This is a genomic window from Gillisia lutea (genome assembly GCF_021568705.1).
Lineage (GTDB): Bacteria > Bacteroidota > Bacteroidia > Flavobacteriales > Flavobacteriaceae > Gillisia > Gillisia lutea.
In genome coordinates this window covers 576,715-619,148 of record NZ_JAKGTH010000007.1, presented here as the reverse complement: position 1 = coordinate 619,148, position 42,434 = coordinate 576,715, and the positions used below count along the sequence as shown (strand labels likewise).

At 37.3% G+C, this 42,434-nt stretch carries 42 protein-coding genes and 1 tRNA gene (1 of these 43 running past the window's edge); 15 read left to right on the top strand and 28 right to left on the bottom strand.

Annotation, left to right across the window (positions count from 1 at the left end):
* From L1I30_RS07145 to L1I30_RS07095, 11 genes are all read right to left on the bottom strand, one after another.
* Nucleotides 1-223: helix-turn-helix domain-containing protein (locus L1I30_RS07145; protein ID WP_236133581.1), on the bottom strand; the 223-nt coding region annotated here is incomplete at its 3' end.
* Nucleotides 224-474: 251 nt separating this feature from the next.
* Complete coding sequence (locus L1I30_RS07140; RefSeq protein WP_236133580.1) at nt 475-891, bottom strand: DUF4288 domain-containing protein; 417 nt, start codon at nt 889-891, stop codon at nt 475-477.
* Nucleotides 892-1,160: 269 nt separating this feature from the next.
* Nucleotides 1,161-1,853, bottom strand: coding sequence for a nitroreductase family protein (locus L1I30_RS07135; RefSeq protein ID WP_236133579.1), 693 nt, complete (start codon nt 1,851-1,853; stop codon nt 1,161-1,163).
* A 75-nt stretch (nt 1,854-1,928) separates the two neighbouring features.
* Nucleotides 1,929-2,963, bottom strand: a complete 1,035-nt coding sequence (locus L1I30_RS07130) for an MBL fold metallo-hydrolase (RefSeq protein ID WP_236133578.1) — start codon at nt 2,961-2,963, stop codon at nt 1,929-1,931.
* Between the two features lie 13 nt (nt 2,964-2,976).
* Nucleotides 2,977-3,591 carry a class I SAM-dependent methyltransferase gene (locus L1I30_RS07125; RefSeq protein WP_236133577.1) on the bottom strand — a complete coding sequence of 205 codons (615 nt, stop codon included), beginning with the start codon at nt 3,589-3,591 and terminating at the stop codon, nt 2,977-2,979.
* A 2-nt stretch (nt 3,592-3,593) separates the two neighbouring features.
* A complete protein-coding gene (locus L1I30_RS07120; RefSeq protein ID WP_236133576.1) occupies nt 3,594-4,622 on the bottom strand; it encodes a cytochrome d ubiquinol oxidase subunit II in 1,029 nt (342 codons plus the stop codon).
* Complete coding sequence (locus L1I30_RS07115) at nt 4,622-5,926, bottom strand: cytochrome ubiquinol oxidase subunit I (protein WP_236133575.1); 1,305 nt, start codon at nt 5,924-5,926, stop codon at nt 4,622-4,624. The genes L1I30_RS07120 and L1I30_RS07115 overlap by 1 nt, the downstream gene beginning before the upstream one ends.
* Nucleotides 5,927-6,063: 137 nt before the next feature.
* A complete protein-coding gene (locus tag L1I30_RS07110) occupies nt 6,064-6,456 on the bottom strand; it encodes a methyltransferase family protein (protein WP_236133574.1) in 393 nt (130 codons plus the stop codon).
* A gap of 24 nt (nt 6,457-6,480) precedes the next feature.
* Nucleotides 6,481-6,849 carry a rhodanese-like domain-containing protein gene (locus tag L1I30_RS07105; RefSeq protein WP_236133573.1) on the bottom strand — a complete coding sequence of 123 codons (369 nt, stop codon included), beginning with the start codon at nt 6,847-6,849 and terminating at the stop codon, nt 6,481-6,483.
* A gap of 12 nt (nt 6,850-6,861) precedes the next feature.
* Nucleotides 6,862-7,665: a sulfite exporter TauE/SafE family protein gene (locus tag L1I30_RS07100; RefSeq protein ID WP_236133572.1), complete on the bottom strand. Its 804-nt coding sequence runs from the start codon at nt 7,663-7,665 to the stop codon at nt 6,862-6,864.
* A gap of 73 nt (nt 7,666-7,738) precedes the next feature.
* On the bottom strand, nt 7,739-8,371 hold the full coding sequence (locus L1I30_RS07095) for a Crp/Fnr family transcriptional regulator (RefSeq protein ID WP_236133571.1): 633 nt from the start codon (nt 8,369-8,371) through the stop codon (nt 7,739-7,741).
* 145 nt (nt 8,372-8,516) lie between these two features.
* Between L1I30_RS07095 and L1I30_RS07090 the strand changes: the two genes are divergently transcribed.
* Nucleotides 8,517-8,590, top strand: a tRNA-Pro gene (locus L1I30_RS07090).
* 143 nt (nt 8,591-8,733) lie between these two features.
* On the opposite strand, the gene L1I30_RS07085 is transcribed toward L1I30_RS07090, so the two are convergent.
* From L1I30_RS07085 to L1I30_RS07060, 6 genes are all read right to left on the bottom strand, one after another.
* Nucleotides 8,734-9,732 (bottom strand): transporter family protein, encoded by a 999-nt coding sequence (locus L1I30_RS07085; protein WP_236133570.1) that lies wholly within the window; start codon nt 9,730-9,732, stop codon nt 8,734-8,736.
* Nucleotides 9,707-10,759 (bottom strand): cytochrome-c peroxidase, encoded by a 1,053-nt coding sequence (locus tag L1I30_RS07080; RefSeq protein WP_236133569.1) that lies wholly within the window; start codon nt 10,757-10,759, stop codon nt 9,707-9,709. The genes L1I30_RS07085 and L1I30_RS07080 overlap by 26 nt, the downstream gene beginning before the upstream one ends.
* Before the next feature lie 54 nt (nt 10,760-10,813).
* Nucleotides 10,814-11,620 (bottom strand): MbnP family protein, encoded by an 807-nt coding sequence (locus L1I30_RS07075; protein WP_236133568.1) that lies wholly within the window; start codon nt 11,618-11,620, stop codon nt 10,814-10,816.
* A gap of 83 nt (nt 11,621-11,703) precedes the next feature.
* Nucleotides 11,704-12,075 (bottom strand): hypothetical protein, encoded by a 372-nt coding sequence (locus tag L1I30_RS07070; protein WP_236133567.1) that lies wholly within the window; start codon nt 12,073-12,075, stop codon nt 11,704-11,706.
* 16 nt (nt 12,076-12,091) lie between these two features.
* The gene (locus L1I30_RS07065) at nt 12,092-12,529 is read right to left on the bottom strand and encodes a hypothetical protein (protein ID WP_236133566.1); all 438 of its coding nucleotides are present in this window, start codon (nt 12,527-12,529) and stop codon (nt 12,092-12,094) included.
* A gap of 42 nt (nt 12,530-12,571) precedes the next feature.
* Entirely contained in the window at nt 12,572-12,937 is a 366-nt protein-coding gene (locus L1I30_RS07060) for a hypothetical protein (protein ID WP_236133565.1), read from the bottom strand.
* Nucleotides 12,938-13,107: 170 nt separating this feature from the next.
* Here L1I30_RS07060 and L1I30_RS07055 point away from each other — a divergent pair, with 170 nt between their 5' ends.
* The 3 genes from L1I30_RS07055 (at nt 13,108) to L1I30_RS07045 (ending at nt 17,149) form a co-directional block, all read left to right on the top strand.
* Nucleotides 13,108-14,079, top strand: coding sequence for a tRNA dihydrouridine synthase (locus tag L1I30_RS07055; RefSeq protein WP_236133564.1), 972 nt, complete (start codon nt 13,108-13,110; stop codon nt 14,077-14,079).
* A 107-nt stretch (nt 14,080-14,186) separates the two neighbouring features.
* Nucleotides 14,187-16,388 carry a B12-binding domain-containing radical SAM protein gene (locus L1I30_RS07050; RefSeq protein ID WP_236133563.1) on the top strand — a complete coding sequence of 734 codons (2,202 nt, stop codon included), beginning with the start codon at nt 14,187-14,189 and terminating at the stop codon, nt 16,386-16,388.
* A gap of 206 nt (nt 16,389-16,594) precedes the next feature.
* The gene (locus L1I30_RS07045) at nt 16,595-17,149 is read left to right on the top strand and encodes a hypothetical protein (RefSeq protein ID WP_236133562.1); all 555 of its coding nucleotides are present in this window, start codon (nt 16,595-16,597) and stop codon (nt 17,147-17,149) included.
* An 86-nt stretch (nt 17,150-17,235) separates the two neighbouring features.
* On the opposite strand, the gene L1I30_RS07040 is transcribed toward L1I30_RS07045, so the two are convergent.
* The 4 genes from L1I30_RS07040 to L1I30_RS07025 all read right to left on the bottom strand — a co-directional run bounded on the left by L1I30_RS07040 (nt 17,236) and on the right by L1I30_RS07025 (nt 20,696).
* A complete protein-coding gene (locus L1I30_RS07040) occupies nt 17,236-18,330 on the bottom strand; it encodes a PAS domain-containing sensor histidine kinase (protein ID WP_236133561.1) in 1,095 nt (364 codons plus the stop codon).
* Nucleotides 18,331-18,461: 131 nt separating this feature from the next.
* On the bottom strand, nt 18,462-19,571 hold the full coding sequence (locus tag L1I30_RS07035; protein ID WP_236133560.1) for a sensor histidine kinase: 1,110 nt from the start codon (nt 19,569-19,571) through the stop codon (nt 18,462-18,464).
* Between the two features lies 1 nt (nt 19,572).
* The gene (locus L1I30_RS07030; protein ID WP_236133559.1) at nt 19,573-20,337 is read right to left on the bottom strand and encodes a LytR/AlgR family response regulator transcription factor; all 765 of its coding nucleotides are present in this window, start codon (nt 20,335-20,337) and stop codon (nt 19,573-19,575) included.
* A 134-nt stretch (nt 20,338-20,471) separates the two neighbouring features.
* Entirely contained in the window at nt 20,472-20,696 is a 225-nt protein-coding gene (locus L1I30_RS07025) for a hypothetical protein (protein ID WP_236133558.1), read from the bottom strand.
* A 135-nt stretch (nt 20,697-20,831) separates the two neighbouring features.
* On the opposite strand from L1I30_RS07025, the gene L1I30_RS07020 reads away from it, so the two are divergent.
* From L1I30_RS07020 to L1I30_RS06975, 10 genes are read left to right on the top strand one after another with little or no spacing between them, the layout of a single operon-like run.
* On the top strand, nt 20,832-23,255 hold the full coding sequence (locus L1I30_RS07020; protein ID WP_236133557.1) for a heavy metal translocating P-type ATPase: 2,424 nt from the start codon (nt 20,832-20,834) through the stop codon (nt 23,253-23,255).
* A gap of 60 nt (nt 23,256-23,315) precedes the next feature.
* On the top strand, nt 23,316-23,531 hold the full coding sequence (gene ccoS, locus L1I30_RS07015; RefSeq protein ID WP_236133556.1) for a cbb3-type cytochrome oxidase assembly protein CcoS: 216 nt from the start codon (nt 23,316-23,318) through the stop codon (nt 23,529-23,531).
* Nucleotides 23,532-23,533: 2 nt separating this feature from the next.
* On the top strand, nt 23,534-25,735 hold the full coding sequence (ccoN, locus tag L1I30_RS07010; protein WP_236133555.1) for a cytochrome-c oxidase, cbb3-type subunit I: 2,202 nt from the start codon (nt 23,534-23,536) through the stop codon (nt 25,733-25,735).
* 5 nt (nt 25,736-25,740) lie between these two features.
* Nucleotides 25,741-25,929 (top strand): CcoQ/FixQ family Cbb3-type cytochrome c oxidase assembly chaperone, encoded by a 189-nt coding sequence (locus tag L1I30_RS07005; protein ID WP_236133554.1) that lies wholly within the window; start codon nt 25,741-25,743, stop codon nt 25,927-25,929.
* Complete coding sequence (locus L1I30_RS07000) at nt 25,926-26,864, top strand: cbb3-type cytochrome c oxidase N-terminal domain-containing protein (protein ID WP_236133553.1); 939 nt, start codon at nt 25,926-25,928, stop codon at nt 26,862-26,864. Before L1I30_RS07005 ends, L1I30_RS07000 begins: the two co-directional genes overlap by 4 nt.
* 26 nt (nt 26,865-26,890) lie before the next feature.
* Nucleotides 26,891-27,208 (top strand): cupin domain-containing protein, encoded by a 318-nt coding sequence (locus L1I30_RS06995; RefSeq protein WP_236133552.1) that lies wholly within the window; start codon nt 26,891-26,893, stop codon nt 27,206-27,208.
* Between the two features lie 39 nt (nt 27,209-27,247).
* Entirely contained in the window at nt 27,248-27,628 is a 381-nt protein-coding gene (locus L1I30_RS06990) for a group III truncated hemoglobin (RefSeq protein WP_236133551.1), read from the top strand.
* A gap of 33 nt (nt 27,629-27,661) precedes the next feature.
* Nucleotides 27,662-29,083 carry a cytochrome c oxidase accessory protein CcoG gene (gene ccoG / locus L1I30_RS06985; protein WP_236133550.1) on the top strand — a complete coding sequence of 474 codons (1,422 nt, stop codon included), beginning with the start codon at nt 27,662-27,664 and terminating at the stop codon, nt 29,081-29,083.
* Nucleotides 29,084-29,101: 18 nt separating this feature from the next.
* On the top strand, nt 29,102-29,587 hold the full coding sequence (locus L1I30_RS06980; protein ID WP_236133549.1) for a FixH family protein: 486 nt from the start codon (nt 29,102-29,104) through the stop codon (nt 29,585-29,587).
* 1 nt (nt 29,588) lies between these two features.
* Nucleotides 29,589-30,296 (top strand): sulfite exporter TauE/SafE family protein, encoded by a 708-nt coding sequence (locus L1I30_RS06975; protein WP_236133548.1) that lies wholly within the window; start codon nt 29,589-29,591, stop codon nt 30,294-30,296.
* A 64-nt stretch (nt 30,297-30,360) separates the two neighbouring features.
* Here the strand turns inward: L1I30_RS06975 and hemN are convergent, their stop codons facing one another.
* Nucleotides 30,361-31,725: an oxygen-independent coproporphyrinogen III oxidase gene (hemN, locus tag L1I30_RS06970; RefSeq protein ID WP_236133547.1), complete on the bottom strand. Its 1,365-nt coding sequence runs from the start codon at nt 31,723-31,725 to the stop codon at nt 30,361-30,363.
* A 227-nt stretch (nt 31,726-31,952) separates the two neighbouring features.
* Between hemN and L1I30_RS06965 the strand changes: the two genes are divergently transcribed.
* Nucleotides 31,953-32,576, top strand: coding sequence for a DUF4403 family protein (locus L1I30_RS06965; RefSeq protein ID WP_236133546.1), 624 nt, complete (start codon nt 31,953-31,955; stop codon nt 32,574-32,576).
* Between the two features lie 41 nt (nt 32,577-32,617).
* Here L1I30_RS06965 and L1I30_RS06960 read toward each other — a convergent pair whose 3' ends face one another.
* The 6 genes from L1I30_RS06960 to L1I30_RS06935 form a co-directional block, all read right to left on the bottom strand.
* Nucleotides 32,618-34,282, bottom strand: a complete 1,665-nt coding sequence (locus tag L1I30_RS06960) for an alpha-glucosidase (protein WP_236133545.1) — start codon at nt 34,280-34,282, stop codon at nt 32,618-32,620.
* A gap of 15 nt (nt 34,283-34,297) precedes the next feature.
* Nucleotides 34,298-36,037: a hypothetical protein gene (locus L1I30_RS06955; RefSeq protein ID WP_236133544.1), complete on the bottom strand. Its 1,740-nt coding sequence runs from the start codon at nt 36,035-36,037 to the stop codon at nt 34,298-34,300.
* The gene (locus tag L1I30_RS06950; protein ID WP_236133543.1) at nt 36,024-37,265 is read right to left on the bottom strand and encodes an MFS transporter; all 1,242 of its coding nucleotides are present in this window, start codon (nt 37,263-37,265) and stop codon (nt 36,024-36,026) included. Before L1I30_RS06950 ends, L1I30_RS06955 begins: the two co-directional genes overlap by 14 nt.
* On the bottom strand, nt 37,265-38,314 hold the full coding sequence (locus L1I30_RS06945) for a glycoside hydrolase family 130 protein (RefSeq protein ID WP_236133542.1): 1,050 nt from the start codon (nt 38,312-38,314) through the stop codon (nt 37,265-37,267). The genes L1I30_RS06950 and L1I30_RS06945 overlap by 1 nt, the downstream gene beginning before the upstream one ends.
* Before the next feature lie 113 nt (nt 38,315-38,427).
* On the bottom strand, nt 38,428-39,915 hold the full coding sequence (locus L1I30_RS06940) for a RagB/SusD family nutrient uptake outer membrane protein (RefSeq protein WP_236133541.1): 1,488 nt from the start codon (nt 39,913-39,915) through the stop codon (nt 38,428-38,430).
* An 18-nt stretch (nt 39,916-39,933) separates the two neighbouring features.
* Nucleotides 39,934-42,434 carry the 3' portion of a SusC/RagA family TonB-linked outer membrane protein gene (locus L1I30_RS06935; protein WP_236133540.1) on the bottom strand. Its footprint extends 559 nt past the window's final position, so only the last 2,501 of its 3,060 coding nucleotides appear in the window; the start codon falls outside the window, past its right edge; it ends in the stop codon at nt 39,934-39,936.

Below are 42,434 nucleotides of genomic sequence, written 5' to 3'. Positions count from 1 at the left end.
AGCAATAATGTCTTGTTGAAAGTCTTTTACAAACTCCAGTTCCTCTATTTTTTCTGTATTTTTTCAACCAGTAATAGATAGAAGCTCTGGAAACCTGATATTTCTCGGATGCATAATTAATAGAGATCTGTGCATTTTGGATTTGATCGATAATAACCAGCTTGAGATCATAACCTACTTTTTTGTAGGAATTTTTTCGACAGTGTTCATTTTGTTCTTTCATTAGGTATAGTGCTAAAAGGTTTAATTTTTAGTCAACCTATTTCAGGAAAGTACATTTAAAAATATAGCGCCTAACGTGTTTGGCTATGGTTTCGTTGCGGAATGGTTCGGCAGAACTATTCCGCCGTAAACCAAAGTTAGCAAATACGCAGGAATTTCAGTTATGAAATTCCGCCGCAATGAACTATAGCCGGTGTTGGCTACAGTTTTTTTTATTCTCTTCAGTTTCTAATTCAGTCAGATTTTCGTTAATCATTTTCTTTTTGGCAAGTTTGGTTTAGGTTTAATTCCGTCCAAAATTTCCTTTTTAGAACGTGCCATTCGATTTGTTTTTCGGTCAGATATAAATCCGTAATCAGTCCACATTAATTCAGCTCCATCTTCAATAAATTCCTCATAAATTGGGATTAATTCTCCAATACCAATAAAAATCCATTCCATTTCAATTTTGTCAGTATTGGTAAATTTATATTCAGCTTCTTTTCCGAGTTTTTCAGCTTTTTCAAATGCTTCTTTTGCAGATTTTGCTTTAATTAAATGATGATTTCCCCAAGTTGTCACTCTTCGCAATTCTTGTTTTTCACTGCGGTCAACTGGCTCACATTTTTCAATAATTTCAGCGATATACCAATTTCCGTTTTCGTTCGATATTTTTTCTTGTATTTTCATTTCTCAAATTGTAGCCAACTAGTTATATTCATCCTAAAACTACTATCTAGGGAAGTATAAAAAGGGATATTAGTAGGGTTTATCTATTTGTTTGTCTCAAAAATAGCATTTATAACTCCTGAAAATTGAAATATTTGGCATTAGTTATGAACGGATTCTTAACATCTTCAACAAAAATCGCTCAAATCATTAAATATTCAGCAATTATAAGCTTTAAAACAAACTTACTAACTCCTAGGTATACCAATTAAAGAGAAAACAACTAGTTGTTATTCATAGAACACACTTACCTCTTCTAAAGTTTTGCGTTCTAAGGCGGGTACGTAAACGGGGTCTTGGGGATAGCCTACGGGAAGTAATAAAAAAGGGCGTTCGTTGGCAGGGCGCTCCAACACCTTGCTTAAAAAGTTCATGGGGCTGGGCGTGTGGGTTAAAGTTACCAGTCCGGCATTGTGGATGGCAGCAATAAGCATCCCGCAGGCAATGCCTACACTTTCATTCACATAATAGTTATTGTGCTTTACACCTTGAGCATCCAGCTCATAGGCTCTTTTAAATACGATGATAAGCCAGGGAGCATTTTCCAGAAAAGGCTTATCAGCATTGGTAGCCAAAGCCAGAAGATCTTCTTTCCAGCGTTCGCTCATCCTGCCATTATAATTTTCCTTTTCCTCATTTTCGGCAGCGGCTCTAATCTTGGTCTTTAATGTGGCATTAGAAATTGCACAGAAAGTCCAAGGTTGTTTATGGGCGCCACTGGGCGCAGTAGAAGCTGCTTTAATAAGATTCTCGATAACTTGCTTAGGCACGGGAGTATCAGCAAATTCACGAACCGAGCGGCGCTTATCCAACCAGGTATAGAAATTGGCGCTTTTAGAAAGCATTTCTTCCCGGATGTACGTTTCGCTTTGGTATTTAATATGTTTAAAACCATGTATGTCTATCTCCTTTGGTGAACTCATGTGCCTTTTAAATTTTACACAATGTATCTAAAAAGAGCTATTTCCTCCTAAAAAAATATGTGGAAGTCTAAATGATCACTCCAGCTCCCACCAAAATTTTTGTTCATGCGTTTGCCCAAGATAGAACACCTCCCCTATTTGCGGGGAAACATAGTCTTGTTGTAAGATCTCTGCGGCGGTTACCAATCGTTTTATAGATTCGTTCCACGGGTGATTGGAAAGTACAAATTTCCCCCAATGTACCGGAAACAGCATTTTGGTGTTCAAATCTTTTGCGGCTTGTACTGTTTGCTCCGGGAACATATGTATTTGTGGCCAGTGTACGCCATACTGACCACATTCCAAAAATGCGAGATCAAAAGCTCCAAACTCCTTCCCTATCTTCTTGAACTGTGCATCATAGCCAGAATCGGCACCAATAAAGATCTTGTGGTTTCCAATTTCCAGAACAAAAGAAGACCAGAGCGTCTGTGCTCTTTTAATTCCTCTGCCCGAGAAATGTCGGGAAGGCGTGGCGGTAATTTGAGTACTGGCATTCAGCTCTTCCCGCTCCCACCAGTTTAGTTCGGTGATCTTGGAAGCTGCTACTCCCCAATATTCCAAATGCGCGCCAACCCCCAAAGAGGTCACTATCTTCTTGGTCTTGGCACGAAGCTTTTGAATGCTGGGCAAATCCAGATGATCGTAATGATCATGGGTAAGAATCAGCAGGTCGATCTCCGGGAAATCTTCAATTTCATACTTGTCGGCTCCGGGAAATGATCTTCCGAAGAAACTAACAGGAGAAGCATTTCCACTAAAAACAGGATCTACTAGAATAGTGTAGCCATTGGAATTTATAAAATAGGAAGAATGTCCAAACCAAACCACCGCAGGGGTATTGGAGGTAATTGCGGAAAGATTGGTCTTGATATTTGGTAGTTCCTGTGGCGGTTTTACCGAAGCAGGTTTATTCATGAACTCCTTCAATATCTTCAACATAGGAACATTGTTGGGGTTCACAGAAGTAGGTTCCACATTCCTGAATTCCCCCTCGCTGTAATTGAACGCACTTTCAATCCTCATTTTTCGTGCTCCCGAAGGTTTCTTTCCAAATGTCTTAAAATCCATACTTCTTTATATATTACCTCCGCTTGAAACTACAGAAGGTAAAATTCTGCACGGTATCAAAAGGGGTATGATGATCTATATTTTCACAATGTGTAGCCTCAAAATCTTCTTCCAATAAGGCCTTCATTTCCTCAATAGAATATTGCTGAATGGCAATTCCACTGCATTTTAAAGGTCCGCTGCGAGAAAAGGTTCCCAGCACTACAGCGCCGTTCTTCGCGATCGCTTTTCTTAAAGTCGAAATATAATGAGACACCTGACTTTCTTCGGTTAAAAAATGAAAGGCGGCTCTATCATGCCAGAGATCGTATTGCTCTTCCGTTTCAAAAGTAGCAGCATCGGCCACTATCCATTTTACTGCAGCAGCCTTCTCGCCCAAACGTTTCTTTGCACGTGCCAGCGCAGCTTCAGAAATATCTAAAACAGTGATATCGGTATAGCCATCATCCAATAGATATTCCACCAGAAAACTGTCTCCCCCACCTATATCAATTATTCTGGCATCTTTATTCAGCTTCAATTCAGCAATAAGATCCAGAGAAGTTTGAGGTTTATTCTGGTACCAACTTACATCGGTAAGTTCTTTGGTGGTATATATCTTCTCCCAGTGTGCTTTTTTATCGTTCATTTTTAATTTGCATTTTTATTGAAAATTTTGATCATATTGAAGGACCTCATCAAATTGAAAAGTCCGGGTAATATTACCGAACCTCCAATTAAGAGCATGATCCCTAAATTGGTAATTACCGATGGTGGAGCAATATTCTCCAACAAACTCAATTCTTCTCCGGCCATGATAATAATATGAGGGAAATGAGCATATATGGCGGCAAAAAGTATGAGTACCACCTGTAAGCCCGCAAGCCATCTACTCCAAACGCTACTCTGATTTCTAATAGATTTCCATAAGGGAATTAATAATATTCCTGAAAAGCTTACCGCGATAATGGAAACAGGATTATGAATAAAATCGGTGATAAATACCATCTCGTTATAATAGCCATAAACCAACAATATGAAACCTATCACTACCAGAACTATGGTAGCATAGGCAGATTTCCGACTGTACATTTTTCTGTCATTCCCTTCGGTCTCCCCAATAAGCAAGGTGGCGGCAAGAAAAGCGCATAAAGCGGCATAGAACAAGCCAACCAGTAAACTAAAGGTATTGAGCCACGGCGCCATGAATAATTCATAAAATCCGAAATTCTCATAATCCTGAGTTCTAATGATCTTTCCGCCAATGAGCGCGCCAAAAGTCATTCCTATAAATACCGGAGTGATAAAACTTGAAATCCTGAACATCCAGTTGTAGAGATGTTGAGACTTATCTACTACCGCATCGTAATGCCTGAAGATAAAAGCCACTCCACGCATAGTAATACCAAGCAACACCAAGGTAATTGGCACGTGCATATAGATAACTATCACATTAAAATACACGGGAAAAGCGATCCACATGATCACTATTAAAATGATTAGCCAGATGTGGTTGACCTCCCACACGGGACCCATAACTCGGTAAGCAGTATCTCGGGTGATCTTTTTATTTTCTGAAGAAGAAAACAGCTCCACTATTCCCGCACCAAAGTCGGCACCGCCCAATAGCACATAGAGGAATAAGGAGAAGAGCGTGAAAAAAAGTACAACGTAGAGCATCAGGAATCTTTTGAAGAGTTAAGTGCCTTTATCTGTCTATTCATAAGCCAGGTAACCGTAATTCCCAGCACCACATATAGCAGTACATACATATAAAAACTATATTTCATTCCCGGCATAGGAGTTACCGCATCTTTGGTTTTCATGATACCGTGAATGATCCAGGGTTGGCGTCCAACTTCGGTTACCACCCATCCCGCTTCCAAGGCCACAAAGCCTAAGGGTGCTAAAAAGATAAAAAAGAGCCAGAATTTTCTGTTTTCTAATAATGACTTTTTCTTCAAACTGATAAAGTACAGCAAGCCAGCCAGCATAAGTAAGGTCCCGATACCAACCATAATCTGGAATGCATAATGCACCACGGCAACAGGCGGAAGTTCGTCTTCCGGAAAATCATTCAAGCCTTTTACCTCAGCATCAAAATCGCCAAATGCTAAAAATGACAGGGCTTTGGGGATTTCAATTTTATAGGAAACTTCCTTTTTTTCTTCATCTACAATCCCACCAATATAGAGCGGTGCACCTTTTTCTGTTTCATAATGCGCTTCTAAAGCTGCAAGTTTCACGGGTTGTCGTTCTGCCACATCTTTAGCTGAAAGATCTCCACTTATTGGCTGTAAGATGGCTGCCACCGCACCAAAGAGAATAGCGATTTTAAAGGCTTTAGTATGAAGTTCTATTTGTTTCTTTCTGAAGATCTGCAAGGCATGAACTCCGGCCACAGCAAAACTTGTGGCCACAAAAGCAGCCAACGTCATATGCAAAGCTTCAGTGAACCAGGCGGGATTCAACATCGCCTTTACCGGATCTATATTGCTAAACACCCCATTATTATAATCGAAACCGGAAGGGGCATTCATCCAGCTATTTGCCGAAACTACCAATATTCCCGAGGCTACCCCGCTAATCCCGATGATCACCCCCGTAAACCAATGGAATTTTTCAGGGAGCTTATCCCAGCCGTATAAATAAAAACCAAGTGCAAGCGCTTCTACAAAGAAGGCGGCACCCTCTAGAGAAAACGGCATCCCAATAATAGGGCCCGCATGCTCCATGAACCCAGGCCATAAGAGTCCGAGTTCAAAAGACAATGCCGTTCCCGATACCGCCCCGGTCACAAAAAAGATAGCAACTCCTTTTTGCCAGGCCTTGGTAAGTTTTAAATAAATAGGATCGCGTGTATTCAACCATTTCTTGTGGGAAACGATCATAAAAAAGGGCATTACCATCCCTATACACGCAAAAATAATGTGGAAGCCTAAGGTAAAGGCCATTTGTAACCTGGCAAAATCTAAATTCTCCATGAGAATGATTTTAATTGATCTAATACTATACTGAAAACAAATACTTTAAGTAAGTATCGTCCTTCAGTTCATTTCAGCTTAAATTTAGGTAAAAATTTTCCGGTAGCCCGACTGTAAGCGGTGTAATTTGGGAATTTCTACCTTAGTTTTTCTTCTTCATAATTGGACTTAAAATGAAATAAAAGCAGTACTAAAAAACTAATAACTAACTTAAATCCCGACCCCATCATAAGAGCTATTGCCAACAGGTTTATTATAATTCCTGTATAAATGGGATGCCGCATTATTTTAAAAACTCCCTCTGTTAATAGAATGGCATTATCTTTTGGGCTAGGAAATACCGAAAGTCGGGTATTTATCTGAACTAGTGCAGCAAGTATCAATCCTAATCCAAGGACCAGAAAAGCAATACATGTCCAAATTAGATAGCTCGGGAGTGTAAATCTAAGAGAATGAACTTCAAAAAAATAACCTATGAAAAGCATTAACTGAATGCCCACATAGGTTATATCTTTATTTTGAAGTTTCATTTTATATCACATAAAAAACTGCGATTATCTCCAGGCCATATAGCCTCCTTTTAGGTCGTAGATCTTCTCGAAGCCCATTGTCGCTAATTTATGCGCCGCTTTATTGCTTCGGTTACCACTTCTACAATACAAATATACGGGCTGATCCTTTTTTAAGGAACTAAATTTACTTGTAAAATCTACATCAAAGAAGTTATAGTTCTTTGCATTTTTAATATGTCCTTCTTTGTATTCCTGTGGGGTCCTTACATCTATTACTGTAACTTTCCCGTTATTTATCTGTTCTTTGAACTCGGTTACCGAAAGAACGCTTACTTTATCGCTGGACTGTGCCGAGGCTCCAAATATTGAACTGAAAAATCCCATAAGTATAAAAAGTTTTAAAAAATTCATCTATTTCCGTTTTTACTGGGTTATCTCTTTGTAGATGATATAGATACCCATAATTAATACAAACCACCCGAATGACTTCTTCAGTTTCTTCCCATCTATAAACTTGTTCAAATAGATACCAATGAAGATACCAATAATGGCTATAAATGTAAAACTAAGTAAGAAAATCCAGTCTACATCTATATGACTTAAATCTCCCAAAAAGCCTAGTAAAGAATTTATCGCGATAATAAAAAGTGATGTTCCCACCGCTTCTTTCATAGGAAGTTTTGCCAGTAATACCAGAATTGGGACGATAATAAACCCTCCCCCGGCACCTACTGTTCCGGTTATTAATCCGGTAGCTGCACCCAATACTATTAAAGATCCATATTTAATGTGGCGTTCCCCATTTTGGGCAATTACTGTATCCTTTTGTTCTTTTATCATAGATATGGACGCTAAAAGCATCAATACCGCGAAAAAGACCATTATAAGAATATCCTTAGTTACTTCAAAATCACCTAGGCTGAATACCACTTCCGGAATTGCAGGAACCAAAAATCTTCTAGTAGAGAAAACCGCTATAACTGCAGGGATAGCAAATATCAAAGAGGTTTTATAATTGATCAATCCCTTCTGAATATTTCGTAACGCTCCAAACGATGAGGATGCCCCAACTATAAATAAGGAATATCCGGTAGCAATTACCGGATTATAACCTAGAACATATACCAACACCGGAACAGTAAGTATGGAGCCGCCACCTCCGGTTAGACCTAATACAAGACCAATAATTAATGCGCCTACATATCCCAAAATATCGATTAATGCCATTCGTTAGATTTTAATTCGATGCAAAAGTAGCGGGTTAGCTTATGCTGCACAGTAACATTGGTTACAAAGGGGTTTACAGGTCTATTACCTTAATGCTATTGCGCTGTAATTTTATCTTTCCTTCCAATTCCAGTTTTTTAAGCAGTCTGGAAACCACTACCCGGGAGGTATGTAAATCGTATGCTATATTTTGATGTGTAATTTGCAATACTTCATTTTGATTGATCTTTGCTTTATCCTGTAGGTAACGCATGAGGCGCTGATCCATATTCATGAAAGCGATGGTATCTATGGTGTCCAACATTTCTGTTAAGCGAGAATGGTAACTCTGAAAAACGAAATCTCTCCAACTCTTATATTTAGCCGTCCATTCCTCCATTTTTTCAATAGGGATCATGATGATCTTGGTTTCCATTTCGGCAACAGCTCTAATCTCACTTTTGGTTTCCCCCAAGCAGCAGGAAAGCGTCATGGCACAGGTATCACCACGTTCCAGGAAATATAGTAACAGCTCGTCGCCATCTTTATCTTCTCGCAAAATTTTGATGGCTCCTTCAATAAGTAAGGGCATCGCCTTTACATAATCTCCAATTTCGATGATTCGTTCTCCTTCTTTTACAATTCTAAGAACTCCCACCTCTTCGATCTCTTTTAAGAGTTCTTCTTCAAAAATAAAGGAATAAGCCTCATTCAGCAATGTTGTCATTCTATAAGGGTTGATATGTATATATTAATAAGAGCTCTAAAATTATTAAATAATATTTTGATACTATGATCTAAGCTATTTAATTTGCCACATAATTGCAAGTTTGTAAAAGTGAGAAACTTTTGAAGATCACTTAAAACTGAATCGGGATGTGGCGCAGTCTGGTAGCGTATACGTCTGGGGGGCGTAGGGTCGCAGGTTCAAATCCTGTCATCCCGACTTTTTCTATTACTTCATAAAAAACTGAAAAACCTGTTGCTAATTAACATCAGCTACAGGTTTTCAGAATTCATATGGAATGTAGAAGAATTTAATTTTAAAATAAAAAGGAACTGTTATTACTGCAGTTCCTTTTTATTTTTTTATATATTGAAGTTAAAATGAATACCTAACCTGCTTTTCACTTCCACATTGCCCGAATTGAGATCCTGAACAAGAGGGAGCATAACATTAACCCCGGCAGAAAATTTACCAAAATTAGATTCTAATCCGAGGCGGCTAAATAATACATTTCCCTTAGTATCCTGAACACCTAGGCCATAACTCTCGTTCTCACCAAAGATTTCTCCGGCAATTCCAATAACTGGTGTAAAAGTTTGCATCTTCATAGTTGTATAGCTGCGGTACACATTCAAGCCATAATTGAACTGATCGCCAAACTGATATTCCTCATCATTCTTGGTTTTAAAGGTGTAATTGGCCATCACTCCAGCACCCCAATTTTTATAGCTCACAGAGTAATCTCCTGCCAGTAATACATCCCAACTTCCGGTTCCCACCTGAAAACTGGGGTTTACACTGCCTTGATTGTTCTCACCGTGATATTCTCCAGTTGGCAGTTTCAAGCCGGCACCTACTTCAAGGTTATGTTTAAAGAGTGTTTTTTGCTCCGGTAGTAATCCGTCCAATTGCGGAGTGATAAGTTTGTAAAAACCTATTATGCTAATATCTCCCAAACCATCTATCTTTTGGGATCCATCAATTAGTTCCCGCTCGTGAAAATGATAGGGCACAATTGCATTTATCTGGATTTTGGAACTCAGGGGAATACGCGCCCAGGCCTGCAGTGTATTAAAATTTTCATCTATCCAGGGAGAGTTATTGTAAATACCCTGCTTAGAACGATATTCCTGATGTATATATCGCACACCTACAAAATTGGCATTTCCAATTGTACCATAGCCCATACTACCACCACTACTTCCGCAACCACAAACATCGCAATCGTAGTATTCGAAAATAAAATGATTTTTCGAGAACACCGAAATACTGTCCTTCTCTGTAGCTTTCACCTGATATATGCTTACAAAAAGCAATAGTGACCAGGCATATTTTTTAATATTCTGCAAAACGTTCATCATTTAAATAAGTTTCATCGGTTAGTGTATTCAAAAAGGCAATTAATGCCTGTTTTTCTTCATTGCTCAATGCAATTCCCAACCTTTCATTTTGTTTTAAAATAGGATCTAAGGTCTCAGAGTCCTGTACCCCGTTATCATAGAAATCCAGCACAGATCTCAAACTCCCGAACCGCCCGTCATGCATATAAGGTTCGGTAACTGCCACATTTCGTAGGCTGGGCACTTTAAATTTATAATTATCGGCAACACTGCCGCTAACCTCTGCCCTACCAAGATCGTTGATACCGGGGTATGGTGGCAGACCATTATTGCGGAAAGCATCATCGGTGAAAAGATCGGTTTTATGGCAACTGGCGCATTTTTGCTGAAAGATGGCCAAACCTTCCTCTTCTTCCTCGGTAAATCGCACCTCGTCTTCCTTTCTCACATATTTATCATACTTCGAGTTGGAAGAGATCATCATCACCATAAATTGTGACAAGGCCTTCAGGAAATTCTCATTGTTTATTTCCCCATCATCAAAAGCTGCAGCAAAGAGCTGTTTATATTCAGCATCTGCCATTAGTTTTTCTAAGATACACGACAGAGTTTCGCCCATTTCTGCAGGGTTGGTTATAGGAATTATAGGAAAAAGGTCTAAGTGAGAGGTAGCTCCGTCCCAGGCAAACTCCTTCTGAAATGCCATATTTTGAATAGCAGGCGCATTTCTTATCCCTTCAAGATCATCAATTCCATGACTGAACTGATGGCCGTGATGGGTGAAAGCGAAACGCTGCTCATGGCAAAATCCGCAGGAAATAACTCCGTTCGCAGATAACTGCCCGTCATAGAACAACTTCTTCCCTAACTCAAAACCATTCTCGGTAGGAGGATTAGCGGTGAGATTGTAATTAATTTCTGGAAAATTTTCCGGGATATCTATTTCCAATGTGTTGTTAATAGGAATATAAACCTCTTCATCTTTAGAGCAAGCTAAAAACTGGAGGGCAACTATTACCAACACTATTTTGTTAAATTGTTTTTTCATTTTGAGAAAAAGCAGACTAAAAAGTAGCCTTCGCCACTTTTTAGTCTTTTTTAATTAGTGTTGTATCTGCTCGCCGTTATGCACGTGGTCTACACGAAACATTTCTGTAGCATTTTCAGCAATTTGGGGACTTTTAACCTCATCTACCATTACAACAGCTTTTTCTGAAAGCTTGATCTTGTTTGAGCCATCCAACAACTTATTGGCATCTACCCCTACATGGATTACCGGACTCAAATTATCGCTCACCAAGGCAGAAGTAGGCAATTGCACGGTCACTTCTTTGTAATTATCTAAACTGCTCCCATGGCTCCCCATATGTATCTTAAAATTAGCAGCTTCGGTTACAGTTTCAGAAGTGAAAGTTCCTTCAAAATTCAAAAATTTGTAACCCGCCTGCCAGGACCACATCATAAAGCTGTCTTCGGCTTTTTGTAAGAAATCACCCTGACCTTCAGCTCCCTGCTGATATTTATCCTGATCTACTCCAATTCCAAAACGCATGGCAACATACTCTCCGGCCGGAATGTTTGGAAGGTTTATTTCGGTATTATCGTTTTCTTCACTAATAATGAAATAGCTTTCATCTTTTGGATAGGTATATTCGTTACCATTGGCATCGATCAATACAAAATTGCTCACAATGTAATTAAGGCGAGTAATAGTTAATATTTCTGCATTGGTTTTAGTATAAGTAGCTGAAGCAAGCAGAAGATCATCTCCATTTACACCATTATCGAAATCAATTGCAACAGCATTCTGCCCACTAAGCTCATTTACATTATCATCATCTGATGAACATGCGGTGAAGAATGTTATTAGTGTGGTAAAAATTAAAGGTTTTATATATTTAGTTATCATCTTGAAATTCATTAAAAATTAATCATAAGTTTGGCCGTTGGCGCTTGTTAAAGCCCAATTTTCGGCATTGATTTAATAAATTATCAAGCAATGGGAGGTTTCAACTCCTCACTATAAAAAAGAAAACTATAGGTAGTAAGAAAGCTGTCTACCACCGGTTTCAGCTCTATATCAAAGTCAGGAAAAAGTTCCCATCCCAATTGATACTCCTTGAAAAAAAACAATACGAGTTCACTCCTACCAGCAGGAATTCCTTTTTCGGCATCTTTTTCTTTATTAACCTCTTCAGCCAAAGACCTCATGAGGTAACATTTCCCGTTACAGCTCAATTCCGGCCTATCCCGATTTTCACATAGTTCTGTAGCTATGTATTCATAATTGAATGCATAGTCTACAAGAGGAAAGATGGGTTGGAAAAGAAATAATAAAGCAAAGACAAAGGAAATAAATTTCATTTGTTGCTATAAGGCTTTATTCCGTTAATTCCTTTGCGTTCTCGATACTGGAGTTCACCTGGTCTCGCATCAGCTTCACGTCTTCCAACTCAGCGGTTATGGCATCTATACGTTCTTGCAGTTGCTGGTTATTCATTTTCTGAAGCTCGGCCTTACCTTTTACAAACTCATCGCTAAAACTGTGCATCCAGTCCATCATCAGGCGATCACCTTCTTCAAGTTTGGTGGCGGCATTTCTATATTTTTCGGCAGCTGCGCTAGTATCGGCAATGGTTTCTAATTCCTTTTTAAGAGCGGGAATTTCTACCATTTTAGGCATTACTTCGTCGTGAATATCCAGTACCTGGTGAAATAATTCATCGTATTCTTTTTTCTTTTCTGAAGTGCTCTCACAAGAGATCAGAAAAAGTGTACAGCATAGCAGCCATACCCATGATTTTTTAAATAGGGTCATTTTATAAAGTATTTAGATCAATAAAAATTGTATGATAAATACTTAGGCAATTGGAGGGTGAAAAACTTTGGATATTTCCTGGTGACTGTACAGAATGGCAGTCAGTGGAAATTGGTGAGATACGCTTTCAACAAAATTAGAGAAAGTGAAAGCTGTAGTTTTTTCAGTAAAAAGGATTTGTATATCTACTTTTTTTACCGAATTATTATTTTTCGACTGAGATTCTTCTTTAGAAGCTTCAGCGAGAGATTTCATGAGGTAACATTTCCCGTTACACTCCAGCTTTGGTTCATCTTTATTCACACATAGCACTTTACTAATATAATCGTAGGCCACGGCATATTCCACATAAGGCAGAACCGGCTTAAAAACGATTAAAAAAGCAAATATGACCAGCAGGTGTTTCACGGCTGCAAAATTAAGTATTCCAATTTTATTCTGGCATATTTATAAAGTTATCTTTTAAAAATTTCATATTCTGAACTTCCATCTGTTTTAGTATCATTGGTAATCATCTAGTAGATTTAGCTAATTTTTTAAGTAAGGAAAGCGCTATCTTTGCACAACTTAAAACTACAATGAGCCTCACGTTACTTTCATCTCCTTTACAGGGATTTACCGATTTCAGATTTCGTAATGCCTTTCAAAAATATTTTGGTGGGATAGATACTTTTTACTCTCCTTATATTCGTTTGAACGGAAAGCTGGTAATAAAATCGTCGTACGAGCGTGATCTGCTCCCCGAGAATAATACCACGTTGGAAGTGATCCCGCAAATTATTACCAATGATGCTGATGAATTCTTGTTTGTAGCCAAGTATGTGCAGGAATTAGGATATAAGGAGCTTAATTGGAACTTGGGTTGTCCCTACCCTATGGTTACCAAACGCGGAATGGGCTCAGGACTAATTAGTGATGCCGAAAGAATTGACCATATCTTAAGTAGAGCACATACCGAGACAGACATTTTAGTTTCTATGAAGATGCGTATGGGCTATGAAAACAGCGAAGAGATCTTGGATGTTCTGCCGATATTAGATAAATACCCGCTTAAGAACATCGCCATCCATGCTCGTATAGGAAAGCAACTTTACAAAGGCGGTGTAGATCTGGATGCCTTCCAGCGTTGTGTAGACAATACCAAGCATAAATTATATTATAACGGTGATATTACCACGGTAGCTAAATTTAAGGAAATGCAGAGTCGCTTCCCTTCTATAGATCATTTTATGATTGGTAGAGGACTGATCGCTGACCCATTTTTACCGAATATGATTAAAAGCGATACTTTAGAATATCCTCTAGATCGATTTGAGATCTTTAGAAATTTCCATGATGAGATCTATCATAACTACACAGCGGCACTTTCCGGGCCTACTCCTATAAAGATGAAGATGCAGGGATTTTGGGAATATTTTTCCACCACCTTCTCCAATCCGCAGAAAACCTTTAAGAAGATCAAGAAAGCTAATAACACCAAAGCTTATGAAATGGCTGTGATCGAGATCTTAAATAGCGAACAAAGTCTTTTATTGCGTAGTTCCAGATAAGGATAAGAATTTAACTAGACCGGCTAAAATTCTTTGCTCTTCAACTTTTCAACTATCTTCGCATATCGTTTTTTTGAAGATTATAATTTTTTAAAGCCTCTTCCATTTTGAAAGACCTGTTACTTATAACACCTCCTTTTACCCAATTGAATACGCCCTATCCTGCCACGGCCTATTTAAAAGGATTCCTGAATACTAAAAATATCAGTTCCTATCAAATGGACCTGGGAATAGAGGTGATTTTAGCACTTTTTTCGAAAGCCAAAATGGAAGATATTTTCGAACTGGCATATAAGAATGATCGTATAACTTCAGAGAATGCGGAAAGGATCTATGCTTTAAAAGATGATTATTTACAGGTTTTAGAGTTGGTTATAGCTTTCTTACAGGGAAAAAATCAAACCTTCGCACGACAAATCTGTACCGATAATTTTCTTCCGCAGGCTTCAAGATTTGAGCAACTGGATGATATGGACTGGGCTTTTGGCTCTATGGGACTGCAGGACAAAGCCAAACATTTAGCAACCTTGTATCTGGAAGATATTTCAGATTTCATCGTAGAATGTATCGATGAGAACTTCGGGTTTAGTCGGTATGCAGAACGATTGGGACAGAGCGCCAATTCGTTTGATGAACTATATGAACATCTGCAAGGTGAACCCACCTATATCGATACACTTACACTTTCAACCCTGGAAAACAAACTCAACGAAATACAGCCTAAATTAGTCTGCTTCTCAGTTCCATTTCCCGGTAATTTATATAGTGCTTTTCGCTGTGCCCAATTTATCAAAAAAAACTATCCTGAAATAAAAATTGCCATGGGCGGCGGTTTCCCAAATACCGAATTACGTTCGCTCAGCGATGTGAGAGTTTTCGAATTCTTTGATTATATCACCTTAGATGATGGAGAATTACCGGTAGAGCTGTTAGCTATTAATATATTAGATCCTAATCCCGAAAACCAGGATTTTAATCAATTCAAGCGCACCTATTTATTAAAAGAAGGAACTGTTTCTTATAATAATTCATCTCTTAAAAGCGACTATAAACAAAGTGAAGTTGGCACCCCCGATTACTCAAATCTGCTTTTAAGTGAATACATATCGGTGATCGAAATTGCCAACCCCATGCATAGTCTTTGGAGCGATGGCCGTTGGAATAAACTTACTATGGCGCATGGTTGTTACTGGGGTAAATGTACTTTTTGTGATATCTCTTTAGATTATATAAAGATCTACGAACCTGTGGCTGCAAAGATTCTTGTAGACAGAATGCAGCAACTTATTGCTCAAACCGGAGAAACCGGATTCCATTTTGTAGATGAGGCTGCGCCTCCATCCTTAATGAAGTCTTTGGCAATAGAAATTCTAAAACGAAAACTCACCGTTACCTGGTGGGCCAATATTCGCTTTGAGAAGAATTTCACTCAAGACCTCTGTTATTTACTTAAAGCTTCCGGTTGTATAGCAGTTTCCGGAGGTTTAGAAGTGGCTTCCGACAGGCTTTTGAAATTGATCGATAAGGGTGTGACGGTATCTCAGGTGGCACAGGTGACCCGAAATTTTACCGAAGCCAATATCATGGTGCATTCCTATTTAATGTACGGCTATCCTACCCAAACGGTGCAGGAAACAGTAGATAGTTTGGAAATGGTACGGCAACTTTTTGAAGTAGGTATATTACAGTCAGGATTCTGGCATCAGTTCGCCTTAACCGCTCATAGCCCGATTGGTTTGAATCCATCCGATTACGGGATCACTCCACAGTATAAAGATATTTCTTTTGCTAATAATGATGTAGATTTTACCGATAGTACCGGCATAGATCATAATCAATTTAGTTATGGCCTAAAGAAATCTCTCTTTAACTTCATGCATGGTATTGGTTTTGAAATGCCATTACAAGATTGGTTCGATTTTAAGATCCCACACACCAGTATTCAGGAAGATTTTATTATTTCTTGTTTAGAAAATGAGGTTCCCATTAATGTAAAGCCTACAGCTAAACTATTGTGGTTAGGAAAAATGCCTCTAATTTCGGAGATCACTAAAAGCAAACGTGGGCAGACCCGGCACTTACTTTTATTAAGCTTTCATGATAAAACAAATACTATTGAGGTAAAGCTGGAGAAAGATAAAGGGGAATGGCTACTTGATAAATTAGAAAACCTCTCTCCAACTAACGAAAAGCTACTTTCATTTGCCCAGCTGAAAAAGGATTTTGAACAATCTTTTGAAGATTTTGAACTCTTCTGGTATTCAAAACCTATAGATATTTTAAGAGAGAATGGACTGCTAGTTCTTTAAAACTTGCCCTTACATTTCCATTTACTTCATCTTTTGTTTCGCTTATTACTACAGGCGAGCGATTCACATCTTTTTGGTTAAAACAGGGATATTATAAAGTAATTTCAGGTAAATAAAATTTTTGAAAGTCTCTTCTATAGCGCTCAGAAGCTGGTCCTCCAAGAATCTTATTGCTAGACGTGTATTCATCTTTAAAATCAAATATCATGAAAACTCTAATCATTTATGCATTATTGCTTTGTGGGGTAGCATCGGCCCAGGCACAGCAAATTACAGAACTGGAAGAAGCAACAGTTAAGATTAACCCCTATTCGGTAATGACCAGTTCGAATTTAGACGACTATAGCTTTACCATCAATGAAAATTATGCCGGAGAATTCCATGCAAATCCAATTGGGTTTATGCAAGAAAATTTCGATATAAAAGAATTTATTGAAGCTGTTAAGGAAAGAAATTATGAGACCTATGTAGTTACTTTTAAAAGCACTAAAGGTTTTTTAAGAGCTAATTTTAATAAACACGGAACATTAGGTAGAACCTATCAAAAATTCACAAATATTTTACTACCATTAGAAGTGAGACAAGACCTTTATAAAAACTACAAAGGCTGGACCATGACCAAGAACAATTATGTGGCCAGTGGAAATGGCGATTTACTTAAAAAAGAGGTTTATAAAATAAAAATTGAAAAGGACAATAAAAGCCGAATAATTAAGCTAACACCGGCAATGATAGGCAGTACTACTGTTGCCAGCAATTAAAAGAAAATGCAAAATAATTTGTATTGATTTTAGCTAGAACCGGGAGACAGGTAAAATTGTCTCCCGGTTTATTATTCTGTATACGATTAGTCTCTAAAAGTCAGAGTAAATTCAGTTCCCATACTCACTTCACTTTTAACTGTAATTTTCCCACCCAGACTATGCATATGATTTTGTACCAGGTACAAACCAATCCCTTTACTATCGCTATTGTTATGGAAACGCTGATGTAGGCCAAAGATATTGTTGCCCACTTTTTCCATATTGAAACCTATTCCATTATCAGCAAATATAAGTTGAACAGTATTGTCAACTTTTTTTGAAATTATTGTAATTACAAGATCTACTTTAGGATTGCTGTATTTAATTGAATTGGAGATCAGGTTTAAAAATATACTTTGAAGATAGAAAGAGCAAAATTTCACCTCCTCAGCTTCAGTAAAATCTATAATAAAAGTTGCGTTCGATTTTTTTATTAATGTATCAATAGATCCACAAACTCCATTTACCATTTGGGTTAAGTTTAAAACCTCTAACTGGATATTTATCTTTTTCTCACTACTAACAGCATCTACATATTTATTAAGGGTATTTTTAATTGTAAGTGCTGACACATTGATTAGCTCTATATACTCCAGCGTTTCTTTATCTTCAATTTTTGAAAGATCCAACATGTTGAAAAGTGATAGCAAACTATTTACCGGTGTTCTCAGGTCATGTGAAGTGGTGTAGGTAAATTGTTTTAAATCGGTATTTAACCTGGCAAGATCGGCGAGCAGTAAGTTACGTTCCTCCTCCAGTTTTTTAAGATGTGTGATATCTTTAGCAATGGCATAGATCAACTCATTATCCGGCTCAGAAATGGAAGTCCAGGACAACCATACGAGCTCTCCTTTTTTGGTGATATACCTGTTCTGAAAATTTAATAAGGGAATTTTCTCTTTTAGATTTTCCCGAAAACGGGAGGTAATAATTTTGTCCTCGCTGTAAATAAAATCACTCACCGGAACCCTCATGAGTTCCTCTACGCTATACCCCAAAAGATCTGAAAATGCAGGATTCACTTTTTTTAAATACCCATCGTACCCGGCAATACAAAGCACATCTGGAGTGAGATGAAAGAAACGTTCAAGGTTAAACTGCGGTTCAGATTCCAATTTCGGGAGGCTTAAATTATCCATGTGGTACTTAAGAGACTCTAATTACAACACCTCTTATAGTCAGCAAGTTAAAAAAATTTTCAATTCAGATAACGACAAAATATCAATTTATAGAACTAAAAAATATGAATGTTACACATAAATTCTCTGCTTTAATTTTTAATTGGGATCTTGATAATGGTTATCACTCCTGTACCGTCTAATTTATTCTTCATTTCGAAATAATCGGTTTCACCATATAAATTGATCAGTCTTTCGTTAAGATTTGAAAGCCCAACCCCTTTTTTCAGCAATCCCTCAAGGCTTTCTGTCATTAATTTCCCGTTATTTTCCACTTTTACAATTATGAAATCCCCTTGTCTTTGGATACTGATTATAATTTTTAAGTGCGTATGATTATACGAATAACCGTGCTTAATAGAATTCTCTACCAAAGGCTGAAGTATCATAGCAGGAATTTTAACCTTCAGTAAAGCAGGATCTACCTGTTTTTCAATTTCCAAATGATCGGAAAAACGAATCTTAACCAAATTGAGATAATATTCCAGCACGGTAAGCTCCTTTTCAATAGGGATAAATTTAGCATCGCTGTTATAAAGGATCTCGCGAAGAAAATCACTAAGATCGGCAATAGTATTCTGGGCAGCCTTTGCATCTATTTCCACCAAACTGGAAATACTATTTAGGGTATTGAATAAAAAATGAGGTTGTAGTTGAGAGGTGAGCATTTTCATTCTGGTATTGAGAAGTTGCGCTTCTAGCAAACCGCGTTTTTCTTCAGCTTCTCTCACCTGTCCTACATAATAATAGACATATATAATAAATATCATGGCAAAATAGATCAGGAAATTAAGATCCAGCACATACATGAATCCATTGATATTCTCCCGAACATCGAACTCATTAAAGCTCATTTCACCTTTTAAAATACTTATCAAGCTAATTAGCAACCTAATTATAACTCCTATAAAAATAGAAAGCGTTAAATGCAAAAAGAAAATTTTCTTCCAAGGTACCTTTCGTATAATAAGGCGTTTTGTACTAACTGCAATAAACGTCATATAAGCCACCACCACGACCCAGTCTATAAAATATCCATTTACAATAAGATGCCAAAGCGAGTATTTTATATCATTATACACATATGCTCTCATATAAGCCGTCTTTATAATAAAAATGACATAGTAGAGGGTGTAGAAAGCTGCCAGCAGAAGTATCAATCTGCCGTCTATATATTTCTTTTTTAAACCTGTTAAGCTCATTTTAGATACCTAGTTGAAGAAGAAAATCCTTTTTATTGGATTTACTTACCCTAATTAATTTGTTATCCTGCATTCTAACGTCCAGTTCTGAATAATCGGAATGCACGATCTCTTGTATATAATTGATATTTACAATTGCCGACCTATGCACTCTGCAAAATATTTTCTTACTCAGTAACTTAATGAGATTCTTTAAAGATTCTCGAAGGAGGTATTTTTTATCTTCTGTATAGATCTCGGCATAGTACCCTGAAGCACATATATATTTAATTTTTTCAGGATCCAGTAAAATAGTGCGATGTCCTTGTTTTACAGGAAGTCTTGGTGTTAACTCCTCTGCCTGCCTTTTCATAGAATTCAGCTTGAAGAATTCTCGCATCTTCTTTTCAAAATCTATTTCAATTTCAGGTTTGGTGAGTTTAAGAAGTTTATCTACTGTTTTATAAAATCGTTCGTCTCGGTAAGGTTTAAGCAAAAAATCGAAAGCTTCAAAATCGAAGGCTTTAAGCGCATAGTGATCATAAGCTGTTACGAATACCACTATAGGTTTAGGACTAACTTCCACGTTCTGTAGCACATCAAAACCGTTCATATCCTTCATATTGATATCTAAGAAAACCAGATCGGGCTTAAGCTCATTGATTCGGGTAATAGCCGATTTCCCATTGGAACATTCTTCTATTACCGTAATTTTTTCTACAGAAGTAAGCAGATTTAAAATCCTTTTTCGTGCTAAGACCTCGTCATCCACTATAAGTGCTTTCATAATTATGTCACTTTAGCGTATACAATTTAAACATTATTTTGTTTAAAATTTTACTGCTGCCGGTCATTCACATCAAAATATCATCCTTTTAAATCAATTCTTTGGCATTTTAAATAACTGAATGGGGAGTTCACTTATTTCTCTCGGTCTATAGGATAATCTTCATAAAAATCGTCAAAAGTCTTATCGGTAGAATAATCATCGGTCAATATTTTGTAGACCGTTACTAGTAATAGAATTTGACCAATGCAGGTAAGATAAAAGATTAATGAAAAGGAGAATTCGACAGAAACCAGCACCACAATAGCTATTAAAATAAGGCTAGTTACCCCTAATAATATCATCGCTGTATTTTTCATTTTTCCTTTAATTTACAAAAAAGTGTTTTCAAATATTCATAAGACTATTATAAAAAGTATGGCCTAAACTGACAAAGGTCATCTTTTATAAAACATGAGATTTTTTCCTTTGTCCTGCACAAATTTAAAACGCGTATGGACAAATGTTATCATTGTGGTGATAATTGTAGCAACACTGCAATAACACATTTGGATAAGGTATTTTGCTGTAATGGTTGTAAAACGGTTTTTGACATCTTGCAGGAAAATGACCTTTCCTACTATTATAATCTGGATGAGTCACCGGGAACCTCCCCTAGCCTAAATGAAGCTAAATTTAACTTTCTTGAGAATGAAGCTATTGTAGAGCGCTTGCTGGAATTTAATGAGCAAGATACCCAGGTAGTTTCCTTTATCATCCCAAGTATTCATTGCAGCTCATGCATCTGGGTATTGGAAAACCTCAGCAAAATCGATGCTTCGGTAAAGAATACACAGGTAAATTTTCCCGAAAAATCGATTCGTATTACTTATAACTCTGAGCAGCTCTCCCTTAAAAACCTTGTTGTACTTTTATGCAGAATTGGTTACGAACCCAGTATTTCCCTGGACGATTTTGAAAAAAAAGAGAAAAAAGTTGATAGAAGCCTTATATATAAATTAGGAGTCGCAGGCTTCGCCTTTGGGAATATTATGTTCTTATCCTTTCCCGAATATTTTGAAGTGAACGAATTCTGGTTAGAAAAGTTCAAATATATCTTTAGATGGCTAATGTTCGCATTCTCCCTTCCGGTGGTTTTCTACTCGGGGCGTGATTATTTCATCTCTGCCTATAAAGGTTTACGCTCCAAAATTTTAAATATAGACGTACCCATCGCTATTGGAATTTCGGTATTGTTCATTCGTTCTACTGCAGAAATCATCTTTGACCTTGGTACTGGATTTTTCGACAGTCTGGCTGGCCTCATTTTCTTTTTGCTCTTAGGAAGGTTTTTTCAACAGAAAACCTACGCATTCCTATCATTTGAGCGCGATTATAAATCGTATTTCCCAATTGCCGTTACCCGAATTTTCCAAGATCCTGAAAAATCTACTTCAGAAGAGCAAGCACAGATATACGATCTAAAAACAGGAGATCGTATCCTTATTCGAAATTCTGAGCTCATTCCCGTAGATTCTATTCTTATTAAAGGTAGCGCCCTTATCGACTACAGTTTCGTAACCGGGGAAGCCGAACCTGTAGCAAAACGATCTGGTGATAAACTTTTTGCAGGCGGAAAACAGCAAGCGGGCATCATAGAACTTGAAGTGATTAAACCTGTAGAGCAAAGTTACCTTACCCAACTATGGAGCAATGAAATTTTCAGCAAAACCAAACAAAGCAATTTTCAATCTCTAACCGATAGAATAAGCAAGAAATTTACCATAGGTATCCTTAGCATCGCATTTATCGCCACTCTTTTCTGGATGATTGCAGATCCTTCAAAAGCTCTTAATGTTTTTACCGCTGTTCTTATAGTTGCCTGCCCCTGTGCAATTGCTCTGGCAGCACCTTTCACTTTAGGCAATTTGCTGCGAATTTTTGGAAGGCACAAGCTCTATATAAAAGACACCAGTGTTATCGAACAAATGTCGCATATCGATACCGTTGTCTTCGATAAAACAGGTACGCTCACTTCAAATACGAAAAACCTCATTAGTTACGAAGGGATTACTCTTACCGAACAAGAAATCACATTGCTTACCAGTACCCTTAGGGCCTCTAACCATCCTTTGAGTCGAAGTTTATATAAAATGCTTCAGGAAAATGATATAGAAACCTTGGATGAATTTGAAGAAGAAATAGGGAAAGGAATCTCGGGGACAATTAATCAGGATAGTATAAGGATTGGTTCCTTCGATTTTGTTGAAAGTTCAAACCCAACTGAAGACAAGTTAGCTACAAAGGAAAATTACAAACGCACTGAAGTACATATAAGCAGCAACAACACTTATAAGGGCTGTTATATCTTTTATAATCAATATAGAAACGGAATTCAGGAGATTTTCGATAGATTGAAGCAGCATGCTGAGATCATTATCCTTAGTGGCGATAATGATGGAGAAAAGCGGCATTTGGAAGAACTGCTACCAAAAGATACCCAACTTCTCTTTAATCAGAAACCAAAAGATAAGCTGGAATATATTAAACAGCTCCAGAAACTAGGTAGGAAAGTAATGATGGTTGGGGATGGTTTGAACGATTCGGGAGCATTGGCACAAAGCAATGTGGGAATTGTGATTTCTGAAAATATAAATGTTTTCTCACCTGCCTGCGATGGGATACTTGATGCTTCTCGTTTTAAGGATCTTTATGACTTTGTAAAACTTTCAAGGAAAGGTGTAAGCGTTATTAAATGGAGTTTTCTCTTCTCTCTCTTTTACAATATTATAGGATTGCTGTTTGCCATTACCGGGAATCTTGCTCCTGTAGTAGCTGCTATTCTAATGCCATTAAGCTCCATAAGTATCGTGATTTTTACCACAGTTGCAACCAATATATTGGGAAGGAAATTAATGATCAAAAAAGCCAAAACCTGATCTACGTCATCTTTTAAGCTAATGAAGCCAAGTATTTTTACACCATAGTACCACCCAGATATGAATATTATTTACATGCTGCTTGCAATAAGTGTAATAGTTGCACTCGTATTCTTTGTAGCCTTTATTTTTTCGGTAAAAGAAGGTCAGTACGACGACACCTATACTCCATCCATACGAATGCTTTTTGAAGATGAACTTATCAAGGAAAAAGCTCCTGAACAGGAAAAACCACAGAATGAACATACTAATAACCAACACCAGAAATTGAAATAACTATGCAAGTAGAACAGTTCTATTACGATAATAAGATCGTTAAGAAATTTATTAATGCCACCATATTTTGGGGTCTTATAGGTATGAGCGTTGGATTACTGCTCGCCTTCATGTTTTTATTTCCTAATGTAACTGATGGGATCTCCTGGCTGAGCTTTGGTAGATTGCGCCCGTTACATACCAATGCTGTAATTTTCGCATTTGTAGGAAACGCTATTTTTGCTGGAGTATATTACTCTACACAACGCTTACTTAAAGCTCGTATGTGGAAGGATTGGTTAAGCAATATTAATTTCTGGGGATGGCAGGCAATTATAGTAGGTGCAGCAATTACACTTCCCCTGGGTTATACCACTTCTAAAGAGTATGCCGAGTTAGAATGGCCTTTCGATATTGCCATAGCAATAATTTGGGTAGCATTTGGAGCGAACCTAATTGGTACTATTCTTAAAAGAAGACAGCGTCATCTTTATGTTGCAATCTGGTTCTATTTAGGAACATTCGTTACTGTAGCTGTACTTCATATTGTTAATAGTATTGAACTACCGGTAAGTGCCCTAAAGAGTTATTCGGTATATGCCGGGGTGCAGGATGCTTTGGTGCAATGGTGGTATGGGCATAACGCCGTAGCCTTTTTCCTTACCACACCTTTTTTAGGCCTAATGTATTATTTTGTCCCAAAAGCAGCCAATAGGCCTGTATACTCATACCGACTTTCCATAGTTCATTTCTGGTCTCTTATATTCATTTACATCTGGGCAGGACCGCATCATCTGCTATATTCGGCATTACCAGACTGGGCACAAAATCTGGGAGTTGCATTTTCCATAATGCTTATCGCACCATCTTGGGGTGGGATGATCAACGGGTTATTAACGCTTCGCGGCGCATGGGATAAAGTACGTACCGATCCTGTTCTAAAATTCATGGTGGTAGCAATAACAGCATACGGGATGGCCACTTTTGAAGGCCCTATGTTATCCCTTAAAAATGTAAATGCCATTGCCCACTTCAGCGACTGGGTTATTGCGCATGTACACGTGGGAGCACTAGGCTGGAATGGATTTCTTACTTTCGGGATGATCTATTGGATGGTACCTCGTTTATTTAAAACCACCCTTTGGTCTACTAAGCTGGCAAATGCCCACTTCTGGGTAGGAACCCTTGGAATAATAATGTATGCTTTGCCTATGTATGTGGCGGGGTTTGTACAGGCCTCTATGTGGAAACAGTTTAATCCCGACGGCACACTTACCTATGGAAACTTCTTAGAAACACTTACTGAAATTATCCCCATGTACTGGATGAGAGCCATTGGGGGTAGCCTGTACATAGTAGGAGCTTTTATTATGCTCTATAATATCGTAAAAACTATAAAACAAGGAAGTAAGGTAACCGATGAGCTTGCCGAAGCTTTGCCTTTGCAAAGGGTAACTAAAAAACGCACCGCTACCGAAGGTTATCATACTTGGCTGGAACGCCGCCCTGTAAAACTAACCATCTTTGCTACCATTGCAATTCTTATAGGTGGAATGGTACAAATTATACCATCATTATTAGTCGACGATTATGTTCCTATAATTTCAACAGTTAAGCCTTATACCCCATTAGAATTGGAAGGACGTGATATCTATATAAGGGAAGGTTGTGTTTCATGCCATTCTCAAATGATAAGACCCTTCAGAAGCGAAGTAGAACGATATGGAGAATATTCAAAGTCAGGAGAATACGTGTATGATCATCCATTTTTATGGGGCAGTAAACGCACAGGACCAGATCTATTTAGAGTGGGTGGAAAATACTCCGATAACTGGCACTTAAATCATATGTACGATCCGCAAAGTACCTCAGCAGGTTCTATTATGCCATCCTATAAATGGTTAATAAATACCGAATTAAATAAAGGCCTTACCGAAGATAAAATGAAGGCTATGATCTCGTTGGGAGTACCTTATTCTGAAGCAGAAATAGAAAATGCACAGCAGTTGATGCTGGAACAGGGAACACAAATTGAAAAGAACTTATATACCGATCCTGATTTTGCCAAAACCTATGAAGCCGATAAAAAATATGCCCAGGAGAATGGAGAGGAATTCGTAGAAATGCGTAACCGGGAAATTGTTGCTCTAATAGCCTATATACAGCGATTAGGGACTGATATCAAGATTAAAACAAGTACCACTGTAACCGAGCACAAAAACTAATAGCTATGCTTAAATACGTAAAACAAAACCTGGAACATATAGATGGGGTTGAAATATACCCAATTATCTCTCTGCTTATATTCTTCATTTTTTTTGTCGGACTTTTTTGGTGGGTATATACTGCTAAAAAAGAACATATAATCGAAGTGAGCAATCTACCATTAGATAATCAAGATAACACCGAGCTTTTATGAGAACCAACGCATCTTACATAAGAATCATTGTTTTTACCTTAATAGGCTATTTCTTCCTAAACTATATAGGCTCTACCGGAGACCGTTCAATTTTTGTAGACCAACCCTCATTATGGCTTATTGTTGGTGTTATTGTTCTATTCTATATTGCCGGCGAACTTTCGGTAGAAGCATTAAAATCGATATTATTTAAAACATTGAAGCCGGAAGTTCAGGCCCGTTTGAACGAAGAAAAAGCAGTAGCAAAAGCAAACCAGTTCAAATGGCTTAAGAAGACCTATAAAAAGTTATTGGGAAGCAAGCCTATAGAGGAAGAGCACGAGATCATTTTAGATCATAACTATGATGGAATTATGGAGCTGGATAACAACCTTCCGCCATGGTGGGTATATGGGTTTTATGCTACCATTATTTTCGCTGTTGTTTATCTGGCACGCTATCACATTTTTGATGGGAACGATCAAAAGACAGAATATGAAATAGCTGTGGCAGAAGCCAAACTGGAAATTGAAGCCTATAAAAAGACTGCTAAAGATCTTATTGATGTTAATACTGTAGAATTACTTACAGAAGCAAGTGATCTGAATGCCGGAAAATCAATTTTTGCGACGAGTTGTGTTGCCTGCCACAAAGCTGATGGCGGCGGCGGAATTGGTCCTAATTTAACCGATGATTACTGGATTCTGGGAGGAGGTATCAAAAACGTATTTCATACAATTTCTGAAGGAGGCCGCGATGGAAAAGGTATGGTTGCCTGGAAATCTGATCTTAAACCGGGGGAAATTGCTCAGGTTGCAAGTTATGTTATAAGTCTGCACAGAACCACTCCCGCAGAACCTAAAGATCCTCAGGGAGAATTATGGGTAGATGAGACAGGTGTAGAAACACCAGAAATGGCAGAAAATGAAATGGTTGAAACCACTGCCGTAAAGTAATTTTTATTCATTAAAATTATTAAATCATGGTTATTAAAGAAGTTATTAAAGAGCTAAAAACCAGTAACACTCCTGTAATTAACACTTTACTGGCTACAAGAGAGACCGAAATTATTGTTATTGGACTTAAAGAGGGAGTAATGCTAAAAGAACATACAGCTCCTACTACTGCTAAACTGGTAGTTATTAAAGGAAAAGTGAATTTTACAACCCCAGATGCCGTGCACCTTTTAAAACGTTATGACGAACATGCTATTCCGCTAAAGGTACCACATTCGGTTACAGCTGTAGAAGATGCGGTATGCCTGCTTATACTTAGCAGGCAATTGGATACTCCAAAGTAAAATTATTTATCTGAATACGTTCAATTAAACCTCTCAACAATGAAAAAGGATATAGAAGATGCAGAAGATATTAAACAACTGGTAGATTCCTTTTATAAGAAGGTGCAGCAGGATGAACTTATAGGCTATATATTTAATGACGTTGCCAAAGTAAACTGGGAGAAACACCTTCCAATAATGTACAATTTTTGGGAAACCCTATTACTGGAAAAAACCTCATTTACAGGAAATCCCATGTTGAAACACCGAATGCTGAGCAAAAAAACACCCTTAGCTCAAGAGCATTTTGACAGATGGTTAAAGCTTTGGTATACTACTATCGATGCCAGTTTTGTAGGAAGTGTTGCCGAAGCTGCGAAAACAAGGAGTAAATCTATTGCCGATTTAATGTGGTATAAAATAAGTCAGCAACACGTTTAAATACAGTAATAATTTCACTTTACACCTATAGAATTGGGAACACAGGAAAAGGAAAAATTTAGAGATAGCATAGGAACGATTAATGAAGAAGGGAAAAGAGCCTGGGTTTATCCAAAAAAACCGGTGGGTCGCCTGTATGAATATCGAAAATATGTGAGTTATGTATTGTTGTTATTTCTATTTACAGCTCCGTTCATAAAAATAAACGGAAATCAATTTCTGATGTTCAATGTATTGGAAAGACGCTTTAATATTTTCGGGTTTCCATTCTGGCCACAAGACCTTCATTTGTTTGTAATTATGATGATTATTGGGGTGGTATTCGTCATTTTTTTTACAGTTGCATTTGGAAGGATATTTTGTGGCTGGATGTGCCCGCAAACAATTTTTATGGAAATGGTTTTCCGTAGAATAGAATATTGGATAGATGGCAATCGTGGAAAACAGATTCGGCTTGCTAAAATGCCTTGGAATGCAGAGAAAATAAGGAAACGGACTTTAAAATGGTTTATCTTTTTTATAATCTCCTTTCTTATTGCTAATATTTTTCTCGCGTATTTAATCGGTAGTGACAAGCTTTTACAATACATCACCGATGGTCCTTTTCAACATTGGAGTACGCTTATTTCATTGTTGATATTCACAGGTGTATTTTATTTCATTTTTGCATGGTTTCGGGAACAGGTATGTATTATCGCCTGCCCTTATGGTAGACTTCAAGGAGTATTGCTCGACAATAAATCTATAGTGGTTGCTTATGATTATAAAAGAGGTGAAAAGGAAAAAGGCCGGGCGAAGTTCAAAAAGAATGAAGATCGGGCCATCACCGGCAAGGGAGATTGTATAGATTGCTTTCAATGTGTGCAGGTGTGCCCTACTGGAATAGATATTAGAAACGGTACCCAGCTGGAATGTGTTAATTGTACAGCGTGTATAGATGCCTGTAATAACATCATGGAATCTGTGAACCTCCCAAAAGGTTTGATACGGTATGCCAGTGAGGAAAATATTGAGAAGAATTCAAAATTCACCTTTAACCCAAGATTAAAAGGCTACAGTATAGTTCTGGGAATTCTTATCTCGGTACTGGTTGGAATGCTATTTTTAAGAAATGATGTGGAAGCACGTATTTTAAGACTCCCCGGGCAATTGTACGAGCGCAAAGCCGATAATATAATAAGTAATGTGTACACTTTTAAACTCATCAATAAAACCACCGCTCCCATCCATAATATCCATTTTGAACTATTGTCGCACAAAGGAACTATCACGGTAGTATCTCATGAAAAATTCAATGTACCCAAACAAGGTTTAGCAGAAGGCACACTTTTTATTGAAGTAAATAATAGTGCTCTAAGTGGCGACAAAGATAAGCTGAAGATAGGAGTTTATAGTGATAGTAAATTGATAGAAACAACTACCACTGCCTTTCTTGGACCCAGAAGTTACAAGTAAAGACAGCAAATTTAATATATGTTCAATAAAAATTACCTGCGTATGCAGGCCAAGAAGATGAAAATAAATTGGGGTTATGCACTGGTATTGGTAATGATAAGCTTCATGGGCTTTATACTTTTTTTCGTGGTAAAAATAAGTACCGATAAAAACTTGGATCACGATCTTGTTACTGAAGAATATTATAAAAAGGAAATGAAACTGCAGGATGATATTGATGCGCAGCAAAATACAGCAAATATGGCCGTACAAATTAAGGGACAAAGCTCAGAGTTGGGATATATTCTAATTTTTCCTAAAAGCATGGAAAATGTAGCTATTAAAGGAGAGATTACTTTGTATAGACCCTCCAATAAAAAATTAGATTTTAGTTTACCACTTGTATTAACCAACTCGCAAATAGTTATTCCTAACGAGCAATTGTTGGAAGGACGTTGGAATATCACTGTCGATTGGGAATACCAGGGTAAAAAGTATCGCTATCAGGAATCTATAGTTTACTAAAATGATAGTTACAGCACTTATATTTGGTTTGTTAGGAAGCTTTCACTGTGTGGGCATGTGCGGCCCAATTGCATTTCTTTTACCTGTAGATAGAAAATATCCTGTAAAAAGAATGATGCAGGTGGGCAGTTACCACTTGGGTAGATTATTCACTTATTCTTTTATTGGCTTGTTATTCGGGTTTGTAGGAAAAGGTTTAAACCTCTTCGGATTTCAGCAACAACTCTCTATACTTATTGGAGTGTTAATGATATTGGTTATAATATTCCCTGCCAGTTTCTTCAGAAAATACAATCTTTCAAAACCTATTTATGCTGCGGTAGCCAAAATAAAAAGCGCATTAGGCGGAGCACTAAGAAAAAAGACTGCCGATGCTTTTTTTACTATTGGGTTTCTAAATGGTCTCCTCCCCTGCGGCTTGGTCTATATGGCGGTTTTTGGGGCATTAGCAACCGGAGGAGCCTGGCAAGGCAGTTTGTATATGATGGCTTTTGGAATAGGAACCATTCCCTTAATGACAAGCGCCACTTACCTTGGGAATTTTTTAACCGGAAAAATGAAACAACGCGTTTTAAAAGTTATTCCGGTATTTGTGGTGATTATTGGTCTACTTTTCATTTTACGTGGCTTAGGACTGGGAATTCCCTATTTATCTCCTCCAGACAAGGTATCTCAACCTTTAGTGACCTCAGCACAATCCTGCCATTAATTACAAAATAAAAGGGAACATGTATAAAACATCTTCCCTTTCAACTTTGGTATTGGTTAATTATTTAAACCGTCATAGAAAATAGTTTAGTTTCCGGCTTATTTCGTTGCAATCTAAGATCGAAAGGAAGGCATATATTTCTTACGAATGCTTTTCCTGTAGTGGTTACTTTTATTTTATCTTGAGAGATACTTACCAATCCATCGTCTTCCAATTCCTTCAGCTTAAATAGCACTTCGGGAAGTTCCGGAAAATATTCAGATTCATTTTTCCAGGAAGTTTCAAAATGGCACATCAAATTGAGAATGTGTTTTCTAACGATGAGATCTTCTTCAGTTAATATATGTCCTTTCAGAATGGGTAAAATATCATTTTCAATTAGGTGATGATATTCCGAAAGACCTTTTACATTTTGGGCAAAACCATACCAGCTGTCACTTATGGCTGAAACTCCTAACCCAAGCATCATTTGGGTTTTAGAAGAAGCGTATCCCATAAAATTTCTGTGAATGTTGTGCTCTTCCTGCGCCTTGTAAAGCGAATCGCTCTTTAACGCAAAATGATCCATTCCTATTTCAATATATCCTGCATCAAGCAATAATTCTTTCCCAATTTCATACTGTTCACGTTTTTCCTCGGCTGTAGGCAAATCTTCATCTCTATAACCTCGCTGTCCATTTCCTTTCAACCATGGCACATGCGCATAACTATAAAAGGCAATGCGATCTGGCATTAACTGAATGGTCTTTAAAATAGTGTTTTTAACATGCGATTTTGTTTGAAATGGAAGTCCAAAGATAATGTCATGCCCCACAGAGGTATATCCAAGATCTCTGGCGTCTTTAGTGACCTTCTTTACATTTTCAAAAGACTGAATTCTGTGAATAGCTTTTTGAACCGTTTCATTATAATCCTGAACTCCATAACATACCCTTGTAAAACCGAAGGATACCAGAGTTTTTAAATGTTCGCGGGTAGTATTGTTGGGATGCCCTTCAAAACTAAATTCACACTTCGTTCCACGTTGAGCGATATGGAATATTCCGTTCAATAAACTTTCAAGATGTTCTGGTGAAAAAAACGTGGGAGTACCACCTCCCAAATGAAGTTGCTGAATTATGGGGCGTTCTCCAAAAACCTCCTTATACATTCGTAGTTCTTTAAGAACTGCCTGAATGTAGGGAAGTTCTACCGAGTGATTTTTGGTGATTCTTTTCGTGCAACCGCAAAAGGTACACATAGACTCACAAAAAGGAAGATGAATATAAAGGCTTATCCCTTCTTTCTTATTGCTTTCTTGAAAACTTCTTTTAAGGGTCTCTTTCCATTTTTTAAGGCAGAAAGTAGCATCATCCCAAAACGGGACTGTTGGGTAACTGGTATAACGGGGGCCGGGAACATTGTATTTGGTTACAAGAGAATGGGTCATAAATAGATGTTTTTTAGCTTTTATACACTTCTTTCATCATTTCTTTCTTGAAATAATATTCGAAGTTTAAGAGTTGGCTCAAAAATAAAATTCATGCTAATCCTAATATATGACCTAAATCAGTTAAGAAGAAAATAGTATTAATAATTCCTTAATTTACATGATTGATTACGACTGAAATTGTATGTTGGATGAATAATCCTCTTTATATTTTTTAAGCTAGTATTATGAAAAAGCCAAAGCATTTACCAGAAAATAAAATAAGCTTACAACTTCCGGTGAAGATCAGTTTTGAAACCATTGAAGATCATTTAAGGGAGCGCTTTGTAGGTGAGAATATCACGCAGAATAAAAATGGAAAGCTTACCAAATATGCTGAAATTCTAGATCTTTCGCTGGAAAAAAGTTCTATTGACGATTTTGATATCGTGCTGGCGGTAAAATTTAAAACCCTCACCAAGTTTTTCAAAAATAAAGAAGGAATCATTCTTTTATATCTCTCCGTTCATTTTGATAAAGAGGTGCAGCAGGTGGGCGTTAAGGATTTCAAGCTGGATGGCATAAGCAATAACTGGTTGTTCGATAATTCGCTGGAAGCTATTGCAAATACTTTTATGCATGAGAAACTCAAAAATAAAATGACTTTCGATTTCCAACAGGAGATGAAAAAGCAATTACCGGTTATAAATGCTCAGTTGGTAAATAAGATGGAAGTGAAAGAGGGTATCTTTTTATCGGGTAACCTAGATACTTTTATGATAAATGATATTATTGTGGGTGCAGCCGAGTTGCTTATTTTAATAGATCTGGAAGGAAGAAGTACTGTGGAGATCAAAAAGATCGTTCTATAATATTAAAAAATAGTCCTGAACAATCCTTCAGGACTATTTTATTATTTAGTTTTCACAATTAAATAGTTGCTTGGCGCTACAATGTTTTTTCCCCTCAAAATCTTATCCTTAGAACTTACTTCAATCTCTATAGGACTATCAGCAAAATTGAAATAGCACTTAATAATTTCATCTCTGTATTCTCGTGTGAACGAAATACAGGAATCTTTCAAATTAAGATCTTCATATTTGCCATATTGAAGAACGGGTTGGGAATTACGCAATTCAATGAGCTTTTTATAATTATTTAATAGAGAGTTTTCCTGTTCTGCTTGGGATTGCACATTTAGTGTAGTGTAATTTTTATGAACTTTTATCCAAGGTGATTTATTAGAGAAGCCTGCAAACTTTTCATCGGTCCACTGCATGGGACTTCTCGATTTATCGCGATTATGCTCGTTCCCAATTTTTAATGCCTGCTTCGCCGTACCTCCATTTTCTAACGTTAAATTATAGTGAGTTAACGCCTGAATATCTCTTATCTCCTCCAAAGAATCGGCTTGAATATTATTCATTCCCAATTCTTCGCCATAATAAATAAAAGGGATTCCTCTAGCGGTAAGCATCAAAGCGGCCAGAGCTTCAGCTCTGGCAGGATTATTAGCTGCCAGTCTATCCCTTAAGCGAGGCATATCATGACTTCCAAAGAAAAGGGTTGGGAAGCCAGGCATGTTCTTATGCATGCTCTCCAATTCTTCATAAATTCTTTCTGCTGAAAATTCCTTGAGGCTCCCAAAATTGAAATTAAAAACCACATCCATCAAGTCTTCGGCTTGATACTTCTTGAGTTCCTCTATTTTATCGCTCCCTACTTCCCCAACAACAAATCGATTTGGGTATTCATTTATGGTTGCTTTAATAGCCCTCATAGCGTCTTTTATACCGGCTTGATCTTTATCATACAAATGCTGCTGTTTCCCATCTTTATAAGGATTGTCCTTCGCATTTACATTGGTGGTTAGAAAGTTGATAACATCCATTCTAAATCCGTCAACCCCCAATTCCAGCCAAAATCTCAATACATCTTGCACTTCTTCTACCACCTTTGGATTCTCCCAATTTAAATCGGCCATCTTCTCATCGAACTGATGGTAATAGTATTGTTGGGAGACACTATCATATTTCCACGCAGAACCTCCAAAGAAAGATTCCCAATTATTTGGGCTATCCTTCCAAACGTAGTAATCTCTAAATGGATTGTCCTTCGATTTTTTAGCTTCCTGAAACCACTTTGACTCGGTAGAGGTATGATTAACGACCATATCCATAATAACTTTGATGTCTCTTTTATGAGCTTCATTCAAAAAGACTTTAAAATCGGCCATCTTCCCATATGAGGTGTCTATTTCATAATAATTAGCAACATCGTAGCCATTATCTACTTTGGGAGATTTTAAAAATGGGGTAAGCCAAATACCTTTCACTCCTAAATCCTCTATATAGTCAAGCTTAGCTGTCAACCCTTTAAAATCGCTAAAGCCATCACCATTGCCATCTTTATAGCTAGGCATATAGATCTCGTAAAAAACGCTTTCCTTCCACCACATCTCGTTATTTATTAATGAGCGGTCTGCCTTACAGGCTTGTAGTGAGAATAAGAATATTAGGAGTCCGGCAACTTTTGCGCTACAGCTTTTTATGTTAATAACAATCTCTTTTCTACTCATTAATTATATCTAATGTTATCTATACGCGACTACAATATTATTAACGTAATATTTTCCATCTTTCAACACCACCTCAGCACCTGCCGGAATTTCAACGATTAATCTGGATGAGTGTATAGGCATATCTAATTTTGCTGATACTTTCACATTTTTTGCAACTACCTCATGGGTTATTGCATCGAATAGATCGATAGCAGCAGCGTTATCATTCTTGTAGGTAATGGTTTTTTCTGCAGCATGCGGATTGTAAAGTAAATAGGTTGGAAAGGCCTCATCTCTATAAAAATCTGTAGCCAAACAGTTCAGCTTTAATATCTCCGGAACATCGGTCTTTTCAATGATGGCTCCGGCGATTCCTACATGCCCACTTCCATATACACTAAATTGGGAAACATCAGGATTTCCTTCTACCCAATGCGGTCCATCACCTATAGCAATTGGAGCTTCAATATCTTTATATTCATCAAAATGCGCCTCTTTAATCAGGCCTTCGTAAGCAATCACTCCTTTAGTATGATGTTTTTGCTCTGGGATGCTTTGATGTTCATCTGGCATCTCATACGGATAAAAGAATTTTAAAGCATTACTGGCATTTAACATCCATTTTCCAATTAGATCGGCATAACGTTGATCATATCTTACCATTGCAACCAATGGCCACATCGAGTCGTAAGTATTCATTAAAAACGCAAAGCCACCATGATCTACGGTACTACCTACCAAACCGGAAACATCGTAGCCGTTCCAATTATCGGCCAATACGCCCCATCCCTCTCTACATTCCGGGGTACCATTAAAAGTCCATTCCAGAATCTTGGTATAATCGTAATTAGTACCTTCTTCTGCATTAAGGCGTGCTGCCACATAAGCACCAAAAGGCATTAAAATTTCGTAAAACTCATTTTTTTCTTGCCCCAATAAAGCCTCTAAAGAAGACTTTGCTCCGGCTAAATATTTTGGATCATGAAATTTTTGATAAGCTGAATATAACACATAAGAATGTCCTGCGGCTGCATCCTGTTGTTTACAAATCCAATTATCCTGTGGCTCTAAAGTAGCATAATTGAAAAAGGAATGCTTGTAATTACCGGCCATTACCGAATCTGCCTTATAGAACTTATCGGCTATAGAACGCATTATATCTGAATAATCCTTTTCCTGCGAATAGAAACTCGCTACTCCATAAAACATCACATTTGGATATACATCATACCACCAATCTCTTGCATACCCCCCGCCCAATAAAGCTACTTCGGGACTGGTATTGTTCATTATAATATCCCATTCTGTTTCAGAATTAAAATAATTCTTAAGCATCGAAACATAGTTCTTTCCACCCTGGTTAGACTTATCAATTCCTACCAGACGAGCTCCCAGCACCGATCCTATTGATGCTAACGACTCATGGAAAATACCATCATAATGTTCCGGCCCCTGCCTTAAGTCTCCCATAGCAGTGTAAATTCCAAAGGTTTCCTGATCGAAATTCTTACGTGAATTATCCTTCCATATAAGCGGCCAATATTCCCCGGTTTGAGTTTCATCGAAAACCAAAGAATCGTAAGCTTTTGCCAATTCCTTGAACTCGATTATCTTGAAAGGCTTGGGCATATTCGGCATACTGTCTACCCTTTCCAAATGAATTTGAGCTACTTTGGATGTTTCTTTTGCTAATTTTGATTCTTCTTTACAAGAAGTAAAAGATATACCAACAAATAGAAAAACAATAATTCTTATATAATTATACTTTCTCATTTTCTAAGATATTTTGTTGTTTCAAAAGTTGTTTTGCTATTATTATAGAGAGCAGTTGCAATATTCCTATTATAAGTAAGGCGTATCTCAATGCAATATCAGCATTAATGAAATATGCTATCCCTAAAAAAGTGCATGCTCCAAAAAGTCTTCCTACATACAAGCCTAATTCATGGTTTAAGATATAGGAGAATTCATTTCTATTTTCAATTTCAGAAAGAATATCAATTACTTTAAGTTGAATAGGGAAATATGCGATATCTAAGATTGGTCTGGCAATTAATAATAGGAATATAAATAGTATTACCCCCGTTGGATTGAAGAGAAGACTATTAAAAAATGATGCTAAAAAGAATAATATTAAACCGATACTGAATAAGGCAAGTCGGTGTTTTGGTTTGGTATATTTCCCCAAAAGTAACATAACACATGCTGCGATAACGGCTCCAATAGACTGGGCTAAACCTAAAGCTCCTTCAGACTGAAAAAATTTCATCATTAAAATTGCAGGGGCAGTAACTATGAAACCCTGTGCCAAGCCTTTTAATAAAGCCATTTGAAGCATTTTATTCCAAAGTTTATGGAATTTAAAATATAAGAATTTTTCATTCTTTGGTTTATCATACGTCCCAAAATGAAAGACGACTGACGCTATTATTGTGAAAACGAAAACTGCTGCGGTTACTACTTTATACCCGTAATTAATTCCATCATTGGTGTTTTCGTTTCCATTCATTAGATACCATCCAATAATTACAGGAACGATAACTGCGGTAAGTGTATAAAAAAACGTATCAAGGCCATAATAAAAGTTTCGTGTTTTATCGGTTGTTGTTGCAAGAACAAGGTAATCTCTGTTAGCCCAATATAACCCAAACGACATTCCCATGATTAATCCCGCGGCTACTAACCCGAAATAATTGATCTCCTCGAGACTCATCATAAAAACCATGGAGACCCCACTAAGCAACATTCCCAAAGAAAATAATCGCTTTATATTAATATTATTAAGCAGGTATCCATTTATAAAAAATGTGATGGGAATACCGGTGTAAATTGCTAATTGATATAGCATCACTTTGGAAGGATCGTTTGAATTCCTCATAATATAAGAGGCAACGAAAATATCTATTACCGGGAGTACGAATGCATATATTAAATTGGTTAGAATTAATATTTTAGTGCTTCTGGAAAAATCCTTTAATCCTATTCTTGCTAGCTTTGTCATTATTTCTCTAATGTTTTTAAAATCTCCTTTATAGAGAAAGTTGCTAATCCAACAAACTCATCGGCTGCACCATAATACATCATGATTTCATCTCCCTTTACAATATGACCATTTGTAAAAATCACTTCTCCAAAAAATCCGGTCGTCTCGTAGGTTGCTGTTGGCTCCATAATTGGTTCCTCTGAGCGAGCAAGAACTTTAGAAGGATCTTGCAAATCTAATAATATAGCTCCCAGACAATAACGATGTTTTTCGGTAGCTCCATGATAGATCATTAGCCAACCTTTATCTGTTCTAATTGGAGCAGCTCCTGCTCCTAATCGCTTACTATCAAATTTACCTTCCCGTGTTCTGGCAATACATTTATGATTTCCCCAATGTTCACCATCAGGAGATTCAGCAATCCATATATAGTTTCCTCCTAATTCCGGGCTACTCGGACGGTGAAAAGCATAGAACTTCCCATCGATCTTTTCTTCGAAGATGGCACAATCTTTATTGTGAGGACTTAACATCATCCCTTTATTTTCAAAGTTTTTCCAGTCTTTGGTGGTTTTCAAACCAACTCCTACTCCGTTAGATGAAACCATGGTATAGGTGAGATAATACGTATCTTCTATTTGTGCCACCCTGCAATCTTCTATACCAAAAGCTTCATATTCTCCCTCGCCTAAGATTGGAGGATATTCATCAGCTTCCTTGAAATCTGTTCCATTATCGCTATACATCAATCTTAAATGAGATATAGTAGTAAGGTAGTCTTCTCCTTTATAATTTATAACTCTCGCGTCACTTGCATCCAACTCAGGATCATTTAAAGGAATCTCAATAACTTTAGTGCTTCCAGTACCGGTTAAGATCGGAAAAGAAATAATACCATCTTTTTGTTCTGGCCTCTCGGCTACTCTTATAAGCAACCATATTTTATTATCGAATTGAAATGTTCCCGGATTCAGTAAACAAGTGATCCTTAGATCTTCTTCGCTGGCGCTTAGATCTTTTGGAGATAGTATTGGATTTCCTTTATATCGATTAGCAATATCTGTCATATTCATTATTTGATAAACCTAAAGAATAGTTTCTTCTTCTGGCTAATGTGAAAAAAAGAGAAGCACTTAGTTATAATATGCTTCTCTGATTATTGATTAATTTTTAAGTCTTCTTAATACCCCGGATTCTGAGTGATGGTTCCTCCCGATTTATCGATATCGCCTTGTGGAATAGGATAAAGATAATGGTGATCCTGGAAATTTCTCCCTAATGAAGTTAGAACCGTTTTGGCAACGCCCCATCTTTTTAGATCGTTAAACCTTTGAGATTCGAAACCTAGTTCTACTCTTCTTTCGTGCATTAGCCACTCTTTTATTTGGACTTTATCTGTAGAATCTGGTCTATCGGCTAAAGTTCCTGCAGGAATTGCTGAACCATCAGCTGTAGTACTTGTTCTGGCTCTTTCACGAATTTGATTGATGATAGCAACTGCTCCTGTATAATCTCCAGTTTCATTTAAGGCTTCTGCTTTCCATAAAAGAACATCGGCGTAACGGATGAAGATTTTATTACTTGGAGAATCATCATTCCCTTTATGATTTCCAGCTGTATTACCCAATATTTTAGAAACGTTCTGGTTTGGAACATCTACGGTATATAATAATCTCGGATCATTTGGCTCAAACGCATCGATGAAATCCTGGCTTGGAGCTACAAAACCCCAACCTAATAACGCACAAAGACCGTTTCCTTTTCGCGGATTTTCTCCAGATTCGTGGTCATAAGCAAAAATTACCTCACCTTCCGTGAATTCCTTATCAATATCAAAACTATCAAAATAATTATCGTTTAAGCTATAAAAGCCAAGTGCTTCCAGCTCTGAAACCAAGTTGATAACTTCGGTCCAGTTTTCCTGGTATAACGCGGTTTTAGCCTGTAAAGCAATTACTGCTCCCTTTGATGCTCTCCAAGGTTGGGAGGGATCTGGATATTTGGCATCAGGCAACAGCTGCTTAGCTTCGGCCAGATCCAAGGCTATTTGTTCTGAAACCTGTAATTTCGGAACTCTAACAGCTACTTCAAAAGCTGCTTCAAAGGAAGTTAAAGGTTCTAATAACAAGGGCACATCACCAAAATTGTTTACCAGGTCAAAATAGTAGAATGCTCTTAAAAAATAAGCTTCTCCTAATAATTGATCTCTGCGGGCATCACTAATACCTACGCTTTGTATTACTTCCTCGTTTGTTAAATAACTAATAGCCAAGTTAATTCGGTTGATACCTTCATAATCGTATAGCCAAATTCCATTAAAGGCGCCATTATCGGCCGTAAAGCTAAAGTTACTTAGCTCATCCATCCACGCTTGATCTCCATCGGGATTCCACTTCTTATTCATATCATTCGATGCGATGTCCTGAAGGATAAAATCGTTCCTTAAAACTGATCCATCATCCCAACCCCATTCGCCTATCAAATTCAAGGTGCTTGCCAGTAACTGATAGGAAGAACTTACGGATGATTCCAACGTATTAATTGTTGGGTTTGTATCAATTTGATCGGATGTAAGAAGCCCTATAGGTTCTTTAGTGAGTTCATCGCTACAACTAAATAAGGTTGTAAATGAAAGAACAATGAATAATCTTTTATATAGTGTTTTCATAAGAATGTTTTTAAAGAATTAAAACTTAACATTTGCTCCAAACAGCACTGATGTTGAAGAAGGATAAGTTCCCATATCTATCAAATCTGTAGATTCCGGATCAAGTCCTGTATAATCGGTTACAGTAAATAGATTTTGCCCCGATACGTAAAGTCTCACATTTTGTAATCCTGCTATAGATTCTAAAGTATAACCTAATTCTATATTTTTAAGACGCAGATAAGAGGCATCCTCAACAAAGATACTGGATACTTTACTACTTCCATTATCTTCAAAAGCTACTCTTGGAATCTCGTTAGTACTTCCTTCTCCATCCCAGGCTCCTAGAATGTTTGTGGTATAATTAAAGGGACGCGTATCGTAATCTAAGATCTTTTTGGCATCGTTGTATCTATCAACTCCTGCTACTCCTTGAAAAAGGAATGAAAAATCAAACCCCTTATAATCTGATGAAAATGCCAGTCCGTACGTGAATTCTGGAATCGGACTTCCAATAAAGTCCCTATCATCAGAATTTATAATTCCGTCATTATTTAGATCACTAAATTTTATATCTCCCGGTTTAACATTTGGATTCAGCGTACCACTTAAATGCTCGTTAATTTCGGTCTGATTCTGATAAATTCCTTCCATTTTATAACCGTAATAAGCATTTAATGGCTGTCCTGGTTGAGTTCTGGTTACATTTCCTATGAGGTTAGGAACATTTGGATGCAGTTTTTCTACATTGTTTTTTAGGGTTGCGAAATTTGCATTCACATTATAGTTAAATTCATTTCCTGAATTTCTATAATTAAGTGAAAATTCAAATCCCTTATTACTCACTTCCCCTGCATTTACTATGGTTGGAGACACATCCCCCACGATTCTTGGCAACCCAATTGGCAATAATATATCAGTAGTGTTTTTCACAAAATATTCTGCAGAAACTTCTACTTTATTATTAAATATACCCAAATCAAGTCCTACGTTAGTTTGAGCAGAACTTTCCCATTTTAAATCCTCATTTCCATAACGATTTATTACAACCTTTCCGTCTGTTTGACTAATTAATGTAAGAAAGGCATAGTTGTCTATCTCCTGATTTCCTAATTCCCCATAACCTGCTCTTAATTTCAGGTTTGATAACCAGTCTACATCCTTTAAGAAATCTTCATCTGATAATTTCCAACCTGCAGATACCGATGGGAAATATCCCCAACGATTATTTTCAGAGAATCTTGAAGAGGCATCTGCTCTAAGGTTTCCAGTAATCATATATTTTCCTCCATATACATAGGAAGCTGAAGCAAATAGAGAAAATAAAGACCATTCAGAGGCGCTCCCACTATTCCAGACATCAATTTCGGTTCCTCCATAATCCAAATATCTAAAAGTATCATCAGTTATAGCAAAACGTGATCTGCTTGCCCCAATAGAAGAACTATAATTCTCAATAAATTCGGTACCTACTAATGCGTTAATATCATGTACATCATTAAATGTCTTTGCATAGTTTAAGGTGTTATTGAAAGTAATTGTTCTGTTTTCACCGCGTTCCTCATTTAGATTATTCGGTCTGTTTTGTCGTCCAAGTCCTTTATCGGTTTCATTTCCACCCCCGTCATCATCTCCAAAGTTCTCACCAAAGGCCTTATTATGAAGGAAAGTTAGATCGACACCTACATTGGTTCTAAAGGTTAGTTCCTTATCTTTTAGAAATGAATATTCGCCATATACATTTCCAAAGGTTTTGAAAATAGTCCTTTGATCATCAGTAAAATATGCCAAGGCAATAGGATTGGAAGACCATTCGTATTTATCACTTTCCCATCCACCGTTGTCTCTGTTATTATGCACGTAGAACGGCAAATCTGTAAACGGATCACGTGCTGTATATGTTGGGTCATTAACATCTTTATAAACTGAAATAACAGGAGCTCTTAACAGAGCATGACGAATAATACCAGGAGCATCCCCTTTAGAAGATAATTTATCTTGCTTGGAATGTGATAATTGTAAGTTGGTTCCAATTTTAAAACGATCGGTCAAATTTGCATTGATATTCGTTCTATAATTCAGCCTTTGATATTTGTCGTTATCCAAGATCACGATACCATCCTGTCCATAATATCCCAACGACATTAGAAATTGAATTTTTTCACTTCCTCCACTTGCTGAAAACTGCAAGTTTTGAGATTTTCCTGTTTCAAACAATTCATCTAACCAATCGGTATCGGCAAAATCTGCTCTTCCCTTATCGGCTGTATAAGGATTTTCGCCCGTTCTATCTGAATTGTTCCATGCCTTCTCTACCGTATTCATATATTGTTCTGCATTAAGCATATCTGGCAAATTAGATGCAAAATGAAGTCCGGTGAAATAATCCACATTAAAACTTATTTTTCCAACTTCTCCACTTTTTGTAGTTATTAATACTACCCCAGCAGAAGCCCTAGATCCATAGATTGCTGCTGCTGCCGCATCTTTTAATACGGTCATGGATTTGATATCTGACTGATTTAAAAAGTTGATATCTC

Excerpts from the sequence above, each read along its gene's own strand:
- L1I30_RS06990 (WP_236133551.1), top strand. The coding sequence starts at position 27,248 with ATGAAAAAGGATATAGAAGATGCAGAAGATATTAAACAACTGGTAGAT.
- L1I30_RS07110 (WP_236133574.1), bottom strand. The coding sequence starts at position 6,456 with ATGAAACTTCAAAATAAAGATATAACCTATGTGGGCATTCAGTTAATG.
- L1I30_RS07105 (WP_236133573.1), bottom strand. The coding sequence starts at position 6,849 with ATGAATTTTTTAAAACTTTTTATACTTATGGGATTTTTCAGTTCAATA.
- L1I30_RS06975 (WP_236133548.1), top strand. The coding sequence starts at position 29,589 with ATGATAGTTACAGCACTTATATTTGGTTTGTTAGGAAGCTTTCACTGT.
- L1I30_RS07025 (WP_236133558.1), bottom strand. The coding sequence starts at position 20,696 with ATGAAAAATACAGCGATGATATTATTAGGGGTAACTAGCCTTATTTTA.
- L1I30_RS07115 (WP_236133575.1), bottom strand. The coding sequence starts at position 5,926 with ATGGAGAATTTAGATTTTGCCAGGTTACAAATGGCCTTTACCTTAGGC.
- ccoS (WP_236133556.1), top strand. The coding sequence starts at position 23,316 with ATGAATATTATTTACATGCTGCTTGCAATAAGTGTAATAGTTGCACTC.
- L1I30_RS06995 (WP_236133552.1), top strand. The coding sequence starts at position 26,891 with ATGGTTATTAAAGAAGTTATTAAAGAGCTAAAAACCAGTAACACTCCT.
- L1I30_RS06965 (WP_236133546.1), top strand. The coding sequence starts at position 31,953 with ATGAAAAAGCCAAAGCATTTACCAGAAAATAAAATAAGCTTACAACTT.
- L1I30_RS07070 (WP_236133567.1), bottom strand. The coding sequence starts at position 12,075 with ATGAAATTTATTTCCTTTGTCTTTGCTTTATTATTTCTTTTCCAACCC.
- L1I30_RS07100 (WP_236133572.1), bottom strand. The coding sequence starts at position 7,665 with ATGGCATTAATCGATATTTTGGGATATGTAGGCGCATTAATTATTGGT.
- L1I30_RS07135 (WP_236133579.1), bottom strand. The coding sequence starts at position 1,853 with ATGAGTTCACCAAAGGAGATAGACATACATGGTTTTAAACATATTAAA.
- L1I30_RS07040 (WP_236133561.1), bottom strand. The coding sequence starts at position 18,330 with ATGGATAATTTAAGCCTCCCGAAATTGGAATCTGAACCGCAGTTTAAC.
- L1I30_RS06940 (WP_236133541.1), bottom strand. The coding sequence starts at position 39,915 with ATGAAAACACTATATAAAAGATTATTCATTGTTCTTTCATTTACAACC.
- L1I30_RS07055 (WP_236133564.1), top strand. The coding sequence starts at position 13,108 with ATGAGCCTCACGTTACTTTCATCTCCTTTACAGGGATTTACCGATTTC.
- L1I30_RS07005 (WP_236133554.1), top strand. The coding sequence starts at position 25,741 with ATGCTTAAATACGTAAAACAAAACCTGGAACATATAGATGGGGTTGAA.
- L1I30_RS07085 (WP_236133570.1), bottom strand. The coding sequence starts at position 9,732 with ATGATGAACGTTTTGCAGAATATTAAAAAATATGCCTGGTCACTATTG.
- ccoN (WP_236133555.1), top strand. The coding sequence starts at position 23,534 with ATGCAAGTAGAACAGTTCTATTACGATAATAAGATCGTTAAGAAATTT.
- L1I30_RS06945 (WP_236133542.1), bottom strand. The coding sequence starts at position 38,314 with ATGACAGATATTGCTAATCGATATAAAGGAAATCCAATACTATCTCCA.
- L1I30_RS07080 (WP_236133569.1), bottom strand. The coding sequence starts at position 10,759 with ATGAAAAAACAATTTAACAAAATAGTGTTGGTAATAGTTGCCCTCCAG.
- L1I30_RS07000 (WP_236133553.1), top strand. The coding sequence starts at position 25,926 with ATGAGAACCAACGCATCTTACATAAGAATCATTGTTTTTACCTTAATA.
- hemN (WP_236133547.1), bottom strand. The coding sequence starts at position 31,725 with ATGACCCATTCTCTTGTAACCAAATACAATGTTCCCGGCCCCCGTTAT.
- L1I30_RS06980 (WP_236133549.1), top strand. The coding sequence starts at position 29,102 with ATGTTCAATAAAAATTACCTGCGTATGCAGGCCAAGAAGATGAAAATA.
- L1I30_RS07035 (WP_236133560.1), bottom strand. The coding sequence starts at position 19,571 with ATGAGCTTAACAGGTTTAAAAAAGAAATATATAGACGGCAGATTGATA.
- L1I30_RS07140 (WP_236133580.1), bottom strand. The coding sequence starts at position 891 with ATGAAAATACAAGAAAAAATATCGAACGAAAACGGAAATTGGTATATC.
- L1I30_RS07020 (WP_236133557.1), top strand. The coding sequence starts at position 20,832 with ATGGACAAATGTTATCATTGTGGTGATAATTGTAGCAACACTGCAATA.
- L1I30_RS07045 (WP_236133562.1), top strand. The coding sequence starts at position 16,595 with ATGAAAACTCTAATCATTTATGCATTATTGCTTTGTGGGGTAGCATCG.
- L1I30_RS06960 (WP_236133545.1), bottom strand. The coding sequence starts at position 34,282 with ATGAGTAGAAAAGAGATTGTTATTAACATAAAAAGCTGTAGCGCAAAA.
- L1I30_RS06955 (WP_236133544.1), bottom strand. The coding sequence starts at position 36,037 with ATGAGAAAGTATAATTATATAAGAATTATTGTTTTTCTATTTGTTGGT.
- L1I30_RS07095 (WP_236133571.1), bottom strand. The coding sequence starts at position 8,371 with ATGACAACATTGCTGAATGAGGCTTATTCCTTTATTTTTGAAGAAGAA.
- L1I30_RS07065 (WP_236133566.1), bottom strand. The coding sequence starts at position 12,529 with ATGACCCTATTTAAAAAATCATGGGTATGGCTGCTATGCTGTACACTT.
- L1I30_RS07120 (WP_236133576.1), bottom strand. The coding sequence starts at position 4,622 with ATGCTCTACGTTGTACTTTTTTTCACGCTCTTCTCCTTATTCCTCTAT.
- L1I30_RS07030 (WP_236133559.1), bottom strand. The coding sequence starts at position 20,337 with ATGAAAGCACTTATAGTGGATGACGAGGTCTTAGCACGAAAAAGGATT.
- L1I30_RS06950 (WP_236133543.1), bottom strand. The coding sequence starts at position 37,265 with ATGACAAAGCTAGCAAGAATAGGATTAAAGGATTTTTCCAGAAGCACT.
- L1I30_RS07130 (WP_236133578.1), bottom strand. The coding sequence starts at position 2,963 with ATGGATTTTAAGACATTTGGAAAGAAACCTTCGGGAGCACGAAAAATG.
- L1I30_RS07075 (WP_236133568.1), bottom strand. The coding sequence starts at position 11,620 with ATGATAACTAAATATATAAAACCTTTAATTTTTACCACACTAATAACA.
- L1I30_RS07125 (WP_236133577.1), bottom strand. The coding sequence starts at position 3,591 with ATGAACGATAAAAAAGCACACTGGGAGAAGATATATACCACCAAAGAA.